This window comes from Neomesorhizobium albiziae (genome assembly GCF_900114255.1).
In the GTDB taxonomy this organism is placed as follows: Bacteria; Pseudomonadota; Alphaproteobacteria; order Rhizobiales; family Rhizobiaceae; genus Neomesorhizobium; species Neomesorhizobium albiziae.
On sequence record NZ_FOSL01000009.1, the window covers coordinates 170059 to 227729 of the forward strand.

The 57671-nt window shown below is 63.1% G+C and carries 48 protein-coding genes and 1 tRNA gene (2 of these 49 only partly in view); 24 read left to right on the top strand and 25 right to left on the bottom strand.

Going from position 1 to position 57671, the window contains the following annotated elements; all coding sequences use genetic code 11:
• Positions 1–293 carry the start of a DNA-3-methyladenine glycosylase I gene (locus F3H98_RS16270; RefSeq protein WP_149761190.1) on the bottom strand. It extends 346 nt beyond the left edge of the window, so 293 of the gene's 639 nt are visible here — the first part of the coding sequence; it begins with the start codon at positions 291–293; its stop codon lies off the left edge, out of view.
• A 296-nt stretch (positions 294–589) separates the two neighbouring features.
• Here F3H98_RS16270 and F3H98_RS16275 point away from each other — a divergent pair, with 296 nt between their 5' ends.
• Complete coding sequence (locus F3H98_RS16275; protein ID WP_149761191.1) at positions 590–1423, top strand: L,D-transpeptidase; 834 nt, start codon at positions 590–592, stop codon at positions 1421–1423.
• A 227-nt stretch (positions 1424–1650) separates the two neighbouring features.
• Positions 1651–2580 carry a bifunctional 5,10-methylenetetrahydrofolate dehydrogenase/5,10-methenyltetrahydrofolate cyclohydrolase gene (locus F3H98_RS16280; protein ID WP_149761192.1) on the top strand — a complete coding sequence of 310 codons (930 nt, stop codon included), beginning with the start codon at positions 1651–1653 and terminating at the stop codon, positions 2578–2580.
• Here F3H98_RS16280 and glcF read toward each other — a convergent pair whose 3' ends face one another.
• The 5 genes from glcF to F3H98_RS16310 all read right to left on the bottom strand — a co-directional run bounded on the left by glcF (position 2581) and on the right by F3H98_RS16310 (position 9250).
• Complete coding sequence (glcF, locus tag F3H98_RS16285) at positions 2581–3912, bottom strand: glycolate oxidase subunit GlcF (protein ID WP_149761193.1); 1332 nt, start codon at positions 3910–3912, stop codon at positions 2581–2583.
• An 11-nt stretch (positions 3913–3923) separates the two neighbouring features.
• On the bottom strand, positions 3924–5159 hold the full coding sequence (gene glcE / locus F3H98_RS16290; RefSeq protein WP_149761194.1) for a glycolate oxidase subunit GlcE: 1236 nt from the start codon (positions 5157–5159) through the stop codon (positions 3924–3926).
• A gap of 106 nt (positions 5160–5265) precedes the next feature.
• The gene (locus F3H98_RS16295; RefSeq protein WP_149761262.1) at positions 5266–5736 is read right to left on the bottom strand and encodes an endonuclease domain-containing protein; all 471 of its coding nucleotides are present in this window, start codon (positions 5734–5736) and stop codon (positions 5266–5268) included.
• Positions 5737–6356: 620 nt separating this feature from the next.
• Positions 6357–7853, bottom strand: coding sequence for an FAD-linked oxidase C-terminal domain-containing protein (locus tag F3H98_RS16305; RefSeq protein WP_149761195.1), 1497 nt, complete (start codon positions 7851–7853; stop codon positions 6357–6359).
• Positions 7854–7933: 80 nt separating this feature from the next.
• Positions 7934–9250 carry a DUF3422 family protein gene (locus F3H98_RS16310; RefSeq protein WP_149761196.1) on the bottom strand — a complete coding sequence of 439 codons (1317 nt, stop codon included), beginning with the start codon at positions 9248–9250 and terminating at the stop codon, positions 7934–7936.
• A gap of 206 nt (positions 9251–9456) precedes the next feature.
• On the opposite strand from F3H98_RS16310, the gene F3H98_RS16315 reads away from it, so the two are divergent.
• Genes F3H98_RS16315 through F3H98_RS16330 form a run of 4 tightly spaced genes read left to right on the top strand, consistent with a single transcriptional unit; the run spans position 9457 to position 13016 of the window.
• Positions 9457–10275 carry an FCD domain-containing protein gene (locus tag F3H98_RS16315; protein ID WP_149761197.1) on the top strand — a complete coding sequence of 273 codons (819 nt, stop codon included), beginning with the start codon at positions 9457–9459 and terminating at the stop codon, positions 10273–10275.
• 15 nt (positions 10276–10290) lie between these two features.
• On the top strand, positions 10291–11079 hold the full coding sequence (locus tag F3H98_RS16320) for a (Fe-S)-binding protein (protein WP_149761198.1): 789 nt from the start codon (positions 10291–10293) through the stop codon (positions 11077–11079).
• A 23-nt stretch (positions 11080–11102) separates the two neighbouring features.
• Positions 11103–12263: an alpha-hydroxy acid oxidase gene (locus F3H98_RS16325; protein WP_149761199.1), complete on the top strand. Its 1161-nt coding sequence runs from the start codon at positions 11103–11105 to the stop codon at positions 12261–12263.
• A gap of 3 nt (positions 12264–12266) precedes the next feature.
• The gene (locus tag F3H98_RS16330) at positions 12267–13016 is read left to right on the top strand and encodes a metallophosphoesterase (protein ID WP_149761200.1); all 750 of its coding nucleotides are present in this window, start codon (positions 12267–12269) and stop codon (positions 13014–13016) included.
• A gap of 261 nt (positions 13017–13277) precedes the next feature.
• Here F3H98_RS16330 and F3H98_RS31105 read toward each other — a convergent pair whose 3' ends face one another.
• Both F3H98_RS31105 and F3H98_RS16335 read right to left on the bottom strand, forming a co-directional pair.
• Positions 13278–13418, bottom strand: a complete 141-nt coding sequence (locus F3H98_RS31105; RefSeq protein WP_188130444.1) for a hypothetical protein — start codon at positions 13416–13418, stop codon at positions 13278–13280.
• 269 nt (positions 13419–13687) lie between these two features.
• Positions 13688–14446 (bottom strand): type 1 glutamine amidotransferase, encoded by a 759-nt coding sequence (locus tag F3H98_RS16335; RefSeq protein ID WP_149761201.1) that lies wholly within the window; start codon positions 14444–14446, stop codon positions 13688–13690.
• Positions 14447–14518: 72 nt separating this feature from the next.
• Between F3H98_RS16335 and F3H98_RS16340 the strand changes: the two genes are divergently transcribed.
• The 4 genes from F3H98_RS16340 (at position 14519) to F3H98_RS16355 (ending at position 18507) form a co-directional block, all read left to right on the top strand.
• Positions 14519–15169 carry a hypothetical protein gene (locus tag F3H98_RS16340; RefSeq protein WP_149761202.1) on the top strand — a complete coding sequence of 217 codons (651 nt, stop codon included), beginning with the start codon at positions 14519–14521 and terminating at the stop codon, positions 15167–15169.
• A 71-nt stretch (positions 15170–15240) separates the two neighbouring features.
• Entirely contained in the window at positions 15241–15975 is a 735-nt protein-coding gene (locus F3H98_RS16345) for a 16S rRNA (uracil(1498)-N(3))-methyltransferase (protein ID WP_149761203.1), read from the top strand.
• Between the two features lie 153 nt (positions 15976–16128).
• The gene (locus tag F3H98_RS16350) at positions 16129–17502 is read left to right on the top strand and encodes a glutamate--cysteine ligase (protein ID WP_149761204.1); all 1374 of its coding nucleotides are present in this window, start codon (positions 16129–16131) and stop codon (positions 17500–17502) included.
• Between the two features lie 108 nt (positions 17503–17610).
• On the top strand, positions 17611–18507 hold the full coding sequence (locus F3H98_RS16355; RefSeq protein WP_149761205.1) for a DUF937 domain-containing protein: 897 nt from the start codon (positions 17611–17613) through the stop codon (positions 18505–18507).
• Between the two features lie 739 nt (positions 18508–19246).
• Here the strand turns inward: F3H98_RS16355 and F3H98_RS16360 are convergent.
• On the bottom strand, positions 19247–19537 hold the full coding sequence (locus F3H98_RS16360; RefSeq protein ID WP_149761206.1) for a DUF1127 domain-containing protein: 291 nt from the start codon (positions 19535–19537) through the stop codon (positions 19247–19249).
• A gap of 185 nt (positions 19538–19722) precedes the next feature.
• On the opposite strand from F3H98_RS16360, the gene F3H98_RS16365 reads away from it, so the two are divergent.
• Both F3H98_RS16365 and xseA read left to right on the top strand, forming a co-directional pair.
• On the top strand, positions 19723–20679 hold the full coding sequence (locus F3H98_RS16365) for a LysR substrate-binding domain-containing protein (RefSeq protein WP_149761207.1): 957 nt from the start codon (positions 19723–19725) through the stop codon (positions 20677–20679).
• Between the two features lie 185 nt (positions 20680–20864).
• Positions 20865–22505: an exodeoxyribonuclease VII large subunit gene (gene xseA, locus F3H98_RS16370; protein WP_149761208.1), complete on the top strand. Its 1641-nt coding sequence runs from the start codon at positions 20865–20867 to the stop codon at positions 22503–22505.
• Positions 22506–22527: 22 nt separating this feature from the next.
• Here the strand turns inward: xseA and F3H98_RS16375 are convergent.
• Together F3H98_RS16375 and F3H98_RS16380 are read right to left on the bottom strand one after the other, a co-directional pair.
• A tRNA-His gene (locus F3H98_RS16375) sits at positions 22528–22604 on the bottom strand.
• Between the two features lie 351 nt (positions 22605–22955).
• Complete coding sequence (locus tag F3H98_RS16380) at positions 22956–23420, bottom strand: phasin (protein WP_149761209.1); 465 nt, start codon at positions 23418–23420, stop codon at positions 22956–22958.
• A 257-nt stretch (positions 23421–23677) separates the two neighbouring features.
• On the opposite strand from F3H98_RS16380, the gene F3H98_RS16385 reads away from it, so the two are divergent.
• The 3 genes from F3H98_RS16385 (at position 23678) to F3H98_RS16395 (ending at position 30333) form a co-directional block, all read left to right on the top strand.
• A complete protein-coding gene (locus tag F3H98_RS16385; RefSeq protein ID WP_149761210.1) occupies positions 23678–27181 on the top strand; it encodes an ATP-binding protein in 3504 nt (1167 codons plus the stop codon).
• A gap of 344 nt (positions 27182–27525) precedes the next feature.
• A complete protein-coding gene (locus F3H98_RS16390; RefSeq protein ID WP_149761211.1) occupies positions 27526–28566 on the top strand; it encodes a Fe(3+) ABC transporter substrate-binding protein in 1041 nt (346 codons plus the stop codon).
• A 72-nt stretch (positions 28567–28638) separates the two neighbouring features.
• A complete protein-coding gene (locus tag F3H98_RS16395; protein WP_149761212.1) occupies positions 28639–30333 on the top strand; it encodes an ABC transporter permease in 1695 nt (564 codons plus the stop codon).
• 860 nt (positions 30334–31193) lie between these two features.
• Here F3H98_RS16395 and F3H98_RS16400 read toward each other — a convergent pair.
• Positions 31194–33152 carry an acetoacetate--CoA ligase gene (locus tag F3H98_RS16400; RefSeq protein ID WP_149761213.1) on the bottom strand — a complete coding sequence of 653 codons (1959 nt, stop codon included), beginning with the start codon at positions 33150–33152 and terminating at the stop codon, positions 31194–31196.
• 257 nt (positions 33153–33409) lie between these two features.
• Here F3H98_RS16400 and F3H98_RS16405 point away from each other — a divergent pair, with 257 nt between their 5' ends.
• Positions 33410–35197, top strand: coding sequence for an AsmA family protein (locus F3H98_RS16405; protein ID WP_342211619.1), 1788 nt, complete (start codon positions 33410–33412; stop codon positions 35195–35197).
• 125 nt (positions 35198–35322) lie between these two features.
• Here the strand turns inward: F3H98_RS16405 and F3H98_RS16410 are convergent, their stop codons facing one another.
• The 5 genes from F3H98_RS16410 to F3H98_RS16430 form a co-directional block, all read right to left on the bottom strand.
• Positions 35323–36141, bottom strand: a complete 819-nt coding sequence (locus F3H98_RS16410; RefSeq protein ID WP_149761215.1) for an ABC transporter permease subunit — start codon at positions 36139–36141, stop codon at positions 35323–35325.
• Positions 36138–37112: an ABC transporter permease subunit gene (locus F3H98_RS16415; protein WP_149761216.1), complete on the bottom strand. Its 975-nt coding sequence runs from the start codon at positions 37110–37112 to the stop codon at positions 36138–36140. The genes F3H98_RS16410 and F3H98_RS16415 overlap by 4 nt, the downstream gene beginning before the upstream one ends.
• A 9-nt stretch (positions 37113–37121) precedes the next feature.
• The gene (locus tag F3H98_RS16420; RefSeq protein WP_149761217.1) at positions 37122–38261 is read right to left on the bottom strand and encodes an ABC transporter ATP-binding protein; all 1140 of its coding nucleotides are present in this window, start codon (positions 38259–38261) and stop codon (positions 37122–37124) included.
• A gap of 81 nt (positions 38262–38342) precedes the next feature.
• A complete protein-coding gene (locus F3H98_RS16425) occupies positions 38343–39443 on the bottom strand; it encodes a polyamine ABC transporter substrate-binding protein (RefSeq protein WP_149761218.1) in 1101 nt (366 codons plus the stop codon).
• Positions 39444–39729: 286 nt separating this feature from the next.
• The gene (locus F3H98_RS16430; protein WP_149761219.1) at positions 39730–40689 is read right to left on the bottom strand and encodes a DMT family transporter; all 960 of its coding nucleotides are present in this window, start codon (positions 40687–40689) and stop codon (positions 39730–39732) included.
• A 208-nt stretch (positions 40690–40897) separates the two neighbouring features.
• Between F3H98_RS16430 and F3H98_RS16435 the strand changes: the two genes are divergently transcribed.
• Positions 40898–41878 (top strand): NADPH:quinone reductase, encoded by a 981-nt coding sequence (locus F3H98_RS16435; RefSeq protein WP_149761220.1) that lies wholly within the window; start codon positions 40898–40900, stop codon positions 41876–41878.
• Here the strand turns inward: F3H98_RS16435 and F3H98_RS16440 are convergent.
• Positions 41859–42047 (bottom strand): hypothetical protein, encoded by a 189-nt coding sequence (locus F3H98_RS16440; RefSeq protein ID WP_149761221.1) that lies wholly within the window; start codon positions 42045–42047, stop codon positions 41859–41861. The genes F3H98_RS16435 and F3H98_RS16440 overlap by 20 nt on opposite strands.
• A 92-nt stretch (positions 42048–42139) precedes the next feature.
• Between F3H98_RS16440 and F3H98_RS16445 the strand changes: the two genes are divergently transcribed.
• Positions 42140–43015: a LysR family transcriptional regulator gene (locus tag F3H98_RS16445; RefSeq protein ID WP_149761222.1), complete on the top strand. Its 876-nt coding sequence runs from the start codon at positions 42140–42142 to the stop codon at positions 43013–43015.
• Between the two features lie 87 nt (positions 43016–43102).
• Here the strand turns inward: F3H98_RS16445 and F3H98_RS16450 are convergent, their stop codons facing one another.
• Positions 43103–44551, bottom strand: a complete 1449-nt coding sequence (locus F3H98_RS16450) for a helix-turn-helix domain-containing protein (RefSeq protein ID WP_149761223.1) — start codon at positions 44549–44551, stop codon at positions 43103–43105.
• A gap of 268 nt (positions 44552–44819) precedes the next feature.
• Between F3H98_RS16450 and aceA the strand changes: the two genes are divergently transcribed.
• From aceA to F3H98_RS16465, 3 genes are all read left to right on the top strand, one after another.
• Positions 44820–46109: an isocitrate lyase gene (aceA, locus tag F3H98_RS16455; RefSeq protein WP_149761224.1), complete on the top strand. Its 1290-nt coding sequence runs from the start codon at positions 44820–44822 to the stop codon at positions 46107–46109.
• Positions 46110–46184: 75 nt separating this feature from the next.
• Entirely contained in the window at positions 46185–46421 is a 237-nt protein-coding gene (locus F3H98_RS16460; RefSeq protein ID WP_149761225.1) for an SMc00767 family acetate metabolism repressor, read from the top strand.
• A 289-nt stretch (positions 46422–46710) separates the two neighbouring features.
• Positions 46711–47118, top strand: coding sequence for a response regulator (locus F3H98_RS16465; protein WP_149761226.1), 408 nt, complete (start codon positions 46711–46713; stop codon positions 47116–47118).
• Positions 47119–47344: 226 nt separating this feature from the next.
• Here F3H98_RS16465 and F3H98_RS31780 read toward each other — a convergent pair whose 3' ends face one another.
• Positions 47345–47635, bottom strand: a complete 291-nt coding sequence (locus F3H98_RS31780) for a hypothetical protein (protein ID WP_244621748.1) — start codon at positions 47633–47635, stop codon at positions 47345–47347.
• Here F3H98_RS31780 and F3H98_RS16470 point away from each other — a divergent pair.
• Positions 47529–48824, top strand: a complete 1296-nt coding sequence (locus F3H98_RS16470) for a glutamine synthetase family protein (protein WP_244621747.1) — start codon at positions 47529–47531, stop codon at positions 48822–48824. The two genes, F3H98_RS31780 and F3H98_RS16470, sit on opposite strands and share 107 nt — an antisense overlap.
• A 125-nt stretch (positions 48825–48949) precedes the next feature.
• Entirely contained in the window at positions 48950–50236 is a 1287-nt protein-coding gene (locus F3H98_RS16475) for an NAD(P)/FAD-dependent oxidoreductase (protein WP_149761227.1), read from the top strand.
• Here F3H98_RS16475 and F3H98_RS16480 read toward each other — a convergent pair.
• From F3H98_RS16480 to F3H98_RS16490, 3 genes are all read right to left on the bottom strand, one after another.
• Positions 50233–51195: a GlxA family transcriptional regulator gene (locus F3H98_RS16480; RefSeq protein ID WP_149761228.1), complete on the bottom strand. Its 963-nt coding sequence runs from the start codon at positions 51193–51195 to the stop codon at positions 50233–50235. The two genes, F3H98_RS16475 and F3H98_RS16480, sit on opposite strands and share 4 nt — an antisense overlap.
• 69 nt (positions 51196–51264) lie before the next feature.
• On the bottom strand, positions 51265–52164 hold the full coding sequence (folD, locus tag F3H98_RS16485; RefSeq protein WP_149761229.1) for a bifunctional methylenetetrahydrofolate dehydrogenase/methenyltetrahydrofolate cyclohydrolase FolD: 900 nt from the start codon (positions 52162–52164) through the stop codon (positions 51265–51267).
• A 115-nt stretch (positions 52165–52279) separates the two neighbouring features.
• Entirely contained in the window at positions 52280–54820 is a 2541-nt protein-coding gene (locus tag F3H98_RS16490) for a GumC family protein (RefSeq protein WP_149761230.1), read from the bottom strand.
• Positions 54821–54982: 162 nt separating this feature from the next.
• On the opposite strand from F3H98_RS16490, the gene F3H98_RS16495 reads away from it, so the two are divergent.
• Complete coding sequence (locus F3H98_RS16495; protein WP_149761231.1) at positions 54983–56278, top strand: lipopolysaccharide biosynthesis protein; 1296 nt, start codon at positions 54983–54985, stop codon at positions 56276–56278.
• A gap of 180 nt (positions 56279–56458) precedes the next feature.
• Here the strand turns inward: F3H98_RS16495 and F3H98_RS16500 are convergent, their stop codons facing one another.
• Together F3H98_RS16500 and F3H98_RS16505 are read right to left on the bottom strand one after the other, a co-directional pair.
• Positions 56459–57388 (bottom strand): DUF6492 family protein, encoded by a 930-nt coding sequence (locus F3H98_RS16500; RefSeq protein ID WP_149761232.1) that lies wholly within the window; start codon positions 57386–57388, stop codon positions 56459–56461.
• Positions 57385–57671: the 3' end of a WecB/TagA/CpsF family glycosyltransferase gene (locus F3H98_RS16505; RefSeq protein ID WP_149761233.1), read on the bottom strand. It continues 493 nt past the right edge of the window; 287 of the gene's 780 nt are visible here — the last part of the coding sequence; the start codon falls outside the window, past its right edge — the gene reads right to left on this strand; its stop codon occupies positions 57385–57387. Before F3H98_RS16505 ends, F3H98_RS16500 begins: the two co-directional genes overlap by 4 nt.

A 57671-nucleotide genomic window follows, 5' to 3' on the forward strand; every position in this document is an offset into this window, starting at 1 on the left:
CCGGCATCGGCGAGCAGCCGCTCGACATCCCTTTCCCCGTATTTCGCCACCTTATGGAAATCGAAGCCATCGAAGGCGGCGCGGAAATTTTCGCGCTTTTTCAGGATGGTGAACCAGGACAGACCGGACTGGAAACCTTCGAGGCAGATCTTTTCGAACAGGCGGCGGTCGTCGGCGACGGGTCGACCCCATTCCTTGTCGTGATAGCGCCGGTAAAGCGCGTCGCTGCCATGCCATGAGCAGCGGAGCTTTCCGTCTTCGCCTGCGATCAGGCCGGTGTTTTCGTCGTCCATATTCCCGTATTTTCGATCGTTGGAGCATTTGCAGTCAGGTGGAACCACCTGACGTCGCATAATGCGGCTAAAGTAAGCAGATAGAACGGAATGCACGATTCAACTCAAATGCATTCCACTCATCGGGTGCGCCACCCGATTCATGAGGCCTTTACCAGATTCCTGAACCGGGCGGTAACCACACCGGAAGGTTTACCGGAAAGCCGGCATTTTAGGCGCCGCGATTCACTTTTCAGTTGCCACGCGCGGGCAACCATTCCGCGAAATCCGGGTGACGAAAAGCAGAGAGTGCGTTCATGAAAGCCAAGATTTTTGTTCTGGGGGCGGCAGCCATGCTGGTGCTTGCGGCGGCCCCCGCTGGCGCCCAGGATCGCTATGGCCAGCGGCCGCCGGTCATGGTCAGTCCCGATCTTTCAGCTCCCTGGGTGATGCAACTCCGCGGCAACAAACAGCTGCGCCAGCGGCAGCCACAGCCCCAGGTGCAGCATCGCCGGCCGCAGCCGCAAGTGCGCTACAGCCGGCAGCAGGTGCAGTACGGCCAGCCCGGCCAGTTGGGGGTCATGGCGCAGCCAACGCTCAACCAGGTGCGGCGCACTTACCGGCAGCGGCCGCCCTCGCCCTTCCAGACCGCGGGCATAGCGGCGCCGGCAAAGCGCGAGGTCCAACCGCAGATCGACCCGATGTACCTGCCGCAGGACGTGGCATACGACGGCAAGGAGAAAGCCGGCACCATCATCATCGATACGACGCAGAACTTCCTCTATCTGGTGAAAGCCGACGGGCAGGCCCGCCGGTATGGCGTCGGCACCGGCAAGCCGGGCTTCGAATGGGCCGGCACCCACAAGATCACCCAGAAGCGCGAATGGCCGGACTGGCGGCCGCCGGCCGAGATGATCGCGCGCGAGCGCGCCAAGGGCCGCGTCCTGCCCGTACACATGGAAGGCGGCCCTGCCAATCCGCTCGGCGCCCGCGCCCTCTATCTCGGCTCGACGCTTTACCGCATCCACGGCACCAACCAGCCATGGACGATCGGCGGCGCGGTGTCGTCGGGCTGCATCCGTATGCGCAACGAGGATGTTGTCGACCTCTACGAACAGGTCGGCATCGGCACCAAGGTCGTGGTGATGTGATTTTCTTCGCGCGTTCCCCCTTGCCCGGGGAGCGCGCAACAGTTCGGGGGACGGGCCTGAACGGAGGGAAAGTTCGGGCAAGGCGGCACAATAAAAGCAGATACCGCTTCAACGTCGCGGCAGGGGCAGCACGGTTCGCAAACGTGCTGCCCTTGTTCGTTTGCGTCTGGTATGCAAGATAGAGCCATTCTTGTTGTGAAACATTGTTTCCGAAGAGGAATATGCCTATGCCCGCGCTGGCAGACACCCGTTATCTCAAGGGCGGCCCGGTCGCCGCCCGCATCATTGCCGAAGTCCGCACCGCCGCTGAGGAAGCAGCCGCGGACGGTTTCGCGCCGCGGCTGGTGTCGATCACCGTCGGAGATGTCGATGCGGTCGACGTCTACGTGCGCAACCAGCGCGCCAAGGCGGAACAGGCGGCGGTCGATTTCGACGAACGCCGTTTTCCGGCCGATGTCACCGCGGGCGAGCTGGAAGCGGCGATCGCCGGCATGAACGCCGACCCGCGCGTTACCGGCATAATCATCCAGCGTCCAGTGCCGGCGCACATCCCCATCAAGGCGTTGCAGAGCGCCATCCATCCGCTGAAGGATGTCGAAGGCATGCATCCGGCCTCCATCGGCAACATCGTCTACAACCAGCTCGACCTGGCGCCCTGCACGGCCGCGGCCTCGGTTGAACTGCTGAAGGAGACCGGGCTCGACCTGAAGGGCCTGGAGGTGGTGGTCGTCGGCCATTCCGAAATCGTCGGCAAGCCGATCGCCTTTCTCTTGATGAGCGAGGGCGCCACGGTGACCGTCTGCCATCACATGACACGCTCTGTCGCCGCTCACGCCAGGCGGGCGGACGCGCTGTTCGTCGCGGTGGGAAAACCCCGGCTGATCAAGGCCGACATGGTAAAGCCCGGAGCGGCGGTAATCGATATCGGCATCAACGCAGAAACCGCGCCGGACGGCTCGACCCGCATCGTCGGCGACGTCGATACCGACAGCGTCAAGGACGTGGCTTCGTGGATCACGCCGGTGCCGGGCGGCGTCGGACCGGTGACGGTGGCGATCCTGCTGCGCAACACGATGGTGGCCTTGAACAGGCAGCGTGAACTCTACCGAAGGACTTATGGCGCAACGGACGCAGGCGGAAGGCTGGCGGCTGAGTAGCTACTCCGCCGCTACAACCAACCTGCCCTCCGCAATGCCCTTCGGCTTCGGGCCGCCATAGGCCCAGTCCAGAAGTTCTACCGTGTGCACGATCGGCATGCCTGCACGATCGGCGATCTGTGCGATGCAGCCGATATTGCCGGTGGCCACGACATCGGCGCCGGTGGCCTTGATGTTCTTCACCTTGCGGTCGCGCAGCTTCGCCGAAATCTCCGGCTGCATGATGTTGTAGGTGCCTGCCGAACCGCAGCAGAGATGCCCTTCGCGTGGTTCAGATACGGCAAAGCCGGCTTTCGCCAGCAATTCCTTCGGCAGGGTCTTGATCTTCTGGCCGTGCTGCATGGAGCAGGCCGAATGATAGGCGACGGCCAAGCCGGGTTTTTCGGCCGGTTCGGGAAGGTTGAGCGAACCCAGGAATTCGGTGACGTCCCGGGCCAACCCTGAGACACGCGCGGCCTTTTCGGCATATGCCGGATCGAGCCGCAGCATGAAGCCGTAATCCTTGATCGTGGTGCCGCAGCCCGAGGTGGTGACGACGATGGCATCGAGGTTGCCATTCTCCATCTCGCGCGTCCACGCATCGATATTGCGCCGAGCGGCCTGGAGCGCTGCCTCCTCGCGCCCCATGTGATGCACCAGCGAGCCGCAGCAAACCTCGCCTTGTGGCACAACCACCTCGACGCCGAGCCGCGTCAAAAGGCGGATCGCGGCCTCGTTGATGCCGGGCTCCAGCACCGGCTGGGCGCAGCCGGTGAGGATGGCGACGCGTTTTTCGCGCTTGCCTGCGACCGCACGATGAACCGCCGGCAAAGCCATCGGCGACGGCGACGGCACCGAGGCCGGCGCCAGCGCGAGCATCGCCGCCACCGGCTGCAGCGGCTTGACCGCGCGGAACAGTCCGGCAAACGGGCGGCCAAGCCTTGCCAGTTTCAGCGCCGCCCGGAAGCGTCGGGGGTAAGGCAACACGAACGCCAGCAACGCGCGGATGGCGCGATTGGGCAGCGGCCGCTTGTAGGTCTTTTCGATATGGGCACGGGCATGGTCGACCAGGTGCATGTAGTTGACGCCCGAAGGACACGTGGTCATGCAGGCGAGGCAGGACAGGCAGCGATCGATATGGGTGACGATTTGTTTGTCGGCCGCCCTGCCGTTCTCCAGCATGTCCTTGATCAGGTAGATGCGCCCGCGTGGGCTATCCAGCTCATTGCCGAGCGTCACATAGGTCGGGCATGTCGCGGTGCAGAAGCCGCAATGCACGCAGTTTCGCAGGATCTTTTCCGATTCAGCGACATGCGGGTCGAGCAGTTGGGCGGGAGTGAAATTGGTTTGCATGATATCCGCCCCTACGCCGAAATGCCCGTCGCATCGACCGGCCCGGTCGCCATCCGCCCGGGGTTAAAAATACCCTTCGGATCGAACTCGCTTTTCAGCCGTTGCGAAAGTGCGGCAAGCGCCCGTGGCTGCGGTTCGAACACCGGCGTCGAGGCCCGCCACTGCAGGCCGGCGCGAACCAGCGTCGCATGGCCGCCGCCAAACTTCCTGACAAGGCCCCGCACCGTTCCGGCCTCCGGATCGCTCTCCATGCGCAGCCAGATCAGGCCGCCCTGCCAGTCGTAGAAGGCGTCAGCGCCGGCTTCCATGCGCAGCGCCGCAACCATCCTGTGCCCGTCCGAAGGCGCCATCGAAACCCGCCAAACCGGCCGCTCGCTGCCGTCGGCGAAAGGCAGGCAGTCGCGGATCTCACGCCAGAGCCTGCGCGACTGATCCGTCTCGAGCCGGTCGAGCGCGGGCGCCGCCTTGAGCAGGTCTTTCAGTTTCGCCAGCCGGTAGGCGACCGAGGGCCCGAAGCCTTCGAGGCGCAGCAAGGTCGCCGGACTACCAGCCAGCGCACCATCCAGAACCCTGCCGACGACGTTTTCCGGCAAGTGTGCCGCACTTGCCACCTCCGCGCTGGAACCGAGCGCCAGCGCCATGGCGGAGATTGCCTCGCCTTCCATCAAACCGCGGACGACGAGGGTGATTTCGGTTTCGGCCGCGGGCAGCACCTTGAAGGTGACCGTGGTGAGTGCCGCCAGCGTTCCCCAGGAGCCGGCCATCGCCTTGGAGAGGTCGTAGCCGGTGACGTTCTTCACCACGCGGCCGCCGGACTTGAACGCCTCGCCGCGCCCGGACACCGCCTCGATGCCCAGTATGTGATCGCGAGCCGCCCCTGCCTTCAGCCGTCGCGGACCTGAAAGATTGGCCGCCAGCACGCCGCCGATGGTGCCGCGTCCCGCCGGGCCACCCATCAGCGGGCCGTAGTCCATCGGCTCGAAGGCAAGCTGCTGCTTGTGCTCACCGAGCAGTTTTTCGATACCGGCCAGCGGCGTGCCGGCCTTCGCCGAAAGCACCAGTTCCTCCGGCTCGTAGAGCGTGACGCCGGAGAGACCGGAGAGGTCGAGCGTGTGCGCTGCCTGTACCGGCTGGCCGATGCCGCGCTTGGAGCCGTGGCCGAGGATTTCCAGCGGCTGGTCCTCGGCCAGCGCCCACTGCACCGCGGTGAGGGTCTCGGCAGCCGAGGTTGGGGCGAAGGTGGTCATGAGTGCAAAGCAGGGAGAGGCGCCCAGATCGCGGCAGTGGTTCCTCGCCCCTGCCGAAGGCGGGGGAGAGGTGGCGAGCCCGAAGGGCGAGACGGAGAGGGGGCGATCATCGAGCGACGCTCTCGGGATTTTTTCTTGATCTCGCGAAAACAAACCGCAGATCAGCTGTGACGACATCCTCGCTCAGTCGACCATCCAAGACAGCCAGGATGGTCTCACAAACGCTTCCCATGTGCTTCAGTGCATCAGAACTCCAAAACCGCAAGACTGAGAAACCTGCGCCCCGCATGAATTCGTCCCGCTTTCGGTCGTAGGCGCTCTCGGCGTGTTGACTGCCATCCAACTCGACAACCAGCTTACCGCTCCGGCACACAAAATCCGCGAAATAGGGTCCAATCGGCACCTGTCGCACGAATTTGTAACCGCCTAGCCGTTTGGCCTTCAGTTCATTCCACAGAGTGGCTTCGGCTATATTGTCGCCTCGGCGCAACTCCCGAGCGCGCGCGATCTTTCCCGGTGAGCGACGGCTTTGGAAATCAGCAGCCCCCCTCTCCGTCTCGGGCTTCGCCCGAGCCACCTCTCCCCCGCTTCGCGGGGGCGAGGAACCCAAGTCCTGGGGCGTCCCCAACCGCTTCAACACCACCTCGCCCCTTGGCGAGAGCCGATACCCCACTTCCAGACTTTCGGTCAGGCCGAGTTCCTTCAGCTTGCGCACATCCTGCTTGAACCGGAGCTTCTCGACATCGAGCGCCGCCGCCAGGATTGCTGCGGCGACAGCCGGTTTTTCGGCGACCGTCTTCAGGATGGCCGGGAAATAGCCCGGCGCGGATTTCTCCCAGCGCGCGAACCGCGCCTGGATATCGCGCCATTCAACCTCGGAGAGCTCCACCATCTCACGTTTGCTGACGCGCTCGTCGGCCTCGATGCCGGCAAGGCCGATGCGATACACGGGATCGCCGTTTTCGACCCCCAGCATCTTCTGCAAGGCGGCAAGCGTCGCGAAGCCGGACGCCTGCGCATCCTCTTCCGTCAACGCGGCGGCGTCAGCTGTCTCAATGGCGCCGATGCGAACGACGCCGGCAGCGGTGCGGACACGGCCGCCGGGCTTCACCGTCGGCCGTTTCCAGCGGCGGAAGGCAAGCGTGATGTCGCCGCGCAAAATGCCGTCGAGGGTGGCCTGCTTGAAGAGCATTCCTCTCAAAACCTCGGAATGTCGGGAAACGGCAGTTTGCCGTTGTGGATGTGCATGCGGCCGAGTTCCGCGCAGCGCCGAAGCTGCGGAAACACCTTTCCTGGGTTGAGCAGATGGTTGGGATCGAAAGCGCACTTCACCCGCATCTGCTGGTCGAGATCGATCTCGTTGAACATTTCGGGCATCAGGTCGCGTTTCTCGACGCCGACGCCGTGTTCGCCGGTCAGCACGCCGCCAACCTTGACGCAGAGCCGCAGGATGTCGGAACCGAACTCTTCGGCCTTTTCCAGTTCGCCGGGCACGTTGGCATCGTAGAGGATCAGCGGATGCAGATTGCCGTCGCCGGCGTGGAAGACGTTGGCGACACGCAACCCGTATTTCTCAGACAGTTCGCGCATGCCGGCGAGCACCTTTGGCAGTTCCTTGCGCGGGATGGTGCCGTCCATGCAGTAGTAATCCGGCGAAATGCGCCCGACCGCCGGAAACGCCGCCTTGCGGCCCGCCCAGAAAACCAGCCGCTCCTGCTCCGACTGCGATACGCGGCAGACGGTCGATCCGTTCTTCAGCGCGATAGCCTCTACAGCTCCGATCAGGTGGTCGACCTCGTCGCCGCAACCGTCCAGCTCGACGATCAGCAGCGCCTCGCAATCCAGTGGATAGCCAGCATGGACAAAATCCTCCGCCGCATGGATTGCCGGCCTGTCCATCATCTCCATGCCGCCCGGAATGATGCCGGCGCCGATGATGTCGGCGACGCACTGGCCAGCCTCTTCGCTCGACGGGAAACCGATCAGCAGCGCACGCGCCGTCTCCGGCTTCTGCAAAATACGCACCGTCACCTCGGTGACGACGCCAAGCAGCCCTTCCGAGCCGCTCATGACGCCAAGCAGGTCGTAGCCTTCGCTGTCCAGATGCTTGCCGCCGAGGCGCACCACCTCGCCGTCCATCAGCACCATCTCGATGCCGAGCACATTGTTGGCGGTGAGGCCATACTTCAGGCAGTGCACGCCACCTGAATTCTCCGCGACATTGCCGCCGATCGAACAGGCGATCTGGGAGGATGGATCGGGGGCATAATAGAAGCCCTCCTGCTCGACCGCGTTGGTGATGCCGAGATTGGTCACGCCCGGCTGCACGACCGCGGCGCGGTTGGCGAAATCGATGTCGAGGATACGGTTGAAACGGCTCATCACCAGAAGAACTGCGTCTTCCAGCGGTAGCGCGCCACCGGAGAGCGAAGTGCCGGAGCCGCGCGGCACAACCTTGATGTTGCGCTCATTGCAATATTTCAGGATGCGCGAAACCTGCTGCACGGTTTCCGGCAGCACCACGACCAGCGGCAGCTGGCGGTAGGCGGTGAGGCCATCGCTTTCGAAAGCGCGCATCGAATTGACCGCATCGACGACGCCCTCGCCCGGTACGATGATGCGCATGTCGCCAACGATCTCGGCGCGGCGCGCCAGTGTCGCCGCATCGGCTTTCGGCATCGTCAGTCCCGACATCGCGCCATCTCCGCACCAGACTGGTAAAATTCATTTACCAGTTGGGCAATTTGGCGCAAGCGAAACCTTAGGACAAGCCTCTATTTGCCGGCTTCGTCGCGATGCGAACGGCGGATGCGACGGACGAGCCACCAGATCGCCAGCACCGCGAAGGGCACTGAAATGGCGGTGACTGTTTCCGGTTTGACCGGCTCGCCGAACATCGCCGAGCCCTTGGCGAGGTAACCGATCAGCCCCACCACGTAATAGGACACGGCGGCGACCGACAGGCCTTCCACAGTCTGCTGCAGGCGCAGCTGCAGGCGGGCGCGGTTGTTCATGGAGGCGAGCACGTCGCGATTCTGCCGTTCCACATCGACATCCACCCAGGTGCGCAGCAAGGTGGCCGCGCGGGCGAGCTTTTCGGACAGGCTGTCTTGCCGCGCCTCGATCGAACGGCAGGTGCGCATCGCCGGCGCGACACGTCGCTGCAGGAATGCGCTCCAGGTGTCGTAGCCGGGAACCGCGATCTCGCCCAGCGCCTCCAGCCGCTCCTCGACAATGCCGTGATAGGCGCGGCTGGCGCCGAACCGGTAAAGACTGGCAGCCGCATCTGCCTCGAGTTCGGCGGCAAGGTCGGTGAGTTCGGCCAGAAGCTCCTGGCTGTCGCGATGGTCGCTGGCGCGCATTTCGCCGGTGAGTGCGGCCAGCCGGTCTTCGATGCGGCGCATGCGCGGCGAAAGCGACTGCGCCAGCGGCAGGCCCAGCATGGCCAGCGTGCGATAGGTCTCGATCTCGATCAGCCGCTGTGACAGCGCGCCGGTTCGCGCCGGCGACAAGCCTCCGTCAAGGATGAGAATGCGGGTCAGCCCGTCGCCATCCTGGCGGAAATCGGTCACCGCGGCGGCCTTGCCGTTCTCCACCAACGAATAACAGAGGCTGGCCGCATCGAACCCGGCAATCAGCCGTTCGTTCTGGGGCGTCCATTTGCGGATATCCAGTTTGACGCCCGAAATCACCTTGCCGGGCGGGCTGAAGCCATTACCGAACGGCGAGTCGTCGAGCGGCCTGCCGGTGCGCGCGTCAGCAGGGCAATCCCAGAGATAGGTAGAGAATTCGGTATGGCGTTCCCACGACAGCGAACCCTTGCCCCACTTCATCGCGTGGTGGCGGGCGTGGCGGTCGGGCGCCGCGATGCCCAGCCGCCGCGACAGGTCTGCAAGCGCCGCCTGATCAAGCGTCGAACCGCTTTCGGTCATGAAGGAGAGCTGCAGCAACAGCCGCGGCGCTTCGATCAGCGGCGACGGCCGCGCATGAACCTCGCCGATCGCCGCCGGCAACGCCTCGTGCGACGGCATGCCGAGCACCGTGCCGGCAAGCCACTGGCCTGGCTCTTGCTTCACCGCCTCGTCGTTCATCGCATCGCGCTCCGCGCTGTCGTCAGAAATCAATATGCCATTCGAATTCCCGACGCATCGGACATCTTTGTCGCAGCGCAGCATAGTTTATTTTTGCATTGCAACATAACCGGGATAAGCAACCAACACGAGATTGGATAAATAATTTGACCAGTTGCCCGGCTTGCTCCTAAATTGAAACAATTCAGTCGCCGCCGGGGATCGCATTGGGCGAGATCTACTCCAGGATAGAACATTCGCGCACCGCCGACGAAGTGGTGCAGCAGATCGAGAGCCTTATTCTGGAAGGCGTGCTGCGTGTTGGCGATCGGCTGCCGGGCGAGCGCGAACTGGCGCCGCAGTTCGAAGTGTCGCGGCCGATCCTTCGCGACGCCCTCAAGGTTCTGGAAGCACGCGGCCTGCTGGTCTCACGGCATGGCGGCGGCACCTTCGTCGCCGATGTCATCGGCCAGGTTTTTTCGAAGCCCGTGATGGACCTGATCGCCACGCACAGGAAGGCGGCGGCCGACTACATGGAGTATCGGCGCGAGATCGAGGGTATCGCCGCCGATTACGCGGCGCGGCGGGCAACCGCCGACGACCGCGCCATGCTGAATGAGATCATGCAGCGCATGGAAACGGCGCACCGGGGCGGCGATTTCGCGGACGAAGCGGCCATCGACGTCGAATTCCACAGCGCGGTCGGCGAATGCGCTCACAACATCATCCTTTTGCACACGCTGCGCTCCTGTTACCGGTTGCTGTCGGATGGGGTCTTCCACAACAGGCTGCTGGTCTACAATCTGCCGGGCGCGCGCGAGAGGTTGCTCGAGCAGCACCGGGCGATCCACAAGGCGGTGACGGAAGGCGATTCCACGGGCGCGCGCGAGGCCGCGATGGCCCATATCGACTTCGTCGCGCAGGCAATGACCGACGCCGAGCGCACCGGAGACTGGCAACGTGTGTCGCGCCTGAGACTGCGGCAGCGTCTGGATAACGCCGGTGGAAAGGTGCCGGACGGCGGAAATGAAGAACCGGCAAGGTGACGGCGTGATCAAGCCATGAGTGACAAACCGAACGTCGGCCTGTTCGTGACCTGCCTGGTCGACCTGTTCCGGCCCTCCGTGGGCTTCGCCTCGGCCAAGCTGCTGGAAGAAGCAGGCTGCACCGTTGATGTGCCGATGACGCAGACCTGCTGCGGCCAGCCGGCCTACAAATCCGGCGACCGTGCCGACGCCCGCGCCATCGCTGAAAGCACCATCCAGGCATTCGAGGAATTCGACTATGTGGTGGCGCCGTCCGGCTCCTGTGCCGGCATGCTGAAGAAGCACTACCCCGGCCTGTTCAAGGGCGATGTGGAATGGGAGCAGCGCGCCGAAGCGTTCTCCGCAAAGGTATACGAATTGACACGCTTCCTGGTCGATGTGCGTGGATTGAGCGCCGTGGCCGCGAAAACCGAGGCGACCGCCGCTTATCATAGCTGCCTGCCGGATGCCTCGGGTATCGACGCATCGCCACGCACGCTGCTCGCCTCGGTCGAAGGCCTGACGCTGATCGACATTGGCAGCCCTGACGCCTGCTGTGGCCTGGGTGGTGGTTTTCCGATGAAGTACCGGGCGCTCGCCGACACGATCAGCAAGCGCCATGCAGCTGACATCGAGGCTTCCGGGGCTGAACTCCTGCTCTCCTCGGATCTCGGCTGCATGATGGGCATGGCCGGTAAGCTGAAACGGCAGGGCTCCACGATCGCGGTGCGGCACGTGGCCGAAGTGCTCGCCGGCATGGCGGACCTGCCACCCATTGGCGTCCGCGCGGGCTCGCGGAACGCCGCTCCCGCCGGGGACCAATGAACAAAGAGCTTTTAGGGAAAACGATGGGCGCGATACTGGAAATCAACGACCTGAAGAAGCTGGCCGAGCGGCGCGTGCCGAAGATGTTCTTCGACTATGCCAATTCGGGCGCCTGGACGGAGAGCACCTACCGGGCGAACGAGGAGGATTTCGCCAAGATCAAACTGCGGCAGCGCGTGCTGGTCGACATCACGGACCGCTCGCTGGCGTCGACGATGATCGGCCAGGAGGTGACAATGCCGGTGGCCCTGGCGCCGACAGGCCTCACCGGCATGCAGCACGCCGACGGCGAGATGCTGGCGGCCCGGGCCGCGGAAGAGTTCGGCGTGCCGTTCACTCTTTCGACGATGAGCATCTGCTCGATCGAGGACATCGCCTCGGTGACGAAAAAGCCGTTCTGGTTCCAGCTCTATGTGATGCGCGACCGCGATTTCGTGTTGAACCTTATCGATCGGGCCAAGGCCGCCGGCTGCTCGGCGCTGGTGCTGACGCTCGACCTGCAGATCCTCGGCCAGCGCCATAAAGATTTGCGCAACGGCCTGTCGGCGCCGCCCAAATTCACGCCGAAGCACATCTACCAGATGGCGACGCGGCCGCGCTGGTGCCTCGGCATGCTAGGCACCAGCCGGCGGACATTCCGCAACATCGTCGGCCACGCCAAGGGGGTCGGCGACCTGTCGTCGCTTTCGGCGTGGACGAATGAACAGTTCGACCCGCGGCTGTCGTGGGATGATGTCGCATGGATCAAGGAACGCTGGGGCGGCAAGCTGATCCTGAAGGGCATCCTCGACAAGGAGGACGCATTGATGGCGCTGAAGACCGGCGCCGACGCGATCATTGTCTCAAATCATGGCGGCCGCCAGCTCGACGGCGCGCCTTCGTCCATCTCGGTACTGCCGGAAATCGTCGAGGCGGTGGGCGACAGGCTGGAAGTGCATCTGGACGGCGGCATCCGCTCCGGCCAGGATGTGCTGAAAGCACTCTGCCTCGGCGCCCGGGGTACCTATATCGGGCGGCCGTTCCTCTACGGGCTCGGCGCGCTGGGCAAGGAGGGCGTCACGCTGGCCCTGGAAATCATCCGAAAGGAGCTCGACATCACCCTGGCGCTGTGTGGGAAACGCAACATTCAGGATGTCGGGCCTGATCTATTGTACAGAACCGTTGCAAGAGAAGCCGTGGCATAGAGATTGACCGATCAAGGCGTCCATTTCCTCGACGCGAAGGGCCCTGAAGGCATCCGCATCTACGCGATAGGCGACGTCCATGGCCGCCTCGACCTGTTGCGCAAGATGCATGAGGCGATCGCCGAGGACCTTTCGCATCATCCGCACCGCGACTGGCGCGTCATCCATCTCGGCGACTATGTTGACCGCGGACCAGACTCAAAAGGCGTTGCCGATTTCCTGATCGCGGCGGGCAAGGCTGACAGCCGCATGCAGACCATTGCCGGCAATCATGAAATCGGTTTCCTCGAGTTCCTGGCGCGACCGAGCGCAGAAGGCTTGTTCGCCCACAATGGCGGCGGCGAAACCGCTCGTTCCTACGGCGTCGCGATCGATTTCTGGACACCTGGCGGCCTGCGCGAAGGCCATGCTGCCTTGCTTGATGCGGTCCCGGACAGCCATTTCGCGTTCTATCGCGGCCTCGGCCGCCACCTGTCCTTCGGGGATTTCTTCTTCTGCCATGCCGGTATCAAACCCGGCATTGCGCTCGACGACCAGGACCCGGACGACCTGATCTGGATCCGCTGGGATTTTCTCAATTATTCCGGCCTGCACCCGAAGGTGATCGTGCACGGCCATACGCCCGAGGCCGATGTGGAGGTGTTGGCCAACAGGGTGAATTTGGACACTGGCGCGTGGAAATCCGGCCGGCTGTCGGCGCTCGTCATCGACGGGCCCGAAAAGCAGATTCTGGCAGTGGTGGGCGATGCCTAGAGCATTTTGCAGCCAAAATGGAATCATTTGGCGTCCGCATAAATGCGGCAAAACAAATAGTTAGAGCGAGTTACCGGTTCTGAAAGAACCGGAACTGCTCTAACGCATGTCGCCCGAAAGTGTCCTCGGTTTCGGGAGAAACGACATGCACAACTGAGAAGCTACTGCGCGGCCGCCGAATCCCATTCGGCGCGACGCGCTGTAGCATTTTTTTGCAGCCAGGTGGATTCACCTGGCGTCGCACAAATGCGGGTGAAGTCTCTAGCGCGTCAGCGCCGTGACGCCGTAGCCATCGACGACGGTATGCCCGGTGGCAGCATCGGCGGTGTAGATCGCGACACCCCAGGCCGTGATGGCGAAGAGCATGAAAAAGGACAGGAGCGTGGCTCGCAAGGGGGTCATCTCGGTTTCGGCTTCCTGAACTTCTTACACGAACACGGTTACGAATCGGTTTCGCTTCGACACAAGCAACGGGATAGGGAGGGAATTGGTTGCACGCCCTGAAGCGGCGCCCTTCTATGCGCCGCCATGGCGGAAAGCCAGCGTCGAATAGGCGGTGTTCCACATCAAATCGCCGGCGTGATTTTTATGCCACGCTGCGGCATCCCCGAGGGCTTCGAACGCCCCGGAGAACGCACCGCGTTTGCAACCCACAGCGCGGCTTTTCGGCCCTACAAACCGGCTGAAACAGCCAGCTTCGAAACTGGCGCGGCAGCATTTGCCCGGGCCGGGTGGATCGTCGCCACCCAGGCCCTGGCGAGCGCCAGGCCAATGGCGTCGGCGACGGGCCCGTGTCGGGTTGCCTCATCCTCGAACGCCGCAATCCATTCAGGGTGGCGGTTGGCGATCATCTGCGCGAATGTCTCGTTCCAGTGACGCACCAGGGTGCGGTCGGCCTCGAAATGGAACTGGATGCCGTAGCCGGCGCGACCGACCCGAAAAGCCTGGTTGTCTGCGACAGCACTGCCGGCGAGCCGTACCGCGCCGTCGGGCAGGCTGAACGTGTCGTCGTGCCACTGGAAGATCGGAAACTCCTCGGGCACACCGCCAAGCACCGGATCTCCCGCGGCCTCAGACGTCGGGGCGACGCGGCACCAGCCGAACTCCTCGGCGCCGCCGATCTGGTTTTTTCCACCGTAGGCACGCGCCAACAGTTGGCTGCCGAGGCAAATGCCAAGCACGGCCTTGTCGGCTTCGACATAACCGCGCATCAATTCGAGCAGCGCTGGAATGTAAGGGTAATTCGCGTCGTCGAGCGCGTTTTGGCCACCGCCCAGCACGACAAGCGCGTCGTGCTCGTGGGCGGTTTGCGGCAACAGGCCGCCGCGATGCGCGGTGCGCACGTCTATCTCGGCGCCTACTTCCTCGAGTGCGACCCCGACCTGGCCGAGCAAGGTACCGTCGAAATTCTGGACAACAAGAACCCGCATGACACTCCTGACATGAAAAGGGGCCGGCGAGCAGTATCATGAAGGCCGTTTTCCAGCCAAGAAGGAAGCTCTATGCCACTTCAGAACCGCGTCGACCCCTTCGGCCAGATCCATGCGGTGCCGGAACGCGGCATGTTCCTCGGCAATCGCGGCATCATCCACGACCCGGAGACGAAAACGCTGCTCAGGAAGCGCTGGGCCTTGCGAGCCTGGATCATCTGCGTCTGCGAATTCGGGAGCCGCAAGCGCGAGCCGATGGGCCGCAACCGGCCAGGCGGCAAGCCAGGCTGGACCGAGCTGTTTTTCATGGACGAGGTGACCGCACTATCGGCTGGCCACCGGCCCTGCTTCTTCTGCCAGCGCGAAAGGGCCAGGGATTTCGCCGCGCGGTTCGGCCATGCGTTCGGTATCGCCGAGCCGCGGGCGCCGCAGATCGACAGGCGCCTGCACAAGGAGCGGTGGGCGTCCGGCGGCGGCACGGGCAAGCCGCTGACCATCGGCGATCTTGCCGGTCTGCCAGACGGCGCGATGGTGGCCGCCGGAAAACAAGCCTGCGCGCTGAAGGATGGTATGGCTTTGCCCTGGAGTTTTGCAGGCTACGGCGCGCCGGTCGCGACTGAGTCCCTGCCCACCGACCGAATCTTGTTGATCACGCCCGCCACGACCGTCGCCGTACTCACGGCCGGCTATCGGCCGGAATGGCATTCGACGGCCGGCAGGTAGCGGGGCAATTGCGGCGCCTCCTCGAAGGAGGGTATTGACCGGACGCAGCGCCTCAAGCATGTCTCCAGACCATGCGCGCAAACTACCGGATGCAGCGGCTTTTCGTGCCGCACGATCTCGCCCAGGGCCTCGAAATCGAGGCCGATACCCAACAGAGTCATTATCTCGCCAATGTGCTGAGGCTCGGCGAGGGCGCGCAATTGCTTCTCTTCAACGGCCGCGACGGCGAATGGCTGGCGCAGGTCGCCACCGTGGCGAAGAAGCGTGTGACGCTCGCCCCGGTGACGCAGACCCGCATCCAGCCCGAGCACCCCGATCTCGTCTATTGTTTCGCGCCGTTGAAGCAGGGGCGGCTCGACTATCTCGTGCAGAAGGCGGTCGAGATGGGCGCCGGCCTGCTGCAGCCGGTGATCACGCAGCACACGCAAATGTCAACGGTCGGCATCGACCGGCTGCGTGCAAACGTCATCGAAGCAGCCGAGCAATGCGGCATCCTGGCCATCCCGCGGGTTGCCGAGGTGGTCAAGCTCGACCGCGTGCTTTGGGAATGGGAACCCGGCCGGCAGCTGATCTTCTGCGACGAAAGCGCTGAAACCAACAATCCCGCGCCGATCCTGAAAACAATTCCCAGCCGCAGGCTCGGCCTGCTGATCGGTCCGGAAGGCGGTTTTTCGGAAGACGAGAGACGACAGCTGCGCGCGCTGCCCTTCGTGACGCCGATTCCGCTCGGCCCCCGCATCCTGCGCGCCGACACCGCGGCGGTTGCCGCGCTCGCTGTCATCCAGGCGACGATCGGGGATTGGTGATTTTGCTGACGCGTCCGGCGAGCCCGGCAGCCCGACTCTTCGGTGGGTCAAGGCAGATCAATCCTTGTTGAAGCCTCGATCAGGATTTTTTGCTTGATTGGCTACTGACATTTCGTCCATCTCACGCCACCATTCTGGCGGCCGGAGGATTTCATGGCGCGTGACACGACCGATTTCCGGCCCGTCGAGAGCATCGACGAGCTCGTCGGCTATCTTGCCGAAGGCAACAAGCCCAAGGACAAGTGGCGGATCGGCACCGAGCACGAGAAATTCCCCTTCTACATCGACGGCAACAGCCCCGTGCCTTACGGCGGCGACCGCGGCATCCGTGCGCTGCTGGAAGGCATGCAACGCACGCTGGGCTGGGATCCCATCGTCGACGACAGCCGCATCATCGGGCTGGTCGAACCGACCGGCCAGGGCGCCATCTCGCTGGAGCCCGGCGGCCAGTTCGAGCTTTCCGGCGCACCGCTGGAGACGATCCACCAGACGTGCCGCGAGGGCAATGCCCATCTTGCCCAGTTGCGCGAGATAGCAGAACCCCTCGGCATCCGCTTCCTGGGTCTCGGCGGCAGCCCGAAATGGACGCTCGCCGAAACGCCGAAAATGCCGAAATCGCGCTACGAGATCATGACGCGCTACATGCCGAAGGTCGGCAAGCTCGGCCTCGACATGATGTACCGCACCTGTACGATCCAGGTGAATCTCGATTTCGCCTCCGAAGCCGACATGCGCCGCAAGATGCAGGTTTCGCTGAAGCTGCAGCCGCTGTCGACCGCGCTGTTCGCCAATTCGCCGTTCACCGAAGGCCGCCCGAACGGATTGCAGAGCTGGCGCGGTGAAATCTGGCGCGACACCGACAACCAGCGCTCCGGCCTGCTCGAATTCTGTTTCTCGCCGGAATTCGGCTTCGCCGATTATGTCGAATGGGCGCTCGACGTGCCTATGTATTTTGTCATCCGCGACGGACACTACCACGACGTCACCCATGTCACCTTCCGTCAGTTCATGGATGGGGCGCTGCGCAATTCGGTGCCGCAGGGCGTGCCGACGATAGGCGACTGGGCAAACCACCTGTCGACGCTTTTCCCCGATGTCCGGATGAAGCGCTTCCTCGAAATGCGCGGCGCCGATGGCGGACCCTGGCGGCGCATCTGCGCTCTTCCGGCATTCTGGGTCGGGCTTCTCTACGATGACGAGGCGCTCGACGCCGCCGAGACACTGACCGCCGACTGGAGCTACGACGAAGTTTTGGCAATGCGTAATGCGGTGCCCGCGGCCGGCATCGGCGCGCCGTTCCGCAATGGCAATCTGCGTGATATTTCCCGGGAGGTTCTGGCGATCTCTCGCACCGGCCTCAAGAACCGCGCGCGCCTCAACCGCGACGGCTACGACGAGACCAGCTTCCTCGCGCCGCTCGAAGAGGTTGTGGCGCGAGGCACCACGAGCGCCGAAGAAATGCGCAACGCCTTCCACACGCGCTGGGGCGGTTCGATCGAGCCGGTGTTCCTGGAATACGCTTATTGAGGAATGCCTGCTCGCGCATCTTACGGCATGAAAGCAACCCCATAGGCGGACGCCACGCTTTGGGTTAGGTTCCCCCCAACCGGATACGGCTTACGAGGAGGAACTGTGATGCTTCCACTTTTCGACATGCTGGCGAATGCTCAGAATGGCAACGGCATCGAGATGCTGGCCAGGCAGTTCAATCTTTCGCAACAGCAGGCACAACTTGCGGTCGAGGCGCTGCTGCCGGCCTTCAGCCAGGGACTGAAGCGCAACACCGCCGATCCCTATGGGCTCGGCTCGTTCATGACGGCGATGGCGAGCGGCCAGCACGCCAAATATTTCGAGGATGCGTCGAAGGCGTTCACCCAGCAGGGCGTCGAAGAAGGCAACGGCATTCTCGGCCACCTTTTCGGCTCAAAGGAGCTTTCACGCGCCGTTGCCAGCCAGGCGGCACAAGCCACGGGTATCGGCACTCAGGTGCTGCAGCAGATGCTGCCGGTCATCGCGTCGATGGTGATGGGCGGCCTGTTCAAACAATCGACCGGGCAGATGCAGGCCGCCGGCGGCTTCGGCGCGGGCGGCAACCCGCTGCAGGAGATCATCGAGCAAATGATGCGGCAAGGCGGAATGGCCGGCGGCCAGCCGCAGCCGAGGCAGGCGCCGCAACAGCCGGCGAACCCGTTCGACAATCCATTCGGCAAGGTTCTGCAAGACATGTTCGGCGGAGGCGCTGCCCAACAGCAGCAGCCGCAATCGCGCCAGCAGGCTCCGCAAAATCCCTATGGCGACAATCCGCTCGGCAAGATTTTCGAAGAGATGCTGGGCGCAGGCCAGGGCCGCGGCCAGCCCGAACCCGAGCCGGCGCCGCAGCCGCGCGCCAATCCATCCGGCCGACCCGGCAACCCCTATGACGATCTGTTCGGCAAGATGTTCGAGACCGGACGCCAGCAGCGCGACGATTACCAGAAAGGCATGGAATCGATCTTCGACCAGTTCACGAAGGGCATGGACCGGTACCGGTAAGGCGGCGCGGGCAAGCCCGCCGCGCGCATACAGCGGTTCCGGGTTCCTTCAGAACTGGTAACTCGCTCTAACTATTTGTTTTGCCGCATTTATGCGGACGCAAAATGATTCCATTTGGCTGCAAAATGCTCCAGCGCCAAAAGGAGAAAGCGCCGGGATTTCTCCCAGCGCCTCCCTGTCAATTCAAGTCCACCGAAATGGCCCTGATGTTGACGGCCCGACCCGTTCGTTTCCTTTTGAGATACGTCCGTTTCAGACCGCGCCCGCGCAACCTGTGAAGGCTTCGCTCAGCGCACCATCGAAAGCATTGTCCGGCTTTCATGGCAGCATCGGTCCATCGATCACGTTTGCAACCGTCTTCGATGGCTCCCCGTGGGTCCCCGAACATTCTCGCATGCGACCGAAGCCGCCTGCTCGCCTGTCCGGCGCGGGCCTCAAGCTACCCCAAGATTTCGATCCGTCGACCAGTCCGGGTCAATCAAGGGACTTAAGTTGACCCAACGTTATGACAGGCTTTGCGTGACGCCAAGCCCGACGCCCCTGTGGAAAACGGGATTAACGGGCATAAACGTCGTTTAGCTGGCGAAGCGGCGGGCGGCGCCTAATTCGGCGCGACGCGTTGTAGGAATCCGGTCGCCTTCCCCGGGATGAAAGAAAAAGCCCGGCCTCGATGAGGCCGGGCAGGAGTGCAGGCAACCGGCGGGAACCGGTGGGGAGTGTGGGGGAACGCCTGCAGTATTCAGCAGACCCGGCGAGCAGCGTCTTCGCCGGCTTCGGCGCGCGCCTGCGCCAATGCGTTGAGTTGCCCGGTCGGGTCGAAATCGAAGGGCGACCTGACCGCGACGTGGAGGTCTGCTCGGGTCAGGCCGATATCGGCGAGTTCGGCATCCGACATATTGCCGAGGTGATAGAACTCGCGTCGATTTTTCCACGAACGGTAAAAGGTCGATACGGCATTTTTCGCACGCGTCACGAGAGCCGGGCGCGTCGCGGAATGGATCGCCGTGGTGCTGTGGTCGAGCGTGGTCATGGCCGTTCTCCTTTTCATCAGGCCGGACGCAGGCGAACCTACTGGAGCGGCGCCCGGGAGGATGCAGCCGTTCCAGCTCGATTTCACACGCGTCTTGTGGACGGTCGGAGAATGCCAAAGTGCTATTGATTAGTCTAACGAATGTTTTTAATCTTTAGCATCAACGACGATGATGGATTGAAATCATGGCCGCCCCGCTCGATCTCGACCAGTTGCAGACGTTCATCCAGATTGCCGACACCGGCAGCTTCACCAAGGCCGCCGACGAGGTGCACCGCACGCAGTCCGCCGTGTCCATGCAGATGCGCCGTCTGGAGGAGCGCATCGGCAAGCCGCTGTTCGAAAAGGACGGCCGCACCAACCGGCTGAGCGAGGAAGGCGAAAAACTGCTCTCCTATGCGCGGCGCATGATCCGGCTGAACCGGGAGACGCTGGCCGCCTTCGACGATTCCAGTCTGGAGGGACATATCCGCATCGGCACCCCCGACGACTACGCCGACCGCTTCCTGCCCGAGATCATGGCGCGGTTCTCTAGATCGAACCCGCGCGTCGAACTTTCGGTCGTCTGCGAGCCGACCTTCAATCTGGTCGAGCACATCAAGCGCGGCAATCTCGACCTGGCGCTGGTGACGCATGACGATGTGCGCAGCCAGTCGGAAGTGGTGCGGCGCGAGCCGCTGCTGTGGGTCACTTCTGCCAACCATGCCACGCACGAGCAGGATTCGCTGCCGCTGGCTTTTGGCCGGCCGACCTGCCAGTGGCGCCGCCATGCCTGCGATGCGCTTGACGCGATGAACCGCGAATACCGCATCCTGTTCACCAGTTGGTCGGCGACCGTCATCATCGCGGCGGTGATGTCGGGGCTGGCCATCTCGGTGTTGCCCGAGTGCGCGTTGCGCCCCGGCATGCGCGTGCTTGGCGAAGCCGACGGCTTCGGCCCCCTGCCCGACATCAAGATCGGCATCATGCGCGGCCATTCGACCAAGCCAGAGATCGTCGATGCATTGGCCCGCCACATAACCGAAAGCCTGGACAACATCTCGGTGCCGATGGCGGAAGACACCGGCAGCTTCGATTTCGCGGCATTGAATGCCTTGCGCGGCCGGCGGCTGAAGCCGAGCCATGTCATGCCGGGCTGGTAGCGACAGAGGCAAGCAAGTTCGGGGCGTTTAGAGCATTTTGCAGCCAATGGAATCATTTGGCGTCCGCATAAATGCGGCAAACAAATAGTTAGAGCGAGTTACCGGTTCTGAAAGAACCGGAACTGCTCTAACGCGCAGGGAGCGAAACCCTTGACCTGTGGCAGCCGAAGCGCACCAATCCGGCGATGAGCGACATTTTCACTGCCGATTCGAAAACCAACGCCACCGAATACACGGTGAGCGAGATTTCCGGCGCGCTGAAACGCACGGTCGAGGATGCCTTCGGCAATGTGCGGGTGCGCGGCGAAATCTCCGGTTATCGCGGCCCGCACTCTTCCGGGCACGCCTATTTCGCGCTGAAGGACGACCGCGCGAAGCTGGATGCCGTGGTGTGGAAAACCACGATGAGCCGGCTCAAATTCCGTCCCGAAGAGGGCATGGAGGTCATCGCCACCGGCAGGCTGACCACCTATCCCGGCAAGTCCAACTACCAGATCGTCATCGACAATTTGGAGCCGGCCGGCGCCGGCGCGCTGATGGCGCTTCTGGAGGAACGCAAGCGGCGGCTCGCGGCTGAAGGGCTGTTCGAGCGGGACCGCAAGCGGCCCCTGCCCTACATGCCAAAAACCATCGGCGTCATCACCTCGCCCACGGGCGCGGTCATCCGCGACATCCTGCATCGCATCACCGATCGTTTTCCGCTTCACGTCATCGTCTGGCCTGTGCGCGTGCAAGGCGAAACGGCGGGCGCGGAAGTCACGGCCGCGGTCAACGGCTTCAACGCGCTGGGCGTCGGCGATGGGGTCAGGCGTCCCGACCTTCTGATTGTGGCGCGTGGCGGCGGCAGCCTCGAAGACCTTTGGGGGTTCAACGACGAGACGCTGGCAAGGGCCGTCGCCGCTTCGAAAATCCCGGTGATCTCTGCGGTCGGGCACGAAACGGACTGGACGCTGATCGACCTCGTCGCCGATGTCCGCGCACCGACGCCGACGGGTGCTGCCGAAATCGCGGTTCCGGTGAAAGCCGAACTGGAAGCCACGCTGGCCAGCCTTGCGGCGCGGCTCAGGGCCTGCATGACGCGCTCGATCGCCCGGCGAAGGCAGACCTTGCGGGCTGCGTCACGCGCGCTGCCTTCGGCCGACCAGCTTCTGGCCCTGCCCCGGCGGCATTTCGACGAGGTGACCAGCCGGCTCGGACGCGGGCTCACCGTCAGCACCGAGCGCAAGCGGGCGCGCCTTGCCGGCATCAAGCTGTCGCCGGCGACCTTGTCGCGCCGCATCGACGAATGGCGCAAACTGACCGACCGCGACGTGCTCAGGGCGCAGGCCGCATTGCGCGCCATCGCCCGCGAGCGCCGGGCAAAATTCCGGCGTGCCTCCGAGCAGCTGCCGAAATGCGCCAGCGCATCGCTGGAACACAAGAAACGCCGCTTCGCGAATGCCCAGGCGCGCGTCAGCATCCAGCCACTGTTGCGGACGGCGCAATCGGCACGTAACCGCCTGGTGCTTGCCGCGCGCCGCAAGGACCAGACAGTTTTGGTTCGCCTCGAACGGCTGCGCGCCCGCCTCACCCAATCAGACCGGCTGCTTTCGACGCTGAAACTTTCCGAACAGGCAATTCTGGAACGCGGCTACGCGCTGGTGCTCGATTCTTCGGGGGCGCTGATCAAGCGCGCCGCCGAGATGAAACCCGGCGAAGCGCTCAGCCTGCGATTCGCCGACGGCACGGCGGGGGCGATCGCCACCGGTGGCGACGGGCGCACGAAACCGGCGCAGAAAACCCAGCCGAAGCCGAGGGAAACCGGCAGCCAGGGCGATTTGTTCTGAGTTCGAAACTGTATCGGTGAAATGGTACGGTTGGCTGGGATCGAACCAGCGACCTCCGGATCCACAATCCGGCGCTCTAACCAGCTGAGCTACAACCGCACGTGCCAGCGTCTGACGAAGCGTCCTTTACGGAGAAACGATGCGCTTTTCAAGACCGATGGCAGGCAGGCGCGACAATCTGTTCGCCTGCTGCGTAATTCCTTAGATCTCAATCGATCTTGAGGGCAAAATCATGCAGCCATTTCCAAGTGCTGCAGCGACCTTTTACGCGTCTGAAAAGACGCGCGGCGCTGTAGGCTGCAGAAGTCGGGCCAATGCGGTTCCTGCGGCGAAAAGAAAAAGGCCGGGGGAGGATCCGGCCTTTTTCCATGTCCAGCCAGCGGGAGGAGGTGCTGGCCTGTCCGTCAGGCGAAGGGAGGAGGATTTCGCCTTCCGGGCATTCGGTTCGAATCAGGCGACTTTCAGGTCCTTGAAGGCCTTTTCGAAAGCGTCCTTGACCGGCTTGGAGACGTCGGTTGCCGCCTTGGTGGTCAGGCTCTGCAGTTCCTTGGTCTGCTCGACGGTCATTTCGACACGCTTGCGCAGGAACGCGGTCTGCAGTTCGACGAGCTCCGACAGCGACTTGACGCCGACGAGCGCTTCGAGATGCGAGAAATTGGCTTCGGCATTGGCGCGAAGAGCCGCGATGGTCTTCAGCGACAGTTCGCTGCCCACCGACTTGGCGGTCTCGAAGGTCGATTCGATGGCTTTCTGGGCCTCTTCGGCGCCGGTCTTCAGCTTATCGTAGGCTTCCTTGGACTGCTCGACGCCCTTTTCGGCGAAAGAGCGGAGCTGATCGGTGGCCTTGCTGGGGTCAAATGCGGGGAATTCGATGGCTTCTGCAGTCTCGGAGGTCTTGGTGGCGGTCTTGGACATTTTCCTATCCTTCCGTTTGGCTATGGTTTCTTTCCCATGCCCCTTTATTTTCTGCCCCCCGACCATAAACGAGAGTTTTGTGCACTGCAACAATTTTGCTGCTACGCACCAAAAATTTGTCGCCGCGGTTAACCATTAGCCGAATTTCCATCGGGTACACGTGCTGCTTTCTGGACCTTCAGGCTGGCAGCTTTTATTAACGAACCGTTAAACCCGCGCATCAGACGCGGCGCGCAGGAGCAGGTCCGGTCAGCTATATGCCGTCAGCGACATATTCCTTCATCGACATCGCCGTCCTCGACGACGTGCGACAGCGTTTCGCCGCAGGCGATGCGCTGGCCATACTGTCGACCGACCTGGAGGATGTGATCTGGGCCAACGGGCCGGGCGCTGCGGTTTTCGGTTATCCCGACATCGAGGCGATCATAGGCGCATCGACGCGATTGGGCCTCGTGGCGCGCCGCCAGATCATGGCGACGGCGGGCTATCCGGATATCGGCCGCGACAAGGGCCTGATGGTGCGCCTTGCGACCGGGATGACCAGCCAGGCGGTATCGTTCCTGGCCAGTGCGATCACCCTGCCCGATGGCGAACGGGCGATCCTGCTTGCGGCGCCAGCGGGCAAAACTGCCTCGTTCAGCGAACAGGAACGCGCCGAGCGGACAATCGGCGGCCTCAACGAACCCGGTCATTTCGCGGCGCTGGTGGGCGCCGATGGCACGGTGATTGCCTCCCCCGATGGGTTCGGTCAGCTCGGCATTGCCACCGATACGCTTGCCGGCCTCGTCGCCGAAGTGAAGCGCGAGTCCGACCGGTTGGTGAAGCGGCTTATCCCGGCAGCACGCGGACGTCTGCCCGTTGGTTTCGCGAGGCTGACCGACGACCCGGCCTTGCATCTGCTTGTCGTCGTCGACGAAGTGCAGGACGAGACCGAGCCGCGCGGCATTGCCATCGAGGCAAGGACCGAAGAACGCGAACCGCAAGCTCCATCGTCTCCTGCTGAAACCGTTCGGCCAACGCCTGGAAACGCCAAGCCGGACGAGCGCTGGTATTTCAACACCGACAGGACACCGGCCGGCGATTCCGCTCCGCTTGCGATCGCGCAGGACAACGGCGCCAGTGCGACAGTTGCAGCGCCGGCCGCTGCCTTCCAGCGCGAGACCGGCCCGGTCCGCTTCGTCTGGCGCACCGACGCCAACGGCAATTTCAGCACCATCTCGCCCGAATTCGCGCGTGCGGTTGGCGAACCGGCGGCAGATATCGTCGGGCGCAAGTTCGGCGACGTCGCCATGATCTTCGGCTTCGACCCAGGCGGCGAGATCGGCGGCCTGCTCGAACGCCGCGACACATGGTCGGGCCGCTCCGTACTATGGCCGGTTTCGGGAACCGATCTGCGCATTCCCGTCGACCTTGCAGCGCTGCCGGTCTATGGGCGCGACCGCAATTTCGAAGGTTTTCGCGGGTTCGGCGTCGCCCGCGGCGGCGACGCCGTCGCCGACCCGGAAAAGCTCGGCCTCGCGCTGGTGCGCGGACCAATGACGACAGCACCGACATCCGGCGGCATCGAACCGGCCAGCCCGGACGGTTCGGAAATCCTGCAACGATCCTCCGAAGACGGCAAACCCGACCCGTTCAAGGGTGAGGTTCCAGCGCTGACCATCGTACCGAAGCAGGAACGGCGCTTCAGCGACAAGGTTATCCGGCTTGCCGAACACCGTACCCCGGCCAACGACAAGGGGCTGACGCCGGTCGAGCGCAATGCGTTCCGGGAAATCGGCGACCGGCTGAAGAAAGACAGCACCACCGGCGCGGAGAAAGCACCGGCTGCGAACGCCACCGAAACCACGTCGATCACGGCGGCGACGAGCGAGACCGGGAAGACGCCGGACATTGCCGCTGAAACCCGGACGCCCGAAGCCCCGGCTGCTGTCGCTGGAGAAACGCCGGCGCCAGTCATTGCCGAAGCGGTGCCCCCACAGCCGGCTTCCGCCCGCTCGCTGGAAACCGGAACCGCAGCCACCGACCACCCACCCGCCGAAACATCAGCATATGAAGCGCCTGCGGAGCGGGAGCTTGTAACTGACGGTATCGCGCAAGCGCCGGCGCCGGAAGCACCTGCATCCGCGGCACAGCCTGCAGCGGAAGCCGCGGAAGAACCGGAAACCGTCGTCGCCCACCCGGACGACGGTACATCGGCCAAGCGCATTGCCCCAGAGTTGCGCACCACCGGCTTCCTGCCGTCCGCTTTCTCGACCGGGGGCGAAGCCGGTGAACGGGCGCCGACAGACGTGTCGATCCTGTCCAAACTGCCCGTGCCGGTGCTGATCCATTCCGGCGACGTACTCCACTACGCAAACGACGAGTTTTTTGCCCTCACCGGCTACGAAACGGTCGAACAGCTTGCTGACTGCGGCGGCCTCGACACGCTGTTCGGCGAACCTTATGAGGAAGATGCCGACGCGTCGGGCGACCACAAGATGCGGCTTCTCACCCGCGACGGGACGGAATTCCCGGTCGAGGCGCGCCTGCAATCGGTGCCGTGGAGCGGCGGCAAAGCGCTGCTCCTGGCGTTTAGCCGCGTGCACGTCGCGCCGCCTGCGGAAGCCGTCGCGGAGCAACCCGACAAGGATCAGGCAACCGAACTGGAAAACCGCATCGCCGAGATGCGGGCAATTGTCGACACCGCCACCGACGGCGTCGTGCTGATCGCGCCGGATGGCTCGATCCGCTCGATCAGCCGCGCGGCGGAGGCCCTGTTCGGCTTCGACAACAACGACGTCACCGGCAAGCCCTTCGCCTCGCTCTTCGCCATCGAGAGCCAGCGCGCGGCCCAGGACTATCTCGCCGGCCTTTCCGAACATGGCGTCGCCAGCGTGCTCAACGACGGGCGCGAGGTCATCGGGCGCGAGGCGCAAGGCCGTTTCATCCCGCTGTTCATGACCATCGGCAAGCTGCCGGCCGACAGCGGCTATTGCGCCGTGGTGCGCGACGTCACGCAGTGGAAGCGCGCCGAGGAAGAACTGACCCAGGCACGCGCCCAGGCCGAACGCGCCTCCTCGCAGAAGACGGACTTCCTTGCCCGCGTCAGCCACGAGATCCGCACGCCGCTCAACGCCATCATCGGCTTTTCCGAACTGATGATCGACGAAAAGTTCGGACCGGTCGGCAACGACCGTTACCGCGATTATCTCCGCGACATCAACCGCTCCGGCAATCACGTGCTCGACCTCGTCAACGACCTGCTCGACATCTCCAAGATCGAGGCGGGCGAACAGGAGATGGCTTATGAGGCCGTGTCGCTGAACGAGACGCTGTCGGAAACCGTGGCGATGATGCAGCCCCAGGCCAACCGCGAGCGCGTCATCATCCGTTCCAGCTTCGCGTCGCGTCTGCCCGAGGTTGTGGCCGACCTGCGCAGCGTCCGCCAGATCGCGCTCAACCTTCTGTCTAACGCGGTGCGCTACACGCAGGCCGGCGGCCAGGTGATCGTCTCGACCGCTTACGAACCCTCCGGCGACATCGTCATGCGGGTGCGCGACACCGGCATCGGCATGAGCCCGGCCGAGATCGAGCAGGCGCTGAAACCCTTCAAGCAGATCAACGCACTGAAGCGCGGGCGCAATGACGGCACCGGGCTCGGTCTGCCGCTGACCAAGGCGATGGTGGAAGCCAACCGGGCGAAATTTTCGATCGTCTCGACACCGGGCGAAGGCACGCTGGTCGAAATCACCTTTCCGTCGACGCGCGTTCTGGCCGATTGAGCAAATTTCGTCCCTCTCGGAGGGCGAGAAATCAGGACGGCCTCGACCTCGTCGTCTCCATCTCCGCTATTGGAGCGAGACCCAGTCGCCTGTTTCCTCACCAATCCCAGCAACCTCCCCGATGCCAAGTGAACTTGCGCGCCATCAATTATGACCGGTGTCTAAAGTACCTGTGTCTAAATCCACCCATTTGGCCTCCACTTTTAGAACGATTCTAAACTATTGAAATTGTTTCATTTAAAACTTGACCACGATAGTCCAATTGCCGATAGGAAAAGCGAGTTCCTACGCGGAACCGACATTGTATGAAGTTGAAACCTTCAGACCCCTCGAGGAGAGAACCGATGAAGATTGGAAACGCCTTATCGGCCGGCGCCGGCTTTGCCCTCGCCGCGCTTTTCGCAACCTCGGCGCTCGCCGACGGCACCGTCAACATCTACACCTATCGCCAGCCTGAGCTCATCCAGCCGGTGCTGGACGCCTTCACCGCCGAGACCGGCATCAAGACCGAAGTGCTGTTCCTCGACAAGGGCCTCGAAGAGCGTGTCGCCGCCGAAGGCGCGAACTCGCCTGCCGACGTGATCATGACCGTCGACATTGCGCGTCTGACCAAGGCCAAGGAAAACGGCATCACCCAGCCGCTGGTCGACGAGACTGTCAACAAGCTCTTGCCGGCCGAATACCGCGATCCGGAAGGCAACTGGTTCGGCCTGACCAAGCGCGCTCGCGTCGTTTATGCCTCGAAGGACCGCGTCAAGGACACGGCGATCACCTATGCCGATCTCGCCGACCCCAAGTGGAAAGGCAAGATCTGCATCCGTTCGGGTCAGCACGACTATAATCTTGCGCTGTTCTCGGCCGCCATCGACCACTGGGGCGCCGAAAAGACCGAAGAGTGGATGAGGGGCCTGAAGGCCAACCTCGCCAAGAAGCCAGACGGCGGTGACCGCCCGCAGGCCGGCGCCATCGCGGCCGGCGAGTGCGATATCGCGCTCGGCAACACCTACTACGTCGGGCTGATGCGCACCAACGAGAAGGACCCGAAGGAAAAGGAATGGGGCAACGCGATCAACGTTATCTTCCCGACCTTCGAGAACGGCCTGACCCACGTCAACATTTCCGGCATCGCGCTGGCCAAGCACGCGCCGAACCGCGACAATGCCGTGAAGCTCATCCAGTTCCTGGCAAGCCATAAGGCGCAGCAGGTCTACGCCGAGAAGAACTTCGAATATCCGGTCGAGCCGGGCCTGGAGCCATCCGAAATGGTCAAGGCGTTCGGCGAGTTGAAGGCCGACACGCTGCCGCTCGCAGACATCGCCAAGAATCGCAAGGCCGCTTCCGAAATGGTCGACCGCGTTGGCCTTGACGACGGCCCGTCGAGCTGAGGTTGAACAATTAGATCACGGAAGAGGCCGGGCCGAACCACGCCCGGCCTTTTCCATATCGATGGACGATCGATGGCCGGTATCCAGCATATCGAGGCAGGAACGCGACTGTTGCGGGTGAAGCACAGCCGACACCCCTGGCTGCATCTGGTCGCGATCGCGCTCTCCGCTCTGGTGGCGCTGCCGATCCTGTCGCTTGCCTTCGTGGCGCTGAGCGGGGGCGGTGAGGACTGGCCACACCTCGTGGCGAACGTGCTGCCCGGCGCCAGCCGGACCACACTTCTGCTTTTGGCACTGGTGGCTGCCGCGACATCCGTCATCGGCGTTCTTGGCGCCTGGCTGGTGGTGGCTTTCGACTTCCCTCTCCGGCGCGTCTTTTCCTGGGCGCTGGTTTTGCCGCTGGCGGTGCCTCCCTATCTCGCTGCCTATGCGTTCGGCGAGTTCTTTCATTATTCCGGGCCGCTGCAGACCCTGATCCGCGCGATGTTCGGCTTCGCCACCATCCGCGACTACTGGTTCCCCGACATCCGCTCGACGCCGGGCGCGGCCTTCGTGCTGTCCAGCGTGCTTTATCCCTACGTCTACCTCACCACCCGCATCGTGTTCCTGATGCAGGGCCGCAACATCGCCGATGTCGCGCGCACTCTCGGCGCCAGGCCGGCGAAAGTGTTCTGGAAGGTGCTTTTGCCGGTGGCCAGGCCAGCGATCGTCGCCGGCGTGGCGCTGGTGCTGATGGAAACGATCAACGACATCGGCGCTTCCGAATATCTCGGTGTGCGCACGCTCACCTTCTCGGTCTACACGACCTGGCTCGCCCGCGGCAGCCTGGAGGGTGGCGCGCAGATCGCACTTCTGATGCTGGTTCTGGTGTTCCTGCTGCTTGGCGCCGAACACTGGGCGCGGCGCAAGCAGCGCTTCAATACCGGCCGCGCCACTCATATGCGGGCCTATCCGCCGCGTACACGGCTTTCAGGTCTCGCCGGCCTCGGCGCCGTAACTGCCGTCGCGCTGCCGGTACTGATTGGCTTCGGCATCCCGCTCCTGGTGTTCGGCCAATATGCGTCACGCCGGCTCGATCAATTCCTCTCCCCGGCACTTGCCGACGCCTTCCTCAACAGCCTCGTCACGGCGACCGCAACGGCAACGATCACCATCCTGCTCGCGCTGTTCCTCATCAACGCCGTCAGGCTGTCGCGGTCGCGGACGACCACCGTGGCAGTCCGGTTCGCGGCGATCGGCTACGCGTTGCCGGGCGGTGTGCTGGGCCTTGGACTGCTTTTCGTGCTCGCCCACTTCGACAACGCGCTCGACGCCTTCATGCGCTTGCATTTCGGCCTGTCGACGGGCCTGCTTCTCACCGGCTCCGCGGGCGCCGTCGTCCTGGCGTGCACGATCCGCTTCCTGGCGCTGGCGGAAGGCGCCATCCATTCGGGCATGGAAAAGCTGCCGCGGCATCTCGACGAGGCGGCGCGCAGCCTCGGCCAGACGCCGTCCAGAAGTGCCGCACGCGTATTGCTGCCGCTTTTGAAACCGGCGATCTTCACTGCCGCCGTGCTGGTCTTCGTCGACACGATCAAGGAACTCTCGGCGACGATCCTGCTGCGGCCCTTCGGCTTCAACACGCTGGCGACCTATGTCTACGAAAACGCCTCGCGCGGCGTGCCTGAGGAAGGCGCCGTCGCGGCGATCGTCATCATCCTCACTGCGATGGTGCCCGTGGTGCTCTTGTCGGGTGCGCTAATACGCGACCGCGAAGCGGTGCTCTGAAGCGATAAAAAAAGGCGCCCTGGAGGGGCGCCTGGAGATCTACGCTGTTAAGACGGGGACTTGAGCTAGCTCATCGAAGATTGCTTCGAAGAACGGGATTTCTCCCTCAAGTTACGCACGACTATCGGCACCAACCCTTAACAAAACCTTACCGGACCGCGGAGAAATTTACCGAAGTGTATCACCCGTGAATTCGCGGTAAATTTTGCGGTCATCTCTCGTTAACCACGCCGTTGCAACGGGAGATCAGGCGATGCGCCTCCTGGGCCGTCGCTGAAGCTTGTGCTGATGGAAAAAAGAAAATCCCCCTCTCCGTCTCGGCTTCGCCTCGACACCTCTCCCCCGCTTCGCAGAGGCGAGGAACCCAGGCTGGAAGGGCGTCGGCGTCGCGGCAGTGGTTCCTCGCCCCTGCGAAGCGGGGGAGAGGTGGTTTGCGCAGCAAACCGGAGAGGGGGTCTTGATAGACAAGCCGGCAGACCAGAGCCGGGCGAAGGAGGGCTGACCGCAACGCCGACGCCCCTCCTCCCCCTCGATGGGGGAGGTGCCGAGCGCAGCGAGGCGGAGGGGGTGATATCCGCACATCAGCCATCACCCCACCCGGCCCTGCGGGCCACCCTCCCCATCGAGGGGAGGGAGACAGCTGGAGACCACAACGTCGACGCCCCCCTCTCCCCGTCCTTAACGGGGTGAGGGGCAGCGTCCACGCCTATCCGCTCCCCCGGAGCGGGAGAGAGGTGGTTGCAAAGCAAACCGGAGAGGGGTCTTTGCAAATGTCCCAAAGAGGCAGGATGGAACGCAAATCCGGCGCATTTCTCACAGGGTTGAAGGGCAGGTGTCGCGATCAGGCGGATCGCGCCAGCCTAGCTCTGCAGCGCTTCGAGGTCCCGGAACAATTCTAGCGCTTCGGGATTGGCCAAGGCTTCCTTGTTCTTCACCGGCCGCCCATGCACCATGTCGCGGACTGCAAGCTCGGTGATCTTCCCGGACTTGGTGCGCGGAATGTCGGCCACAGCGACAATCCTGGCTGGCACGTGGCGCGGGCTGGCGCCGCTGCGGATTTTTGCCTTGATCTTCTTGTCCAGGCTTTCGTCGAGCGTGATGCCGGCGGCCAGCCGGACGAACAGCACCACCCGCACATCGCCATCCCAATCCTGGCCGATGCAGATAGCCTCCAGCACTTCCGGCAATTGTTCGACCTGGTTGTAGATTTCAGCGGTGCCGATCCTCACACCGCCCGGATTGAGCGTGGCATCGGAGCGGCCATGAATGATAATGCCGCCATGCCCGGTCCATTCGGCGAAATCGCCATGGCACCAGACATTGTCGAAGCGCTCGAAATAGGCTGCGTGGTATTTCTTGCCGTCCGGATCGTTCCAGAACATCACCGGCATCGACGGGAAGGCTTTTGTGCAGACGAGTTCGCCCTTCTCGCCACGCACCGGCTTGCCGTCGTCATCCCACACGTCGACCGCCATGCCGAGGCCCGGACCCTGGATCTCGCCCACCCATACCGGCTCGATCGGCACGCCGAGAACGAAGCAGGAGACGATGTCGGTGCCGCCGGAGATCGAAGCAAGGTGCACGTCCTTCTTGATCGCCTCATAGACATAGGCAAAACCTTCCGGCGACAGCGGCGAACCGGTCGACGAAACGGTGCGGATGGTGGACAGATCGTGCGTCTTGATCGGCTTGAGGCCGGCCTTGCGCGCCGAATCGATAAACTTCGCCGAAGTGCCGAAGTAGGTCATCTTCTCAGCCTGGGCGAAATCAAACAGCACGTTGCCGTCGGGATAGAAGGGCGAGCCATCGTAGAGCAGCAGCGTCGCGCCCGAAGCGAGGCCCGAGACCAGCCAGTTCCACATCATCCAGCCGCATGTGGTGAAATAGAAGAACCGGTCGCCGTCGAGTATGCCGGCATGCAGGCGCTGTTCCTTCAAATGCTGCAGCAGCGTGCCGCCGGCCGAATGCACGATGCATTTCGGGATGCCGGTCGTGCCCGACGAAAACAGAATGTAGAGCGGATGCGCGAAGGGCAGCCGCTCATAGGTCACCGGTTTTGCCGAAAACGGCTCGATCGCCGCCTCCAGCGAAACGGCGCCGTCGACCGTGGCCGCGACGTCCGCGGACGTGCCGAGATAGTCGACGATCAGCGTCTTCTTCAGGGTGGGCAGCTTGCCGACCACGGCAGCGATCTTTCCCGCCACCTCGATCGCCTTGCCGTTGTACCAATAGCCGTCAGGTGCGATGAAGACGACAGGCTCGATCTGGCCGAAGCGGTCGAGCACGCCTTGCTCGCCGAAATCGGGAGAACAGGACGACCAGATGGCGCCCAGCGACGTGGCGGCGAGCATCGCCGCCACCGTTTCCGGCATGTTGGGCATCATCGCGGCGATGCGGTCACCGGATTTGACGCCAAGCGACCGGAAAAGCTGCTGCAATCGTGACACAAGCGCATGCAGTTCGTTCCACGACATGCGGCGCTCGACCTTATCCTCGCCGCGAAACACCAGCGCATTGCCGCCGCCGGACTTTTTCAGCAGGTTCTCCGCGAAGTTGATTCGGGCGTCGGGAAAGAAAGAGGCGCCGGGCATCTTGTCGCCGTCAGCCAGGATGCGGTCGCCACGCTCGCCGACGACATCGCAGAAATCCCAGACCAGTTCCCAGAAGGCTTCGCGCGCGCCGACCGACCAGGCGTGCAGATCGTCATAAGAGGAAAGTTCCTGGCCGGCCTTTTTCGACGCGGCAGCCATGAACGCCGTCATCGGCGCGGCTGCAACCGCCTCGGCGGTGGGTGTCCAAAGGGCGGCGGCTTCACTCATATGCTGTTCTCCGTCTGGGAAAATTGCTTATGCATGTTGCATTGCGATCAAACAAGCTATTGTCCAAACACGTCGTGGGCTTTGCGCGCGAATGCGACGGCGGACAGTTATGGGTTGAAAAGCGGTGGATGTCGGTTAAACCCGGCGGCCGGAAACTGAACGGATCGCGAGCGGAGCGCGAAATCCCTCTAGGGCAACGAGGAAACATGCCATCACCGATGGTCAAAAAAGGTATATGGGCCTTGGGTGCGGCTGTCATGGCCCTGGTCCTTGCCATCGCGCTTTTCCCGCTGGTCGCTTCGACCCAGATCGTGCGCGACCGAATCGCGCTGGAGATGAGCGCCTGGAGCGGCTACCGCGTTTCGCTGGGCGCAGCGCCGGTTATCGACGTTTTCCCGACCTTCAAGGCAACCCTCAGCAACGTAACCCTGTCGGACTGGCTCGACTACAAAAGGCGCCCGGTCGTCGAGGCCGAGCGTGTCGAGATCGAGCTTTCCGCGCTGGCCGCTCTCGTGGGAAATGTCGTGTTCTCCGACGTCAGGCTGGTGCGGCCGACCTTGCGCGTCGTGCCGAACGGTCCGTTCTACCTGCCTACGGCGCCCGGCGGCGGACGCATCGCCAGGTCGGTCGATGCCGCGCGTGCAGTGGTCGCAGCCAACCCGGCAAGCCCGGATCTCGGCAACCTGCCTTCGGAACCGTTCGGCAAGATCGAGTTCAGCGACGGCCGCATCGTGGTTGCGCAGGGAGACAAGGACCGCGAAGTCGTCACCAGCCTTTCCGGCAACATCGACTGGAGTTCGGTCAACCGTGCGGGCAAGCTGACGACGACGGGGATCTGGCGTGGCGAAAGCGTCAACATCAACCTCTCGTCGCCGAACCCGCTGGTGCTTTTTGCCGGTGGTGCTGCGCCCGTCTCCTTCGCGCTCAAATCGAACCCGACTTCGGCGACGTTCGAGGGCACGGTCAACACCTCGGCGGACTCCTATCTCGACGGCCAGATCACCTTCAACGCACCGTCGCTGCGCCGCCTGCTCGAATGGTCGCAGAGCGAGATCGCACCGAAGACGGCGATCGGCTCGATCGCGGTTTCGGGCCGCCTGACCGGCAACGCCCAGCGCGCAAAATTCGAGGACGCCGAACTGACGCTGGACGGAAACCCCGGTATGGGCGTTCTCGACGTATCGCTGGCCGGAAAAGTGCCCAGCATCGCAGGCACGCTGGCATTCGAAACGCTCGATCTCAAGTCTTTCATCGCGGCCTTCACGCCGCTGACCTCCGGCGAAGGAGGTGCGCCGGGTGCCATCGACACCAAGTTTGCCGACCAGATGGAACTCGACTTGCGCCTGTCGGCGGCGCGGGCGACCGCCGGCTCGATCGGCATGACGGAAGTCGCCGCCACCGCGCAGGTGAAGAATGGCCTGGCCGTTCTGGATATTTCGGACGCCACCGCCTTTGGAGGCACAGTGCAGGCCGGCATTCGCCTCGATCACAATGGCGATGCCGACCTGGCCGAACTGCGCATGCTGGCGACCGACATCGACGGTGCGATCTTTGGTGCGGCGACCGGCATGACTGACCTGACGCCGACCGGCCGCGGCACGATTTCGATCATCCTCAAAGGGCCGGCGCGGTCGTGGAGCTCCCTGCTCGAAAATGCCGACGGATCGATTTCGGCCAATTTTGGCGCGGGGGAATTGAAGGGGATAGACCTCCCGGCGTTTCTCACGCGGGCGTCGCAAGGCGGCTTCTTCGCGCTGAACGAGGTTGCCAAAGGCTCTTTGCCCATCAACTCTGCCGAGTTGAAAGCCGGCATCGCCAACGGCGTCGTCCGCATCGAGAAAGCGGAAGCCAAGGCGGACGGCAGGGATATCTGGCTTTCCGGGCTGGTGCCTTATGTCGGCGGTGGATTGGCCCTGTCCGGCAAGATTTTTCCTTCTGGCGCCGACCGGGCGACGGTCGCGCCGGAAGCGGCTTTCTTCGTCGGAGGCTCGTGGAGCATCCCGTTCATTTCACCGATCCTGCAGGCCCCGCCACCGCCGGGATAGGCTGCGGCGGCTTTAGAGCATTTTGCAGCCAGGTGGAATCACCTGGCGTCGCACAAATGCGGCTAAACAAACCGATAGAGCGGAATGCCGGGTTCAACTTGAATGCATTCCGCTCTAAAGTCCGATCAGCCGCGTTGGGCGGCCTGCTCGTCGCGCTGGCGCTGCACCTCGCGCCGCTTGTTGACCACCGAGGCAGCAATGACGCCGACGGCGACCACGGCGATCATCAGGGTGCAGGCGGCGTTGATCTCCGGAGTGACACCCAGCCTCACCTGGCTGTAGATCTTCATCGGCAAGGTGGTGGCGCCGGGCCCGGAGGCGAAGCTCGATATCACGAGGTCGTCGATCGACAACGTAAAGGCCAGCATCCAGCCAGACACGATCGCCGGCATGATGACCGGCAAGGTGATCTGGAAGAAGGTTTTCACCGGCGGCGCGCCGAGATCCATGGCGGCTTCCTCCAGCGACCGGTCGAAGGTCATCAGGCGCGACTGCACGACGACCGCGACGAAGCACATGGAAAAGGTGATGTGGGCAAGAATGACGGTGAGAAAGCCGCGGTCGAGGCCGATCGCGACGAACAACAGCAGCAATGACAGGCCGGTGATCACCTCCGGCATCACCAGCGGTGCGAACACCATGCCGGAAAACAGCACCCTGCCGCGGAAGCGCGTGTAGCGGGTCAGCGTCAGCGCCGCCAGCGTACCGAGGACGGTGGCGACCGTTGCCGAAATCAGGCCGACCCGGATGGTCACCCAGGCGGCGTCCATCAAACCGCGGTTGTTGAACAGCGAACCATACCATTTGGTCGAGAAGCCGCCCCATACGGTGACGAGCTTGGATTCGTTGAAGGAGAAGATGATCAGCAACACGATCGGCAGGTAGAGGAAAGCAAAGCCCAGCACGATCGAGGTGATGTTGAAGCGGCTCCAGCTGGCGTTCATCGGCCCTGCTCCTGTGCACGGGCCTGGGCACTCTGGAAAATCATGATCGGCACCACCAGAAGCAGCAGCAGGATGACGGCCACCGCCGACGAGACCGGCCAGTCTCGGTTGGCGAAGAACTCATTCCACAACGTCTTGCCGATCATCAGCGTCTGCGAGCCGCCGAGCAGGTCGGGAATGACAAACTCGCCGACCGCCGGGATGAACACCAGCATGCAGCCGGCGACGACGCCCGGCAGGGCGAGCGGAAAAGTGATCTTCCAAAAGGCGCCGATCGGCGTGCAGCCAAGGTCCTGGGCCGCCTCGATCAGCGAAAAGTCCATCTTCTCCAGTGTCGAATAGAGCGGCAGGATCATGAACGGCAGATAGGAATAGACGATGCCGATGAAGATCGCCGCGTGGGTGTTCAGGATGACCAGCGGCTCATCGATGACGCCGGTCGCCAGCAGGAACTGGTTGAGCAGCCCCTCCGGTTTCAGGATGCCGATCCAGGCATAGACGCGGATCAGGAACGAGGTCCAGAACGGCAGGATGACCAGCATCAAAAGCGTCGGGCGGATGGTAGCCGGCGCCCGCGCCATGCCGTAAGCGATGGGAAAGCCGACGAGCAGCGCCAGGAACGTCGATATCCCTGCGATAACGACGCTCGACACATAAGCATTGAAGTAGAGCGGATCCTCGGTGAGCCAGATGTAGTTGTCGATGCCGAGTTCCCTGAGCTGATTGAAGAGGCCCGAAATCCCGTCCCCTAAACCCATCACCGGCGTATAGGGCGGCATCGCGATCGCCGTCTGCGACAGCGAGATCTTGAACACGATGATGAACGGGATGAGGAAGAAGACCAGCAGCCAGAGATAGGGAACGATGATGACGAGCCGGCTGGTCACCGCGGAGACGGCACGCCCCAGCGCCGAGCGGTTCGCCTGCGATCCGACATCCAGGGCGCCGGCTTGCACGGCGACATTGGTCATCATCGCCTCCTAGCGCGTCAGTACGACGCCGGCATCCGGCCGGAACGATATCCAGGCGCGGTCGTTCCAGGTCAGCGGGTCATCGGTCTGACGGGCACTGTTCAGAGCGCTCGCCTTCACCACCTGCCCATCGCCGAGCTTCACATGATAGACCGTCATGTCGCCGAGATAGGCAAGATCGTAGACCTCGCCCTCCATGGCGTTGGCAGCGCCTTCGGGTCGCCGCGACGAGACCTTGATCTTCTCGGGCCGAATGGCAAAGGCGACCGAGTTGCCGGCCGCCGCATCGCCGGCATTTTCGACGACGATCTCGGCGCCGCTGGCGCCGGTGATCCTGGCGGTGTTGGCTTCGCGCGCCGCCACCGTGCCTTCGAACATGTTCACATTGCCGACAAAACCGGCGACGAAGCGCGATGCCGGCGCCTCGTAGATTTCGGCCGGCGTCGCCACCTGCATCACTTCGCCCTTGTCGAGAATGGCGATGCGGTCGGCCATCGTCATCGCCTCCTCCTGGTCGTGGGTGACGACCACGAAGGTGAGGCCAAGCTCCTGCTGCAGGTCCATCAGTTCGAACTGGGTTTCCTCGCGCAGCTTCTTGTCGAGTGCGCCCAGCGGCTCGTCCAGCAGCAGCACCTTGGGCCGTTTGGCGACCGAGCGGGCGAGCGCCACGCGCTGGCGCTGGCCGCCGGAGAGTTGGTGCGGCTTGCGTTTGGAGAATTGTGTGAGCTTGACCAGGTCAAGCATTTCCTTGACGCGCTGCTCGATGGCAGGCTTTGCCATGCCGTCCTGCTTGAGGCCGAAGGCGATGTTCTGCTCGACCGTCATGTGCGGGAACAGCGCGTAGGACTGGAACATCATGTTGACCGGCCGCCGGTAGGGCGGAATGCCGCGCAGATCCTGCCCGTCGAGCAGGATGCGGCCGGCCGTCGGCTCTTCGAAACCGGCCAGCATGCGCAGCAGCGTGGACTTGCCGCAACCGGAAGCGCCGAGCAGCGCGAAGAATTCGCGCTCGTAGACCGACAGCGACAAATTGTTGACGGCAGTGAAATCGCCGAAGCGTTTGGTGACGTTCTCGAAGGCGATATAGGGCTTGGCGTTGGGATCGTTCCAGGGGGCGAATTCCCTGCGGATGCTGCCAAGCGATTTCATTTCCGTCTCCGTGCTTGCCTTTGACCCCAGCGTTAAAAAAACGAAACCCCGGATGAAGCCATCCGGGGTTTCGACACACGTCTATTGTCCGGTGACGATCTTGGTCCAGATACGGGTCACCGTCCGCTGCGTCTTCGGATCGTAGGGCGCGACAGTGAACAGCTTCTGCAGCGTGGCGTCATCGGGATAGATGGCCGGATTTTCCATGATTTCCTTTTCGATGAACTGCTGCGAAGCCTTGTTGCCGTTGGCGAAGTAGACATAGTTGGTCGCCTTCGCTGCGACTTCCGGCTTCATGATGTAGTTCAGGAATTCATACGCTTCGGGGACGTGCTGGGCGTCGGCGGGGATGGCCATCTGGTCGAACCACATTTCGGCGCCTTCCTTCGGCACCACATAGTCGACGACGACGCCCTGGTTTGCCTCGGCGGCGCGGTCGCGCGCCTGGAACACGTCGCCGGACCAGCCGACGGCCAGGCAGATATCGCCATTGGCCAGCGCGTTGATGTATTCCGACGAGTGGAATTTGCGGATCGACGGCCTGATCGCCAGAAGCGCCTCCTCGGCCTTGGCGAAATCCTCGGCCGAAGTACTCTCGGGATCGAGGCCGAGATATTTCAGAGTGGTCGGGATGATATCGGTCGGCGAATCCAGCACGTACACGCCGCAGCCGGCGAGCTTCGCGAGGTTTTCCGGCTTGAAGAACACGTCCCAGCTGTCGATCTTGTCGACGCCAAGCGCTTCCTTCACCTTGTTCTGGTTGTAGCCGATGCCGACCGTGCCCCACATGTAGTTGATTGAATACTCGTTGCCGGGGTCGTATTTCGCCACCCGTCCTGAAACCGCATCCCACATGTTGGAGATGTTCGGCAGCTTCGACTTGTCGAGCTTCTGGTACACCCCGGCTTGAATCTGGCGTGCCATGAACGGGCTCGCTGTCGGCACCACGACATCGTAGCCACTGCCGCCTGCAAGCAGTTTCGTCTCCAGGATTTCGTTGGAATCATAGACGTCGTAGACAACCTTGATGCCGGTTTCCTTGGTGAAATCGGCGATGATCGAATCGTCGATATAGTCCGACCAGTTGTAGACGTTGACGACACGCTCCTGCGCGCCGGCACCGATCGACAACGACAGAAAGACCACCGGCGCGGCTGCTAGCCGGAGCATGGTGCGGATCATGATATACTCCTCTTTTCTAACCCCTGGTCTGGCCTGTTCCCCATCATGTCCGGCCAGTTCTGTATCGAGCCTATTGGCGTTTTTGCGGTGCGACAAGCGCCAAATTGGCGCGCGCCGGAAGGCCCCCGATCTTTGTCATGTCATGATTTTCTGCGACGTCGCCGGCTGGTGCCTGCCAGTTCGAAATGATTGACGCAATCACGGCCGAAGCCGGAGAAATGGCTGGCAAGACACGCCTGTCGCGTTGTTGCAGATTGCGCAGCCTGCCCGCGCCGGCATGACGTTGTCAATGGGGCGACGGCATTCCGGTTACGCCTGGTCGCGCCGGCCGCGATTGGCGCCTGAGTTCGAGACCTATATGGACAAGCAACGCCAGGAAAACGACGCTGCCGCCCAGGACCGTGCGCCCCGACGGCACCTCGGAATGGATCAGCCACACCCAGACCGGACCGAGCACAGTTTCCAGCGTGCCGAGAAGGGCCGCGAACGCCGCCGGGATGACCCGCGCGCCGGACGCAAAACAGGCAAGGCCGAGCCCGAGGTTGAGGGCGCCGAAGGCGAACAGGAAACCCATGTCGCTCGATGAAGTGGCGAAGGTTACAGTCTGCGTGGCCGCGAAAAATGCAGCAAAGACCGTCCCCAGGCAGGTCGCCGGCGTCATGCGCACATGCGCAAAGCGCCGGGTGATGACGGTGGCGATGGAGAACACCACGGCTATCAACAGAGCAAGCCCGTCGCCGACCGGCGAGACATCGCCGGTGAAGGATTCCGAGACCATGATGGCGACGCCGGCGATCACCGCGGCGATTGCCAGCCAGGTCGGCAAGGCCACCCTTTCGCGAAACAGCAGCCAGGAGATGAGCGCGGCGATCAGGGGAACGCCAGCCTGCATGAGAAGTATATTGGCCACTGTCGTATAGGCGAGCGCCACGACAAAGGAGGTCGAAGCGGTGGCAAAACACAGCGCCACCGCAAGACCAGGAAACCCCATGCCGCGGAAAAGCGCCAGCGTGCCGCGAGGTCCGTCGCGCCACAGCATGAAGGCGAGCAGGAAGGCGGCGGCCCAGACGGAGCGCCAGAACACCACCGTCCAGCTGTCGCCTGCGTCGATGAAACGTGCGATGGCGCCGCCGAAGCTCCAGAACAACGCCGACAGGAAGACGAGCAGAAAGCCGATACGCTCCTCGCTCGTCGATACGGTCGCACCGGCATTGATGGCCGCGGTTGCGGTGGTGGGTTTGCCCATGGCGAAGACCGCCGGTCACGAGAAGCGCCTTGGGGCGCGATGTCTCCGCCTATCCAACTCCACGCGGGCTGGCGTGGTCCAGCACCTTTTTCCCGTTGTGGCACCGCAACCGGCATTCCTGCCAACGCGCCCTTGCCTGCGGTCACGCGAGATTGCCTGCCGGTTCGATTTGCGAGACGATCCGCCCAATCACCACCGGAGAAGCCCGATGAACGCTGCCTGGTACGAGAAGAACGGAGCCGCGCGCGAGGTGCTGACAGTCGGCGAATTGCCGACGCCGCAGCCCGGCCCCGGCGACGTGCTGGTGCGTGTGCATGTCTCTGGCGTCAATCCTTCCGATGTGAAGAGCCGGAAGGGACGGCCGCTGCCCGGTCTGAAAGTAGTGCCCCACAGCGATGGCGCCGGCATCGTCGAGGCGGTCGGCGAAGGCGTGCCGCAAAGCCGCATCGGCGAAAGGGTGTGGCTGTGGAACGGCCAGTGGAAGCGCGCCTTCGGCACCGCCGCCGAATATATCGCGTTGCCGTCCCGGCAGGCGGTCAAATTGCCGGATTCCGTCGATTTCGCCACCGCCGCCTGCCTCGGCATTCCGGGGCTGACGGCCATGCATGCGGTGAATCTGCTCGCCCCGATCGAAGGCAAGACAGTCCTGGTGACGGGTGCGGCCTCGGCAGTCGGCCACGCCGTCACGCAAATCGCCACCGCGCGCGGCGCGAAGGTGATCGGCACGGCCTCCGGCGACAAGATTGCCCATGCAAAGGCAGCCGGCGCCAGCGCTATCATCGACTACAAAAGCGAAGATGTGGCCGCCCGGGTGCTCGAACTCACCGGCGGAAAAGGCACCGATGCCATCATCGACATGGATTTTTCGACCACTGTGCGCCTGCTGCCGGGCGGCGTCCTGGCCGCGCACGGAAAATATGTCGGCTACGGCTCCAACATCCCCGGCGACAACAGCGTTCCCTTCGGCGATCTCCTGTTTCGCAGTCTTACGTTGCAGTTTTTTGTCGTCTACGAATTGCAGGCCGAGGAACGTGCCAGGGCGATCGCCGATCTTCATGGCATGCTCGAGCAAGGCACTCTCGTTCACACGATCGGCGCCCGCTTTTCCCTGGAGGAAACCGCCGCCGCGCATGAAACGGTCGAAGCCGGCCGCGTCATCGGCAACGTCGTCATCGACCTGGCCGATTGACCTGCTCGGGCTCGCGCGGCGGACGACGCTCCAATCCCGGCCACATGGTTCTAAGGGCGCCCCATTCGCTGCCCCAGAACGGTTGATCGAACGATGGCGTCTGGCGTCTTTGTCCGTTCCTGCGCGCCAGTTCGTCGTGCAGCAAAGCCCATATCAGCATCTGATCCATCGTCGCTTCTCCATCCAGCATTTTCGATATTGAAAAGATAAGCGACTACTGTGCTTGAATCTGCGGTTCAGAATGCGCTATGTTTTTCAATTATGAAAAATCTGAATTGGGACGATCTCAGGATTTTCGTGCGTGTGGCGCGCGGCGGCGGCTTGTCCGCGGCCGCTGGGGAGCTCGGCTCAAGCCCGGCCACCATCGGGCGACGCATGCTGGCGCTGGAGCAGGCGCTGGGGCGCCCACTCTTCGTGCGGCGCCAGACCGGCTACGAACTCACAGGCGACGGGCGCACGCTGCTTGGCAAGGCGCTGGCCATGGAGGCCGGTGCCCGGCCCATCGAGGACTGGCTGTCGGCCAGCGGCAACCACCCCGTGGTGCGCATTTCGGCGGGCACGTGGATTGCCAATTTCCTGTCGGAAAACTTCAGCCGCATCTGGAGCCCGCAAGATCCATTCCGTATTGCCTTCAAGACCGCCGAGGCCAGGCTCGACATCGCCCACCGCGAAATCGAAATCGGCGTCCGCAACCAGCGGCCGGAGGGCGCAAACCTTGCCGCCCGGCCGCTTCCTGATGCCGCCTACGCGCCGTTCCGTGCCCGCAACCACGCGCCGCAATCGGAAGAAAACTGGGTGGCGATCGCCCCGGAGGATGCCTCGACGGCGTCGACGCGATGGACGAGCGTCCAGGATGGCCTCGTCATCGCGGTCTGGGCGAACACGCCGCGAACGCTCTACGATCTGATCCGCTCTGGCGCCGGCAAGGGCGTCCTGCCGTGTTTTGCCGGCGACCGCGACCCGCTGCTCGAACGCGCCGGCGACGAGATCACGGAGCTTAGGCACCGCCAATGGATCGTCATGCACAATGACGATCGCCACCGTCCCGAAGTGCGCGCCATCATCGAGCGCATGGCCACACTGATCAACGCCCACGCACCGCTGTTTTCAGGCGAACGGCCGATGGGCAATGGATGAGCCGTGAAGCGGCGCATCCCTCCAGCAGATGTTTATGAGCAGCAAGTGCGGTGAACCACACGCTCAAAGATACAAGCCGGCTAACAACTACTGAAAATCGAAGGCGCTGAGCCCCGTCGCCATCTCGTCGAGCCCAAGCGGCCGGGTGACCGGAGGTTCGGCGCGGGCAAGACAACCGGCCCGCTCGCAAAGCCGGCAGGCCGGACCGACCGGCGTTGCCGCCACTTGTCCGGGCTTGCCGCCGGCGCCTGCCGTCACGCCCGGCAGTGCCGCGCCATACACGATCTCGTCCCTGAAGCCGATGTCGCAGCCGATCAGCAGTGCGGTGCGGCGCGGCCGCTCGCTGAAGGCGCCTTGCGGACCTTCCAGCGTGCGGGCAATCGTCAGGAACTCGGCGCCGTCCGGCATCTCGACTGCCTCGACGAATATCTGGCCGGGCTGCGCGAAAGCGGCATGCACCGGCAGTTTCGGGCAGCCGCCGCCGAAGCGGCTTTGCGGGAACCCTTGCGCGCCTGCCTTGCGGAAACGATTGCCGGCGTTGTCGACCTCCAGCATGAAAAACGGGATGCCGGCGGCGCCGTTGCGATTGAGCATGGTCAGCCGGTTCGCCGCCTGCTCGAACGAAACCCCGAAACGCGAACGCAATACATCGATGTCGCATCGCGATCGCTGCGCGGCGCTGTGGAAGGCCGGGTAGGGCATCATCAGCGCATGCGCTGCATAGCGCGCCAGTTCGAAGCGGCCTAGACGTCGCGCCTCGTCCGAGGACAGCTTTAGCGATTGAAGTTCCGCGGGGATGGCAACGCGCATCCTGACCAGGCAGGCTTCCATGGCGATTTCGCGCAACTGATCGAATGGCGAAAGACGCTCCGAGATGAACAGCCGCTGTGAATGGCGATCGTAGCGCCGCCGCCAGTTGGGCATGGTCGCGACCGGCAGCACCCGCACCACGATGCCAAGCTCACGCTTCAGCCACGCCTTCAGTGCGCCCATCAAATCGTCGCCCGGATCGAGCAGCGCGGTGAAGGCCTCGGCTTCTTCCTCGATGCTGGCGAAGTAATTGGGACGTCGCTCGAACGTTTCGCGCACTTCATCAATCGGCAGGCGCGCCCCGGAAAGCGTGGTGGCGCGGCCGTCACGCGCCAGCATTTCCGAGAGATCGGAAAGCCGCTCCGCCTGCTCGCGATAGGCGCGGAACAATTTGATCACCGCCGCCGACGCGTTGGGGGCGGCTTCGGCAATCTCTATCAGTTCCTGGTCGCCCGGCAGTTCGCCGGCAAGCAGCGGATCGGCAAAGACCTCACGCAGCGCGGCGACCGAACCACCCGCCTCGCCCTGCAACTCCTCCGGTTCGACCTTGTAGATCGAAGCCAGCTTGAGAATGAGTTGCACGGTCAGCGGCCGCTGGTTGCGTTCGATCAGGTTGAGATAGGACGGCGAAATGCCAAGCCCTTCGGCCATTGCCGTCTGGGTCAGGCCCTTTGCGTTGCGGACCCGGCGGATGCGCGGTCCGGCGAAGATTTTTTGCTCAGCCATGGCTGGCGTCCCCAACACAGGACATCAAAATATTACTACCTTTTACAAACAGCACCCCTTATCGGGAGCCGTTGGATATTTACAATCATGACAAATTTACAACCAACCCCTGTCAATCGCAATACAGGTTTTCCCTTATAATTCCCCCATAACGGTGATTTCCCTCGCCTCTCCCGCAGCGCAATGTAAATGATGTCACAGGAACTGGCCGGATAACCGCTAAATCTGGTCACCCTTTAAGACACTTGCGATGGATTGGAGCCTGTCAATGACTGATTTTTACAACCTTGTTCCTTCGGCACCGGAAGGCCGCTTCGACGGCATCGAGCGTCCGTACTCGCCGGAGGATGTGAAACGGCTGCGTGGCTCGGTCCAAATCAAGCATAGCCTCGCCGAAATGGGCGCCAACCGGCTGTGGAAGCTCATCCACGAAGAAGATTTCGTCAATGCGCTGGGCGCCATGACGGGCAACCAGGCCATGCAGCAGGTGCGCGCCGGGCTGAAGGCGATCTACCTCTCCGGCTGGCAGGTTGCCGCCGACGCCAATACGGCCGGCGCCATGTATCCAGACCAGTCGCTCTACCCGGCCAACGCGGCTCCCGAACTCGTCAAGCGCATCAACAGGACCTTGCAGCGCGCCGACCAGATCGAAACGTCCGAAGGCAAAGGCCTGTCGGTCGACACCTGGTTCGCACCTATCGTTGCCGACGCGGAGGCCGGCTTCGGTGGACCGCTCAACGCATTCGAGATCATGAAGGCCTTCATCGAGGCAGGTGCCGCCGGTGTCCATTTCGAAGATCAGCTTGCTTCGGAAAAGAAGTGCGGCCATCTCGGCGGCAAGGTGCTGATCCCGACCGCCGCGCACATCCGCAATCTGAACGCCGCTCGGCTTGCCGCCGACGTGATGGGCACCCCTACGCTGATCGTCGCGCGCACGGATGCCGAGGCCGCCAAGCTGCTGACCTCCGACATCGACGAGCGCGATCAGCCATTCGTCGACAAGGACGCAGGCCGCACCGTCGAAGGCTTCTACCAGGTGAAGAACGGCATCGAGCCGTGCATCGCCCGCGCCATTGCATATGCGCCGAACTGCGACCTGATCTGGATGGAGACCGGCAAGCCCGATCTCGCGCAGGCGAAGAAGTTCGCCGAGGCGGTGCAGAAGGCGCATCCGGGAAAAATGCTCGCCTACAACTGCTCGCCGTCGTTCAACTGGAAGAAGAACCTCGACGACGCGACGATCGCCAAATTCCAGCGCGAGCTGGGCGCGATGGGCTACAAGTTCCAGTTCATCACGCTGGCCGGCTTCCATCAGCTCAACTTCGGCATGTTCGAGCTGGCGCGCGGCTATAAGGACCGTCAGATGGCAGCCTATTCGGAGCTGCAGGAGGCGGAATTCGCGGCGGAGGTCAACGGCTACACCGCTACCAAGCACCAGCGCGAAGTCGGCACCGGCTATTTTGACGCCGTCTCGATGGCGATCAGCGGCGGCAAGTCGTCGACGACCGCGATGCATGAATCGACCGAGCACGAGCAGTTCCGCCCGGCGGCCGAGTAATATCTTGCGAAACGGCTTCCGGGGGCGTTAAGTCCCCGGAAGGGCCTCTGAAATAGCGCCAGGGAGAATTCGAGAATGGCACCGAGGACACGCGTCAAGGAACGGGCGGAGGAGCAGGCTTCGGCAATGAACACCGACCAGCAGGCGGCCATCCGCATCGTCGCCAACGATCTGCATCGCTTGAACCAGTCGGTGATGAAGGCCGTCGAGGCGGGAGTGTCGGTCGAACTGGTGCGCTCCGCGCGCCACCATGGCGGCAACGGCAACTGGGGGGACCTGCTGATTCCGGTAATTGTCACCCAGGGCGGCTGATCCGGCCAATCATCTGAATGAGGTTGAGAACGCGCGCGGCTTGCGCGCGTTCTGCTTTTTTACTTTCACTTTCGGTGCGTTTTATCAACCGCGTCCGCTGCATTGGCCAAAGTTCGGCAAGATCGCCAAAAGTTTATCTTTCATTCGGCGTGCGAAGCTTGACATCGTTGCCAATCACAACATTATCCCGACATGGTCCACAACCGGACATTGAAAACTCAGGCGATCGGTTGTTGCTGCCATCGAGCCTTCGGGCCGGTGCGCACCCGGTCAGGATTCAGAACACGCAATGCACGCTTCCCATGAACTGCAAGCAAACCTCTCGCAAGTCCTCGTCGTCGGAAAATCGCCAGTCAATCGTGTCGTCATAACCAAGATCGTCGAACGCTCGGGTCTCAAGCCGGTGTCCGAAACGCCCGAAGAAGCGCTCAAGTCGCTGACCCTGTTGCGGCCGGGGCTGGTCATTGTGGATGGCGGAGCCGCCAACAGCGACTGCGAAGATATTCTCGCCGCGCTGCGGGATCGCCGCCGCATCTCGTCCAAAAACCTGCCGATCATCATTCTCTTGTCGACGGCGGCGGCGGATGCCCCCGCGCTGGCTATCGACCACGGCGTCGATGCGGTGGTCGCCAAGCCGATCACAACGGAATCGCTGCAACCGGTGATCGACCGTCTGATGTCGCGCGCCCGTGCATAGAGCGCCGCGCGTCCTTTTGGACGCGCAAAGACGCTCTAAGACCATTGAATCTATGCATCGTGCTTTCCCATCGATTCCGATTTTCGGGCCGATGCAGTAGCAAGAGCCGGCCCTGGAAAAGACGAGACATTTCGGAACAGATCGCACTTTGAAAGGTGCAACCCATCCCGAATCCGACGGGACGCTGCGCCTAAAAACCGTTTCGTTGCGCGCCCCTTCCCTTCCTTCAAGCGGCATGGCTATACTTGGCAATCTGCAATGAATCCTGGTGAATGATGCCTGCCGGAAAAAAAGAAGCCCGACCCGCGAGCCTTGGGCGCGCGCGTCTCCCCGCCTTCGTGAAAAATCTCCGCGGTGTCAAAAATTGGAAAGAGGTCAGCGCCTGGCTGGAATGGCGCGGCATCGAGGACATCGAATGCATCACGCCGGACCAGGCCGGTGTTGCCCGCGGCAAGATGATGCCGTCGAAGAAGTTCACTTCGAACACATCGCTGGCGCTGCCGTCCGCGCCTTTCATGATGACTATTTCCGGTGACTATCCGGAAGACGGCAACGGGTTTTCCTATCCTGAAGACGACGGCGACCTGAAACTGGTGCCGGATCTCTCGACGCTTTCGGTGGTGCCATGGGAGGAGGATCCGACCGCACAGGTCATTTGCGACCTCGTCCACCAGGACGGCCGCCATGTCGAGTTCACGCCACGCAACGTTTTGCGGCGTGTCGTGACTGCCTATGAGAAGCGCGGCCTGCGGCCGGTCGTGGCGCCAGAGATCGAATTCTACCTGGTCCGCAAGAACCCCGACCCGGATTATCCGCTGGTTCCCCCCGTCGGGCGCTCCGGCCGGCCGATCGGCGGTGGCGCCGGCTATTCCATCGCCGGCGTCAACGAATTCGACGAGTTGATCGACGACATCTACCATTTCTCCGAGGCGCAAGGCCTGGAGATCGACACGCTGATCCATGAAGAAGGTGCGGGCCAGTTGGAGATCAACCTTCGCCATGGCAACCCGGTGGAACTTGCCGACCAGGTGTTCCTGTTCAAACGCACCATCCGCGAAGCGGCGCTGAAGCACGAAACCTACGCGACCTTCATGGCCAAACCCATCCAGGGCCAGCCGGGTTCGGCCATGCACATCCACCAGTCGGTGATCGACCGCAAGACCGGCCGCAATGTCTTTTCCAATGAAGACGGCAGCGAGACCGAAGCGTTCTTCAACTTCATCGGCGGCATGCAGAAGCATGTGCCCAACGCGCTGGTGATGTTCGCGCCCTATGTGAACTCCTATCGCCGGCTTACCCAGGCGGCGTCGGCCCCGGTCAACACCAAGTGGGGTTACGATAACCGCACCACGGCATTCCGTGTGCCACGCTCCGATCCAAGCGGCCGGCGCGTCGAAAACCGCATCCCATCTTCCGACGCCAATCCCTATCTGGCGCTTGCGGCCTCGCTCGCTTGCGGGCTGGCCGGCATGATCCACAAGGCAAAGCCCGACGCACCGGTCGGCACCACGGTCAACGAGGACGAGATCGACCTGCCGCGCGGCCTGCTCGAGGCTGTTGACCTGTTCGAGGGCGACGAGGTTCTGAAGGAAATGCTCGGCACTTCCTTCGTTTCCACCTACGCGGCGATCAAGCGCGCAGAGTTCGAGACCTTCATGGAGGTCATCAGCCCCTGGGAGCGGGAATATCTGCTGCTGAACGTGTGAATGGTGAATGGTGAATGGTGAATGGTGAATGGTGAATGGTCGAAATGACGTGCGTTTTTGAGGTTCGCAAGAGGTTCGGCGTTTTGGCCACCATTCACCATTCACCATTCACCATTCACTGAGTCATGCCCTACCAATCCCCCATCTCCCCCGGCTATTCCTGGTATGAGGCGACCGTGGGCGAACGGCCGGAATATCCCGCACTCGATGGCGATGTCAGCGCCGATGTCGCCATTATCGGCGGCGGCTTCACAGGTTTGTCTGCGGCGGCGCATCTGGCCAACGCCGGCACCAATGTCGCGCTCATCGAGGCGCACCGCTTCGGCGATGGCGCTTCGGGGCGCAATGGCGGCCAGCTCGGCACCGGGCAGCGCGCTTGGGCGGAAGAGCTCGAAACCGAACTCGGCTTCTCGCGCGCCAAGGCGCTGTTCGATGTCGCCGAAGAGGCCAAGCATCACCTGCTCGAATTCGCCGAGGTCAACCGCATCGATATCGACTTCATGCCCGGCCAGATGTCGGTGGCGCACAAGAAGCGCTATCTCGACGACTACAGGGCGCATGCCGAAATCATGGCGAGCCGTTTCGGGTATCCGCACGTCACCTACATGGACGCCGCCGAGACCGCCGAGCGCCTTGGCTCGACGCATTACTACGGCGGCACGCGCGACACCGGCACCGGCCATATCCACCCACTGAAACTGGTGGTCGGCACGGCGCGGACTGCTGCGGCCGCCGGCGCGAAACTTTTCGAGCATACGCAATCCACAGGCATCTCATCAGAGGGCGGCAAGGTGCTCATCACCACGCCGAAGGGCGTCATTACCGCGCAGAAATGCCTGATCGCCGTCAATGCCTATGGCGGCAATCTCGAACCGGTGAGTGCGGCGCATGTGATGCCGATCGGCTCGTTCATCGGCGCCACCGTGCCGCTGGGCGCCGACTCCAAGGTGATCCCCGGCGGCGAGTCGGTGGACGATTCACGTTTCGTGGTGCGCTATTTCCGCAAGTCGAAGGACGGGCGCCTGCTGTTCGGCGGCCGCGAGGTCTATGGGGTCAACGATCCCAAGGACATCCACATTCATATCCGCAAGCAGATCGCCGAGCTTTATCCCGCGCTGAAAGATGTCGAGATCACCCACGGCTGGGGCGGCTATGTCGGCATCACCATGCCGCGCAAGCCGTTCGTGCGCGAAGTGATGCCCAATGTCATTTCGGCCGGTGGTTATTCCGGCCATGGCGTGATGCTCTCCAATTATGTCGGCAAGCTCTACGCGGAGACGGTTGCTGGCAACCGCGACCGCCTGAAACTCTTCGAAGACCTGAAGATCCCGCCATTCCCCGGTGGCCGCCGTTTCCGCACGCCGCTCCTGTTCCTGGCGCTCAACTGGTACGCGCTACGCGACCGGATTTAATACGTCGTCCTGCGCTCTTCGCTTGGCGGCCGGCCGAACTGCAGCCTGTAGCTCTGCGCGAAATAGGAATGCGACGTGAAGCCGGTGGCGATCGCCACGTCGAGGATCGGCATGTTGGTCTGGCGCAGCAGTTCGCGGGCGCGTTCGAGCCTCAGCCGCATATAGTAGCGTCCGGGCGTGACGTTGAGATGGCGCAGGAACAGGCGCTCGACCTGGCGTACCGAAAGCCCGGCCGATTTCGCCAGTTGCACCGCCGAAAACGGCTCGTCGAGATTGTCGGCCATCAGCTCGACGATCTTGCGCAGCTTTTCCGACTTGCCGGTGAGGTCGCGCTCGGGGCCGACGCGTTGGCGGTCGCCGGCGGAGCGGATACGCTCATGCTGGAACTGGTTGGCGACGGCGTTGGCAAGGTTGGAGCCGAAATCGGTGCGCACTATTTCCAGCATCAGGTCGATCGATGTGGTGCCGCCGGCGCAGGTGTAGCGCTTGCGGTCGATCTCGAAGACGTTGCCGGTGCATTCGATGTCGGGAAATTTTTCCATGAAGCCGGCACGGTTTTCCCAATGGATCGTGCAGCGGTGGCCTTCGAGCTGGCCGGCCTCGGCCAGCAGGTAGGAGCCGACGGACAGCGCCCCCAGCGTGCCGCCGCGGCGGCCCCAACTGCGCAACGCGCCAAGCACCTTGCTCTTGCCAGGGAATTCCGTGGTGAGGCCGACGCAGACGAACAGGATGTCGACTGGCGGCACGTCAGCGACGCTGTAGTCGATCTTCAGCGGCAGGCCGTTCGAGGCCATCACCGCCTCGCCATCGGCCGACACCGTGGTCCAGCCATAGAAATCGCGGCCAAGCAGACGGTTGGCCGATCGAACCGTGTCGATCGCGGCCGCAAGGGAAAACATGGAGAACTTGTCGACCAGCAGGAATGCGAACTGCCGGTTGCCTTCCACGGGATCAGACATCGACGGTTCTTCTACAGGAAGGAAAAGTAACCGCAAAGCGGTGCGGTGGCTGGCAAAACGCTTGGCGCATCAGAATTCCGGCCGCGGCCGACCCGCGGCTAGAGAGGCGGAAACCAGCGTGTTGGCCATCAGCATGGCGATCGTCATCGGTCCGACGCCGCCCGGCACCGGCGTAATGGCGTCCGCTGTCTTTTCGGCTGCCGAGAACTCGACGTCGCCGACCAGCCTCGATTTTCCATCGCCCTTTTCCGGAGCCGGAATACGGTTGATACCGACATCGATAACCGTGGCGCCGGGCTTCACCCAGTCGCCTTTGATCATCTCCGGCCGGCCGACCGCGGCAACCAGAATGTCGGCTGAACGGCACAAGGCGGCCAGGTCGCGCGTGCGGCTGTGGGCGATGGTCACCGTGCAGTTGGCGGCAAGCAGCAGGTTGGCCATCGGCTTGCCGACGATGTTGGAGCGGCCGACGACGACGGCGTTGAGACCGGAAAGGTCTTTTCCGCGCACACGTTCGATCAACAGCATCGAGCCCGCCGGAGTGCACGGCACGAAGGCAGTGGCCAGTTCGCCGGTGCCGAGCTTGCCGACATTGATGAAATGAAAGCCGTCGACGTCCTTCTCCGGCGCGATGGTCTGGATGATGCGGCCGGAATCGATATGCGCAGGCAAGGGCAACTGCACGAGGATGCCGTTGATTTTAGGGTCGGCGTTCAGCGCGCCGATGAGGTCGACCAGTTCGCTTTCACTGGTCTCAGCGGGGAGCGTGTGCTGAACTGAATGGAAACCGCAATCCTTGGCCTTCTTCGATTTCGATGCGACGTAGACCTGGCTTGCCGGGTCCTCGCCGACAATGACCACCGCAAGGCCGGGCGCGGTATTGCCGGAAGCGACGAGTTCTGCCGTCAGCTTCTTGACCCTGGCGACAACGTCTTCGCCAACCGCTTTCCCATCGATGATTTCAGCCATGATTCCTCCCGCGAGTTGCTCGTTTGGCGCGCATTTTCACCAAAAATCAACACCACAATCCCGTCAATACGCCGTCCGGTGCCGTAGACTCGAAAGTGCAGGTGTTTTTATCCCGTCAGGAATGACGCCGGCGCGCCCGGTTCTGCGCCATGTCCAGCACCGTCGCGCGGAATTCGCGCAGGCTGTCGCGGACTTCCTCGATCGGCGCCTTGGTCTCGGCTCTGGCTCCCCTGGTGGAATCGGGAGCAGGAGCCGCATGCTGCTGTGCGAACGGCATCGGCTGGGGCATGCCGGCGGGATACGGTTGCGACGAAACGTAGGCGGCGTATGGCGCCGGCTGCATCAACATAGGGGCGGGCTGGAGCATTGCCGGCGCATATCCATACGGAGATGGCGCAGGCACCGGCAGCCACGGCTGGTGAACGGGATGTTGAGCTTGGGGGTACACTGGCTGCGGCACGTAAACCTGTTGGGTCGGCGCGTGGACGGGCTGTTGATAGACGGGCGCTATCGGCTGCGGCTGGTAAACCGGAGCATTATGGTTGGCGTAGGGAGCATCGGCAGCCTGCAATCGGGCTTCTGCTTGCCGCGTCTCTGCTTCGAACTGCGCCGTCCATCCGTCACGCCGCGTCTGGGAGCTTCTCTCGGGACGGCGTGGCGACGGGTCGGAAGCACCGCGCGATGGACTGCGGTGGCCGCTGCCGCCCGGGTCATCCGAACCGCCAGCCGGGCGAGGCCGGCGTGGGCCGGAAGGATTGGCATCGTCGCGCAGGCTCTCGAGCGCGCCGCGCGCCGCGCCGATACCGATGCCTGCCAGCAGGCCGAGCATCATTCCGGCGATGGAGATCATCGAGCGCGAAGGCCCGACAGCCTGGAGCGGCGGATAGGCTTTTGAAATCACGCTCATATTGGCGGTGTTCAGATCGCGTTGTTCGCCGGTCTCGCGCGCTCTGAGCAGGAAGGATTCGTAGACCGCGCGCTTTGCGGCAGCCTCGCGCTCCAGTTCGCGCAGGGCGACCATATCTTCACTGACGCCGCCCTGCCGTACCTTGACTTGCGCCAGCCGCGAGGCAAGCTGCTGCTCCAGTTGCACGGCGCGCTTCAATTCCACCTGGTTCGCCGAGATGATGCGGCGCAATTCGGCCTGGATCTGCTCGCGCGCGCCGGCGAGTTGCGCCTCGGCGGCAAGCCGTTGCGGATGCCGGGGGCCAAGCTTGACGGCCAGGCGATCGCCTTCCTGCCTGAGGCTGGCATATTGCGAACGCAATTCGGTCATCACGTTTGAGGTGATCTCTTCGGGCAGCGTTCCGGCGACGACCGCGTTGACGTCGAGTTCCCGTGTCGAGGCCGACTTCGCATTCAGCTCAAGGGTGCGGGCACGCGCTATTGAGAGCTGCTCGTTGAGCTTGACCATCTCGTCGTCGCTGATCAACCGACCCTGCGCGTCGACGAGGTCGTTCTCGGTCTTGTAGGCCTCCACCTTGCGCTCGGCCGCTTCTACGTCGGCGCGAAGCTGCGCGAGGCGCGAAGTCAGCTCGTCGGCAGCCCTGCCCGCAGTGTCCGATTGGATTTCGCCGTAGGTTTGCAGAAACACGTCGGTCAGCGTGTTGGCGATGAGTGCCGACTTCTCCGGGTTGCGCGACCTGGCGGAGATGACGACCACAAAAGTCTTGCCGCCCCGCTCCACGGTCAGGCTTTCGGCAAGATTGCTGACGGCCAGTGCGCGCCGGTTGTCGCCCGCGCTGCCACTGTCGCGGGAAAGCAGCGAGCGCAGAATGGCGATCGGGCTGCTGATAGCGCCAGCACCCTCGCCGTTGAATTCCGGGTCGGCCGTAAAATTGAGCTTGTCCACGACCTTGTTCAGAACGGTGCCCGAGGTCAGCACACGCACCTGGTTCTCGACGATCGCCATCGTTGCATCAGATGGCAGGCCGGACTGGGTAAGGTCGCGGTCGACGATCTTCAGATCGCGCGGATCGATCAGAAGTTCGGCGACGCTTTCATATTGTTTCGGCGTGGAAACCGCGATCGCCACACCCAAAAGGGCGCCGATGACCGTGGTGGCAAGAATGATCCCCTTGGAATTGACGACGCCCATCACCACCCGCATCGGGTCTATCAGCGGGCGCCAGTAGAGGTCGGGATCGTCCGCCGTGCGGGGCTGCTCATATCCGGGCGAAGGTCGTGGCGCTTCCGGTTCAGGCAGCACCGCTGCGGGAGGCGACACGCCACGTTCCTCGCTGCGGCGCATGTTTCTGGTTGCCTCGACAGTCGCACGATCGAAGCCCGACCATTGGCTGCGTGCGCCTTCCAGTTCAGGTGCCGCGGGACCCCGCGAAAGACGGCCGGGCAGAAGGTCGGAAATACTCCATCGCACCTTGGCTGCCGGGTCGCCGGCATGCCGGCCCCTGTCCGCAGCCGGCCGGTTTTCCGGCTGGGCAGGGCTGCGCGACCAGGCGGAAAGCAGCGGGCTCGGTGTCGCCTCGCGCCGCGACCGCGCCAGACGGTGGCGCGTCGCCGGGTCGAGGTCGTCGCCCGGCTTATCCGCAGAAGATGATCCCACACCGGGATCGGCAGCTTCTTTCGGCTGCGCACGGCCGAGCGAGAGCAGGGAACGCTCTCGCCTTTTCCGGCCGTTGTCTTCTGCGTCAAACATGATCTGTGGTTGCCCGGGCCCACGGGATTTCGCAAGCTTCAATCGTTAAGCCACGCTAAACAGCCATGGAAAACAAAACGTTAATTTCGCTTGGTCGCGGACCCGAAAACGGTTGGGCCGGAACGGCGCGTTAAGCATTACCCGGTACGTTCTGGCAGAGCAATGAGCGAGACAGGTGAAACCACGCAAAGCCCGAAAATGGGCAGGATTCGAGACTTCCTGGCCAGCAGGCGCAGCGTGCTTCGCGACTACTTCACCGCGATCAGCGGCTCGGCCGGACGGCTCGTGTTTTCGCTCGTCTATTTCATCGCACTGGCCAACACGCTTTCGATCGCCGATTTCGGCCTGTTCGCGACGGCTTCCGCCGCTGGCGTCATGCTGTCGCGCATCCTTTCCTTCGGCTTCATCTCCGCGCTTTACCGCGTCGCAACCGTCCGGCCCAATCTGATCGGCGTCTTCACCGGGGGGTTCCTCCTTCTCGGGCTGTTGTCGCTACCCGTGCTGGCGCTGGCCGGATGGCTTGTTTTCGCGCTGTTCTTTGCCGGAGACCTGGGTATCTGGATCTTTGCCACTGTGGTGTTCGCCGAAGCGTTGTTGTGGCGGCCTGTCGAAGTTGTCGTCATCGTCAACAACGGCATGGGCAAATTCGGCCGCGCCGCGATCCTGGTGATCATGGGCACTGTGTTGAGGGCTGCTGCAGCGCTGGCGTTCATTTTCTGGCCGAAACACGACCTCGCAGCCTGGTCGAGCTTCTATATCGCAGCGAACGGCCTCTCGTTCGCCATCGCCTTCGGCTTCTTCTACCCGCGCCAGCGGCTGCGCTTCCGGCCGGAACTCTATTGGCGGCGGCTTGCGGATTCCATCTATGTGGCTGGCGCCGAAGTGCTTTTCTACCTTCAGATGGAGTTCGACAAACTGCTCGTGCTTTCGATCGGTGGACCGCATCTGGCCGGCATCTACGCCATCGTCATGCGACTGGTCGACCTGACCGCCATCCCGATCCGCACCTTCACCATGATGCTGGTGCAGAAGATGATGCGCACGCCGGAAATGCTGGCGCGGTTTGGCATACGCGCCGGCATCGAGAGCGGTGTCTTCGCTATCTCGACGCTGGCGCTCGGAGCCCTTGCGGTTCTGCTTTACTTCTTCCCGCGGGCGCTCGGCGGCAACGTCTCGGAAGCCGCGCCGCTGGTCGGCCTCGCGCTGCTGGTGCCGGCCTTCCGCAACCTCGTGGAGTACCACGCGGAGCTGCTTTTCGCGCGCGGACAGACGCTGATCCGCGCCTTCAATCTGGCGCTGCTCGCCGGCTTCAAGGGCATGCTTCTGTGGTGGGCGCTGACGCGGCTGACCGATACGGCAGGCATGGTGCTGTCGCTCAACCTGGTCTTTGCGGCGCTCTACCTGGCGTCGGCGATGCTGACCTACACCATGCTGCGCTGGCCTGCGAAAACCTTCTGATTTTCGCGGAGTCTGGCGAAGGCGCAGGTAGACAACATTTGCGCGCGAATGTGAAACGAGCGCGTTTTAACGCTGGAATTCCATAGAGTTAGCTTGCACCTGAACGGCTGCAGCAGCGAAAAGGTGTCCACTGCCATCAGGCATGCCTCGAAAATGCGCGGTCTTGCTTGAGAATCCCGGTCAGTTCCGCGAAATCAGGCGGCGAATTCGCGAGAGATCGGTGCCGATGAAGGACTGCATGCCGATCGCCACCTGTTCTGGCGCCATGCCGGCAACGAAATCGCGGAACTCGTCGTCGCTCAGAGCCGGACCGCTCCAGTAGACCCGGCAGAATTCGTGGTCGTCGTGGAAATGCCCGTCACCGCCCAGTACCTCGTCGGCATACCGGCCGTAGAGCATGCATTCGGAGAATTTGCGCGCCCGGCCGATCGTCTCCACCCAGTGGCGGCCGTGCACATCCTCGATCCGCCGGCACATGCCGACCAGCGTATCGCGGCGCCAGCCGATCAAGGTGGCGATATAGTCATGCCGGGAGATTTCGGGCTCTGCGATTCCAAGTGCGAGACCTGCATTGCGCGACCAGGTGAGGTGATCGCCCTCAACCGGCCTGGCGAGCGCGTTGTCGCGGCGGAACAGGCGCGCTGCGCCGTCATGCCAGAAGACGCCGCAATCGAAAGGCCTCAGGAAGGCCACGTCGGAATCGCAATAGACCAGCAGATCCTCGCCGACATGGGCTGCTATCGCCATGCGGCGCAGCTGCTGCACATGCCAGCCGCGCAATGGCTGCGTCCTCAGGCTGAGCCAGATGCGGCGACGGAACAGGCTGACCGGATCCCACCAGGCATGCAGCCAGGATGGCAGCAGGTCGCGTTCGTCGACGACTGTACGGGACTTGGTTTCCAGCTGCCTGAACAGCGAAACGTCACGGCTTTCGACCAGCAGGTAATGATGGGACGAGCCGGTGACGAATTGATCCATGGTTTCGCAAAGCAGCCGGCAGCGTTCGAAATCCGGCGCATAGCTGGCCGTCACGACCGCGGCGGACGGAACGGTGGCATTGCGCAACGACCGGGTAGCCGGTTCGCTGCCGGGGACGAAGCGCCTGTTCATCCGCCGTCGCCCGGCAGAAGCTTCTGGCGAAAGACGCGCAACAGGAAAAGCGGATTGCCGACGATATAGCGGCGCCACAGACGGCCAGGCTCGATTATCATTCGAAACAGCCATTCCATGCGCAGACGGCGCATGACACCGGGCGCGCGCGGAACCGCGCCGGACAGGAAATCGAACAGCGCGCCCACCGCGACCGGCAAGGTGCAATGCTCCCTGTCGAGATTGCCTGCGATCCAGAATTCCTGTCGCGGAACGCCCATGGCGACAAGCAGGATATCGGGGC

Coding starts and splice junctions, on each gene's coding strand:
- F3H98_RS16275 (WP_149761191.1), top strand. CDS start 590: ATGAAAGCCAAGATTTTTGTTCTGGGGGCGGCAGCCATGCTGGTGCTT.
- F3H98_RS16280 (WP_149761192.1), top strand. CDS start 1,651: ATGCCCGCGCTGGCAGACACCCGTTATCTCAAGGGCGGCCCGGTCGCC.
- glcF (WP_149761193.1), bottom strand. CDS start 3,912: ATGCAAACCAATTTCACTCCCGCCCAACTGCTCGACCCGCATGTCGCT.
- glcE (WP_149761194.1), bottom strand. CDS start 5,159: ATGACCACCTTCGCCCCAACCTCGGCTGCCGAGACCCTCACCGCGGTG.
- F3H98_RS16305 (WP_149761195.1), bottom strand. CDS start 7,853: ATGTCGGGACTGACGATGCCGAAAGCCGATGCGGCGACACTGGCGCGC.
- F3H98_RS16310 (WP_149761196.1), bottom strand. CDS start 9,250: ATGAACGACGAGGCGGTGAAGCAAGAGCCAGGCCAGTGGCTTGCCGGC.
- F3H98_RS16320 (WP_149761198.1), top strand. CDS start 10,291: ATGAGTGACAAACCGAACGTCGGCCTGTTCGTGACCTGCCTGGTCGAC.
- F3H98_RS16325 (WP_149761199.1), top strand. CDS start 11,103: ATGGGCGCGATACTGGAAATCAACGACCTGAAGAAGCTGGCCGAGCGG.
- F3H98_RS31105 (WP_188130444.1), bottom strand. CDS start 13,418: ATGACCCCCTTGCGAGCCACGCTCCTGTCCTTTTTCATGCTCTTCGCC.
- F3H98_RS16335 (WP_149761201.1), bottom strand. CDS start 14,446: ATGCGGGTTCTTGTTGTCCAGAATTTCGACGGTACCTTGCTCGGCCAG.
- F3H98_RS16340 (WP_149761202.1), top strand. CDS start 14,519: ATGCCACTTCAGAACCGCGTCGACCCCTTCGGCCAGATCCATGCGGTG.
- F3H98_RS16345 (WP_149761203.1), top strand. CDS start 15,241: ATGCGCGCAAACTACCGGATGCAGCGGCTTTTCGTGCCGCACGATCTC.
- F3H98_RS16350 (WP_149761204.1), top strand. CDS start 16,129: ATGGCGCGTGACACGACCGATTTCCGGCCCGTCGAGAGCATCGACGAG.
- F3H98_RS16355 (WP_149761205.1), top strand. CDS start 17,611: ATGCTTCCACTTTTCGACATGCTGGCGAATGCTCAGAATGGCAACGGC.
- F3H98_RS16360 (WP_149761206.1), bottom strand. CDS start 19,537: ATGACCACGCTCGACCACAGCACCACGGCGATCCATTCCGCGACGCGC.
- F3H98_RS16365 (WP_149761207.1), top strand. CDS start 19,723: ATGGCCGCCCCGCTCGATCTCGACCAGTTGCAGACGTTCATCCAGATT.
- xseA (WP_149761208.1), top strand. CDS start 20,865: ATGAGCGACATTTTCACTGCCGATTCGAAAACCAACGCCACCGAATAC.
- F3H98_RS16380 (WP_149761209.1), bottom strand. CDS start 23,420: ATGTCCAAGACCGCCACCAAGACCTCCGAGACTGCAGAAGCCATCGAA.
- F3H98_RS16385 (WP_149761210.1), top strand. CDS start 23,678: ATGCCGTCAGCGACATATTCCTTCATCGACATCGCCGTCCTCGACGAC.
- F3H98_RS16390 (WP_149761211.1), top strand. CDS start 27,526: ATGAAGATTGGAAACGCCTTATCGGCCGGCGCCGGCTTTGCCCTCGCC.
- F3H98_RS16395 (WP_149761212.1), top strand. CDS start 28,639: ATGGCCGGTATCCAGCATATCGAGGCAGGAACGCGACTGTTGCGGGTG.
- F3H98_RS16400 (WP_149761213.1), bottom strand. CDS start 33,152: ATGAGTGAAGCCGCCGCCCTTTGGACACCCACCGCCGAGGCGGTTGCA.
- F3H98_RS16405 (WP_342211619.1), top strand. CDS start 33,410: ATGGCCCTGGTCCTTGCCATCGCGCTTTTCCCGCTGGTCGCTTCGACC.
- F3H98_RS16410 (WP_149761215.1), bottom strand. CDS start 36,141: ATGAACGCCAGCTGGAGCCGCTTCAACATCACCTCGATCGTGCTGGGC.
- F3H98_RS16415 (WP_149761216.1), bottom strand. CDS start 37,112: ATGACCAATGTCGCCGTGCAAGCCGGCGCCCTGGATGTCGGATCGCAG.
- F3H98_RS16420 (WP_149761217.1), bottom strand. CDS start 38,261: ATGAAATCGCTTGGCAGCATCCGCAGGGAATTCGCCCCCTGGAACGAT.
- F3H98_RS16425 (WP_149761218.1), bottom strand. CDS start 39,443: ATGATCCGCACCATGCTCCGGCTAGCAGCCGCGCCGGTGGTCTTTCTG.
- F3H98_RS16430 (WP_149761219.1), bottom strand. CDS start 40,689: ATGGGCAAACCCACCACCGCAACCGCGGCCATCAATGCCGGTGCGACC.
- F3H98_RS16435 (WP_149761220.1), top strand. CDS start 40,898: ATGAACGCTGCCTGGTACGAGAAGAACGGAGCCGCGCGCGAGGTGCTG.
- F3H98_RS16440 (WP_149761221.1), bottom strand. CDS start 42,047: ATGGATCAGATGCTGATATGGGCTTTGCTGCACGACGAACTGGCGCGC.
- F3H98_RS16445 (WP_149761222.1), top strand. CDS start 42,140: ATGAAAAATCTGAATTGGGACGATCTCAGGATTTTCGTGCGTGTGGCG.
- F3H98_RS16450 (WP_149761223.1), bottom strand. CDS start 44,551: ATGGCTGAGCAAAAAATCTTCGCCGGACCGCGCATCCGCCGGGTCCGC.
- aceA (WP_149761224.1), top strand. CDS start 44,820: ATGACTGATTTTTACAACCTTGTTCCTTCGGCACCGGAAGGCCGCTTC.
- F3H98_RS16460 (WP_149761225.1), top strand. CDS start 46,185: ATGGCACCGAGGACACGCGTCAAGGAACGGGCGGAGGAGCAGGCTTCG.
- F3H98_RS16465 (WP_149761226.1), top strand. CDS start 46,711: ATGCACGCTTCCCATGAACTGCAAGCAAACCTCTCGCAAGTCCTCGTC.
- F3H98_RS31780 (WP_244621748.1), bottom strand. CDS start 47,635: ATGAAAGGCGCGGACGGCAGCGCCAGCGATGTGTTCGAAGTGAACTTC.
- F3H98_RS16475 (WP_149761227.1), top strand. CDS start 48,950: ATGCCCTACCAATCCCCCATCTCCCCCGGCTATTCCTGGTATGAGGCG.
- F3H98_RS16480 (WP_149761228.1), bottom strand. CDS start 51,195: ATGTCTGATCCCGTGGAAGGCAACCGGCAGTTCGCATTCCTGCTGGTC.
- folD (WP_149761229.1), bottom strand. CDS start 52,164: ATGGCTGAAATCATCGATGGGAAAGCGGTTGGCGAAGACGTTGTCGCC.
- F3H98_RS16490 (WP_149761230.1), bottom strand. CDS start 54,820: ATGTTTGACGCAGAAGACAACGGCCGGAAAAGGCGAGAGCGTTCCCTG.
- F3H98_RS16495 (WP_149761231.1), top strand. CDS start 54,983: ATGAGCGAGACAGGTGAAACCACGCAAAGCCCGAAAATGGGCAGGATT.
- F3H98_RS16500 (WP_149761232.1), bottom strand. CDS start 57,388: ATGAACAGGCGCTTCGTCCCCGGCAGCGAACCGGCTACCCGGTCGTTG.